At 71.8% G+C, this 57,671-nt stretch carries 20 protein-coding genes and 6 pseudogenes (1 of these 26 only partly in view); 5 read left to right on the top strand and 21 right to left on the bottom strand.

All coding sequences use genetic code 11. The features are described 5' to 3' along the window. Nucleotides 1–60: 60 nt before the first annotated feature. The 8 genes from AC27LF_RS26320 to AC27LF_RS26285 form a co-directional block, all read right to left on the bottom strand. The gene (locus AC27LF_RS26320; protein WP_479658703.1) at nt 61–318 is read right to left on the bottom strand and encodes a hypothetical protein; all 258 of its coding nucleotides are present in this window, start codon (nt 316–318) and stop codon (nt 61–63) included. A 252-nt stretch (nt 319–570) separates the two neighbouring features. Continuing rightward, on the bottom strand, nt 571–816 hold the full coding sequence (locus AC27LF_RS26315) for a hypothetical protein (RefSeq protein WP_479658702.1): 246 nt from the start codon (nt 814–816) through the stop codon (nt 571–573). A 351-nt stretch (nt 817–1,167) separates the two neighbouring features. Next, nucleotides 1,168–2,004, bottom strand: a complete 837-nt coding sequence (locus AC27LF_RS26310) for an alpha/beta fold hydrolase (RefSeq protein WP_479658701.1) — start codon at nt 2,002–2,004, stop codon at nt 1,168–1,170. A gap of 66 nt (nt 2,005–2,070) precedes the next feature. After that, a complete protein-coding gene (gene mhpA, locus AC27LF_RS26305; protein ID WP_479658700.1) occupies nt 2,071–3,621 on the bottom strand; it encodes a bifunctional 3-(3-hydroxy-phenyl)propionate/3-hydroxycinnamic acid hydroxylase MhpA in 1,551 nt (516 codons plus the stop codon). 50 nt (nt 3,622–3,671) lie between these two features. Further along, nucleotides 3,672–4,604: an NADP-dependent oxidoreductase gene (locus tag AC27LF_RS26300; protein ID WP_479658752.1), complete on the bottom strand. Its 933-nt coding sequence runs from the start codon at nt 4,602–4,604 to the stop codon at nt 3,672–3,674. Between the two features lie 52 nt (nt 4,605–4,656). Continuing rightward, on the bottom strand, nt 4,657–5,739 hold the full coding sequence (locus AC27LF_RS26295) for an alpha/beta hydrolase (protein ID WP_479658699.1): 1,083 nt from the start codon (nt 5,737–5,739) through the stop codon (nt 4,657–4,659). Beyond that, nucleotides 5,739–6,716 (bottom strand): fumarylacetoacetate hydrolase family protein, encoded by a 978-nt coding sequence (locus tag AC27LF_RS26290; RefSeq protein WP_479658698.1) that lies wholly within the window; start codon nt 6,714–6,716, stop codon nt 5,739–5,741. Before AC27LF_RS26290 ends, AC27LF_RS26295 begins: the two co-directional genes overlap by 1 nt. Further along, nucleotides 6,713–7,291, bottom strand: coding sequence for a VOC family protein (locus tag AC27LF_RS26285; RefSeq protein WP_479658697.1), 579 nt, complete (start codon nt 7,289–7,291; stop codon nt 6,713–6,715). Before AC27LF_RS26285 ends, AC27LF_RS26290 begins: the two co-directional genes overlap by 4 nt. A gap of 387 nt (nt 7,292–7,678) precedes the next feature. Between AC27LF_RS26285 and AC27LF_RS26280 the strand changes: the two genes are divergently transcribed. Next, the gene (locus AC27LF_RS26280; protein WP_479658696.1) at nt 7,679–8,437 is read left to right on the top strand and encodes an IclR family transcriptional regulator; all 759 of its coding nucleotides are present in this window, start codon (nt 7,679–7,681) and stop codon (nt 8,435–8,437) included. Nucleotides 8,438–8,860: 423 nt separating this feature from the next. Here AC27LF_RS26280 and AC27LF_RS26275 read toward each other — a convergent pair whose 3' ends face one another. The 6 genes and pseudogenes from AC27LF_RS26275 to AC27LF_RS26250 all read right to left on the bottom strand — a co-directional run bounded on the left by AC27LF_RS26275 (nt 8,861) and on the right by AC27LF_RS26250 (nt 12,908). Further along, nucleotides 8,861–9,466 (bottom strand): hypothetical protein, encoded by a 606-nt coding sequence (locus tag AC27LF_RS26275; protein ID WP_479658695.1) that lies wholly within the window; start codon nt 9,464–9,466, stop codon nt 8,861–8,863. A 38-nt stretch (nt 9,467–9,504) separates the two neighbouring features. Continuing rightward, nucleotides 9,505–10,722, bottom strand: coding sequence for a DUF7224 domain-containing protein (locus AC27LF_RS26270; RefSeq protein ID WP_479658694.1), 1,218 nt, complete (start codon nt 10,720–10,722; stop codon nt 9,505–9,507). Between the two features lie 2 nt (nt 10,723–10,724). Then, nucleotides 10,725–11,468: an ATP-binding cassette domain-containing protein gene (locus tag AC27LF_RS26265; RefSeq protein WP_479658693.1), complete on the bottom strand. Its 744-nt coding sequence runs from the start codon at nt 11,466–11,468 to the stop codon at nt 10,725–10,727. Between the two features lie 76 nt (nt 11,469–11,544). Beyond that, entirely contained in the window at nt 11,545–11,676 is a 132-nt protein-coding gene (locus AC27LF_RS26260; protein ID WP_487231276.1) for a hypothetical protein, read from the bottom strand. Between the two features lie 59 nt (nt 11,677–11,735). Further along, nucleotides 11,736–12,289 (bottom strand): annotated as a pseudogene (locus AC27LF_RS26255) (ISKra4 family transposase); the annotation flags it as partial. Between the two features lie 64 nt (nt 12,290–12,353). Next, complete coding sequence (locus AC27LF_RS26250; protein ID WP_479658691.1) at nt 12,354–12,908, bottom strand: hypothetical protein; 555 nt, start codon at nt 12,906–12,908, stop codon at nt 12,354–12,356. Between the two features lie 420 nt (nt 12,909–13,328). On the opposite strand from AC27LF_RS26250, the gene AC27LF_RS26245 reads away from it, so the two are divergent. The 4 genes and pseudogenes from AC27LF_RS26245 to AC27LF_RS26230 all read left to right on the top strand — a co-directional run bounded on the left by AC27LF_RS26245 (nt 13,329) and on the right by AC27LF_RS26230 (nt 16,953). Continuing rightward, nucleotides 13,329–14,231 (top strand): NADP-dependent oxidoreductase, encoded by a 903-nt coding sequence (locus AC27LF_RS26245; protein ID WP_479658690.1) that lies wholly within the window; start codon nt 13,329–13,331, stop codon nt 14,229–14,231. Between the two features lie 194 nt (nt 14,232–14,425). Further along, nucleotides 14,426–14,632 (top strand): annotated as a pseudogene (locus AC27LF_RS26240) (PQQ-dependent sugar dehydrogenase); the annotation flags it as partial. Nucleotides 14,633–14,635: 3 nt separating this feature from the next. Further along, the gene (locus AC27LF_RS26235) at nt 14,636–15,055 is read left to right on the top strand and encodes an IS3 family transposase (RefSeq protein ID WP_479658751.1); all 420 of its coding nucleotides are present in this window, start codon (nt 14,636–14,638) and stop codon (nt 15,053–15,055) included. Nucleotides 15,056–15,657: 602 nt separating this feature from the next. Next, nucleotides 15,658–16,953, top strand: a complete 1,296-nt coding sequence (locus tag AC27LF_RS26230; RefSeq protein WP_479658689.1) for a LuxR C-terminal-related transcriptional regulator — start codon at nt 15,658–15,660, stop codon at nt 16,951–16,953. 65 nt (nt 16,954–17,018) lie between these two features. Here the strand turns inward: AC27LF_RS26230 and AC27LF_RS26225 are convergent, their stop codons facing one another. The 7 genes and pseudogenes from AC27LF_RS26225 to AC27LF_RS26195 all read right to left on the bottom strand — a co-directional run. After that, nucleotides 17,019–17,672 (bottom strand): carboxymuconolactone decarboxylase family protein, encoded by a 654-nt coding sequence (locus AC27LF_RS26225; protein ID WP_479664448.1) that lies wholly within the window; start codon nt 17,670–17,672, stop codon nt 17,019–17,021. A gap of 40 nt (nt 17,673–17,712) precedes the next feature. Beyond that, a pseudogene (locus tag AC27LF_RS26220) lies at nt 17,713–19,941 on the bottom strand (type I polyketide synthase); the annotation flags it as partial. A 183-nt stretch (nt 19,942–20,124) separates the two neighbouring features. Further along, a pseudogene (locus tag AC27LF_RS26215) lies at nt 20,125–24,651 on the bottom strand (type I polyketide synthase); the annotation flags it as partial. A 147-nt stretch (nt 24,652–24,798) separates the two neighbouring features. Further along, nucleotides 24,799–31,371, bottom strand: a pseudogene (locus AC27LF_RS26210) (SDR family NAD(P)-dependent oxidoreductase); the annotation flags it as partial. Between the two features lie 111 nt (nt 31,372–31,482). Further along, a pseudogene (locus tag AC27LF_RS26205) lies at nt 31,483–35,043 on the bottom strand (type I polyketide synthase); the annotation flags it as partial. A gap of 24 nt (nt 35,044–35,067) precedes the next feature. Next, nucleotides 35,068–52,203 carry a type I polyketide synthase gene (locus tag AC27LF_RS26200; protein ID WP_479658687.1) on the bottom strand — a complete coding sequence of 5,712 codons (17,136 nt, stop codon included), beginning with the start codon at nt 52,201–52,203 and terminating at the stop codon, nt 35,068–35,070. Between the two features lie 19 nt (nt 52,204–52,222). Then, on the bottom strand, nt 52,223–57,671 hold the final stretch of the coding sequence (locus AC27LF_RS26195) for a type I polyketide synthase (protein ID WP_487231275.1). It continues 27,065 nt past the right edge of the window; the window shows 5,449 of its 32,514 coding nt (coding positions 27,066–32,514); its start codon lies beyond the right edge, outside the window; its stop codon occupies nt 52,223–52,225.

The raw sequence follows: 57,671 nt of genomic DNA, 5'->3' as shown, positions 1-57,671 counted from the left end.
GGCCGTGACCAGTGCCAGACGGCCGCTCGACGGCGGCCCGCTCATGACGTTGCAGGCAGTTCAGCGCGGCGGCCCTGGTCGCCGGTGCCGTCCTTCGGGCGGGGGCACCCGGAACATCGCCCGCCGCAGCCGGCCAGGCAGAAGGGCCCGCCCGGCCATGACCAGTGAGACGCCCAGCATGGCGCCTCCGACGGCGACACAGCCGGAAGACAGCCAGCCGACCTTGTGCTCATCGGCCCAGGCCCCCAAGGTCGCGGCGACGAGGAAGCCCAGCAGGCACGCGGCGCTGATCAGGGCATACCACCAACGAGAGAGCACGAGATCACCCCTGCACGTGCCTGGAACGGGATCGTTGAGCGGCGGTCCCTGACGGTCCACGGTGAGCTGCCCGGCGTCGACGCAGCCAGTCACCGGTCTCCCCCACGCCCACCAGGAACGCTGAGGAGGCGCCGCATGCCATGAGGGAAGCGGCCTGGCCGACAGCATGGCCAAGGAGCCACAGAGCCAGGGCCAGCAGCAGCCACCAGGCTGTGAGGGACCAGGCGTGCCGCAACCAGCGTGTACGGCCGGTCATCGGGTGGCCCTGGTCCGCTGGGTGGCGACGATCACCACGATGCATCCCGCGAGTGTCGCCACCATCGCCAGGCCCGTGGCGGCCAGGGTGATCAAGGGCGGGGCGTCGGCCAGGCGGGGAACGGCGTTGAGCGGCGCAGCGGCGTAGAAGGCGAGAAGCGCAAGGCCACGCGGGCGCATCGGGCCCAGGACGGGGAAGCCAGGACCGGGCATCACGTAGAGCGCGACTCCGGCAAGGCACATCAGTGCTCCTACGCATACCAAGGTGATGCCAGCATGCGGTTTGGCGGAAAGAGTCACGACGGCGAAATCCTCCGGGCAACATCGGCGAACGGGCACACAGCTCCTGAAAACGCCGACCAGACTTCCCGGCACACCCACGCCCGACTTGACGCGTTCCCCGCAGACTAGCTGCCGCAGCCAACTCTGCCCAGCCCCAGTTGCGGTCCGCCCAGCCTGCGCCCGGCTGGGCTGCTGCTCGCCAACGAGGTTCGTTCGACCGCCTCCTGATGTCTTGACGGGACATTGAGGGGCGGTGCCTGGTCGCAGCACTGGCCGACCGCGTTCGCGGCGGAGACGACTGCGGCCGAACAGTCACCGTGATCTGCTCGGCCGTGCGCTGGGCGTGGATCCGGGCGCGGAACCCGCGCCCGGCGACGGCGTGTTCGCGTAGCGGCTGACGAACTCGTGGATCTCCCGGGCGACGAGTTCGGGAGACTCGTACGGGGCGAGATGTCCCGCGTCCGCCAGGAAGACCAGCCGGCCTCCCGGCATCGCACGGACGTCGGCGATCAGCTTGTCCTGCGGAGCGATGGTGTCTCTGCCGCCGATGACGTAGCACGCCGGCACGGCGATCCCGGACAGTTCCTCGAACATGCTCGTGTAAGCACCGCCCCCGGTTCCCAGCCAGCTGCGCCAGAACTGCTCGGTGACAGCACTCGTCATCGTGTGCACGACATCGGTCGTCCTGCTCGGCTCCAGCGAGATGGCCCGAACGGCCTGCGTTATGGCCTCGACGTCACGGAAGGACTTGTGGAACCCTTCGATGACCGGATCGCCCGCCTCGGTACCGCCCGCGTTCCACGGCATGAGCGCCATGACCGCGGACACCTGGCCGGGCCGGTCCAGAGCGATCCGCACACTGAGCGCGCCACCGAAGGAGAGACCGACGAGGGCGAAGCGTTCGAGGCCGAGCTGATCACAAGCATCGATCACGGTTTCGGCGATCCGGGTAAGGCTCGATCCGTCAGCGGGCGCATGGATGGAGCCCGCGTGGCCCGGCAGGTCCATGAGAACGAGGCGATAGCCGCCGAGCAGGGGTGCCACCTCGGACCAGCACTTGAGTGAGCACCCGAGTCCGGGCAGCAGAACGATCGCGTCCGGCCCGTTTCCCCGCTCCTCGTAGTGGATACCGTTGTTCGTCCTCGGCATGGGATTCCTCCGTGTGTCACGTGATCCAGGTTGTCGTCGGTCGCCGTGCGAGCGGGTGTCACGCCGCTACACCAGCGACAGGCTCGCGCGAAGTGAGGCGAGCAGATCCACCACCTCGGAGAGCCCGGTAGCAGTGCCGAAGACGTAGAAATCCGGGCGGACCAGCACGGCCACGACACCGGACTCCCTGAGCCAGTCACTCAGCGCCTCGCCCTCTTCCTGGACCCCCTCGGCGCCGACCACCAGGGATCGCAGCCCGATCACGCGCTCAAGTTCCGAGACGGCCGCGGTCGTCGCCGCGTCCGGTTCGACCAGGCTGAACAGGGTGAACCCGCGGCCGAGCACGTCGTCGGACCGCTCGGTCTTCCCGCCGCCCGTACGCAGAAAGGGCTGTACAGCCAAGTGGCCGGCCAGCGGTTGTCCGTCTCGGAAGCCCGCGCCGACAGGCGGCTCGAACGGCGGCGGAAGCTCGGTCGCCGACCGCATCGCCTCACGACGTCGCGCCGCACGATCGGGGTCGGTCTCGCAGACGACGGTCCCGACCCGCACCGACTCTTCGATGTAGTCGATGACCTGTGGCCTTCTCGACAGCGTGTACAGGTCCAGCAGCTTCGGGTCCGCGACGCCGGTCAGCACGAGGTCGAGCATCCAGCCGAGGGTTGCGGCGTCTCGGATACCAGAGCTCATGCCCTGTCCGAGGAATGGCGGCATGACGTGAGCAGCGTCACCGGCAAGCAGAACCGACCGGCGGCGGAACGTATCGGCCAGGATGGATCGGAACTGGTAGACGGTCTGCCGGATCACCTCCCCCTCCTGTGGGCCGATCCAGGGGCTGAGCAACTCCCAGACGCGTTCCGGCTTCACCATCTCGGTGGGATCGTCGCCCTCGACGAGCATGAACTCCCACCGGAAGTACCGCTGAGCCACCCGGCCCATGTGGTTCGGCCTCGCGGGGTCGAGTACCTGGCCGGTGTCCGGGATGTTCAGGGTCGGGGCGCCGGGCCGAGGCCGGACGTCAACGACCAGCCAGTCGCCCCGGAAACCGAGATCTTTCGTCGGAATGCCGCAGAGCGTGCGTACCGCGCTGTTGGCGCCGTCTGCCCCGACCGCATAGCGAGCGGTGACGACGCCGCCGTCCGCCAGCGTCGCCACCACGTGGTCGGCCCCCTGGCGCAGGTCGACCAGTTCCGCACCGAAACGCACGTCCACAGTGGATGCTCCGCGGACTGCCGCGTCCAGGGCGTCTTCGAGTTCCGGCTGGTAGAAGTGGTACGACGCATCCCAGCCGGAGGGAGCGCTCCATTGCCTCGGCAGCCGAGAGATCACGCCTCCGTCGGGATCGAGGAATTCATACGCACGAGCTGGTTCGGCAATGCGCCTTACATCGTCGGCAATGCCCAGAGACTGGAAGACGCGCATGATTTCGTGATCGAAGTGTCCGGCTCGTGGCGTCTCGTAGCGCCCGACCCGCCGTTCGCACACCAGCACGCGATGCCCCGGCGCCCCCAGGAGAGCAGCCAGGGTCTGACCGACCGGGCCGTACCCGATGATGAGGACATCCGCATCCCCCGCATCCGGCGTGAGTGTGGATGTGCCGCGTTCATCGGCGAGCTTCATGTGTCCCAACCCTTCCCTTGCACCGGAGCCTGTACGTGCCGGAAGACCCCTCAGCCGGCGTCGATGTCCAGCACGATCCGGCCGCGGGCGCGGCCGTCCGCGTGGAGCAACCGCCAGGCGTCGGCGGCCTGCTCCAGCGGGAAGGAGCGATGCACGGGGACGGACAGCTTCCCTGACTCGGCGAGCGCAGCCACCTCAGTCAGCTCTTCGGCATTCGGGCGTGCCCACACCAATTGGCCACCCTGTTCGGGAGCGGAGATGTCGGCCACGGAGGCGACCCGCGCGGGATCCTTCAAGACCTTCTGCGAGACGGCCACCGCGTCCCCGCCGTAGAAGTCGAGCGCCGCGTCGACGCCCTCTGGCGCGAGCTCGCGCACCCGCTCGGCCAGTCCTTCTCCGTAGGTGATCGGTGTGGCGCCGAGTTCACGCAGGTGGTCGTGGTTGCGCTCGCTGGCGGTGCCGATGACGTGTGCGCCCCGGACGGCGGCGATCTGCACGGCGAGCGTACCGACCCCACCGGCCGCCGCGTGGATCAGAACGGTGTCGCCCTCGCCGATGTTGATGCGTTTGATGGCCTGGTAGGCCGTCAGCCCGTTCAGCGGCAGACAGGCCGCATGCAGCCAGTCCCAGGACGCCGGCTTGCGTGCCAGAGTGCGGGCCGGGGCTGAGACCAGTTCGGCGTAGGTACCGTTCTGCGCCCAGTCCTTGACGACGAAGCCGATCACCTCGTCGCCGATCTCGAACTCGGTGGCGCCGAAACCGCGAGCCTCGACGACGCCGGACATCTCGAAGCCCGGGATGAGGGGGAAGTGGGTCACCATGATGCCGTCGAGAGTGCCGACGGCGATCTTTTCGTCGGCCGGGTTCACTCCGGCCGCCTTGACCCGGACGAGGAACTCCCCGGGCGCGACCGCCGGTGTCGGCTGGTCCGTCAGCTCCAGGTCGTCCGCGCCGCCGTAACGCGGGAGTGCGATTGCTTTCACGGTCACCTCGATGTTCTCGTCAGCTGTGCGAGTCGGATGTGTGGTCTGTGGGTCACGCGCGGCCGAGCTGGGCACGGAACCAGTCACAGACGAACTCCGTGCGCTCGGCCGAGTGGTTGTACAGGGTGTGGTCGCCGTCTTCCCAGACCCGCAGGGTGGGACGCGCCGACAGGTCGAGGAACGCCTTCTGCTGGTCGAGGCTGACCAGCGGGTCGTTGCCGCCGTGCAGCACGAGCATCGCGGCGCTCGTGCGCTCGACCGCCGGGTCGAGCCACAGGGTGCGGAGGACTGCCGCGGCTTCGTCGTCGGTGTCGACGCCCAGGAGCGCCCGAGACTGTTCGCGTGAGGTCCGGAACGGCAGTGGCTCCGGCTTCGCGCCGGCCCCGTTGACGCAGCACGCGCCGAAACGGCTGTCGTGGACCGCGGCACGGGCGGCGAGCAGTCCACCGAAGCTGTTTCCCCACACCCCGTACGGGCCGTGACAGCCGGTACGGGCACGCACGGCGTCGAGGGCGGCGCTGAAGGCTCGGTCGACGTTCCTGTCGAGGTGGAGTCCGCCGGTCATGCGCGTCTCGCCCTGGCCCGGTGCCTCGAACAGGACAGCGGACAGTCCCCGCCGGGCCAGGGCTTCGGCCTGCTGATGAAAGGCCGGGCCCCAACCGCTCTGTCCGCCGACAATGACCACCGTGGGGCCGGGGCGATCGCCGGAGCGACTGACGAGCCAGGCGGTGCAGTGGCTCTGCCGGAACGGGATCGACAGCCGTTCCACGCGCAACTCGGTATCGAGTTCGGCCGCGGCCTGGTAGGCCCGGGTGAGCCGGTCGTAGAGCGCGCGTTTGGCCGGGTGGTCGGTGTTGAAGGCCATCTGCGCGAAGATCAGGGAGGCCGTTGCCCGGCGATAGCACGCGACCGCGGTCTCGGCATCGCCTCGGTCGGCGGCCGTCTCCGCGCGGGTCAACTGCGCCTCGGCCAGGCGAGTCGCGACTTCGTGCCACGGTTCCGAGGCGCACGCATCGGCCAGGTGGACCGCGTCTCCGTGATCCATGCCGTAATCGAGCATCCGGGACATCGGCATGGCACGCAGCAACGCGGCCCGCAGCTTGGCCGGGTCCTCCGCCGATACGGGAGCGTCCATCAGCGCGCTCCGTCGGTGAAGCCCGGTCGTGTTCCGTCCTCCTGCCCTGCCGCGCGGGGCCGCAACGGAATGACCGGCGCCGCCTCGGTGACGGTATTACGCAACTCGCCGAGACCTTCGATCGCCGCGACGACCTCGTCGCCCGGCTGCAACCAGGGGTAGGCCGCCGAGTCGTGAGTGCGGGACAGCTCCAGGATGCAGCCGGTGCCGCAGGTGCCGGAGCCGATCACATCGCCCGGCCTCACTTCGGCGCCGCGGGAGGCGTAGGCGATCATCTCGCCGAACGACCAGTGGACGTCCGACCACACGGCGCGGGAGTAGGAGGCACCGTTGACCGTGCAGGTCATGTCGAGGCGGTATCCGTTGCCCTCGCGGAAGTCGGCGATCTCGTCCGGGGTCACGAAGTACGGGCCGAGGCTCGTCGCGGTGTCCTTGCCCTTCACCGGTCCCATCGACAGCTTCATCTCGCGCTGCTGCACGTCCCGGCCGCTCCAGTCGTTGAGCACACAGTAACCGGCGATGGCGTGTTCGGCGTCCTTGGCGGTCAGGTCGCGACCGCCGCGCCCCACCACCGCGGCGACCTCCAGCTCGAAGTCGAAACGCTCCGCACCCGGCGTCATCGGCACCGGCCCGCAGCCCATCACGGCGTAGGGGCTGGAGAAGTAGAAGACGGGCAGCTCGTACCAGTCCGGTTCCATCTCAAGGCCCCGCCAGGCGCGCCCTGCCCGGACATGCTGTTCGAAGGCGTAGAAGTCGCGGACGGTCGGAGGCGTCGCGATCGGCGACAGGGGAACGATGTCCGGCAGCGGCACGGTCGCGCCGCGCCGCAGCGCGGTCCGTCCAGCCGCGAGCAGCTCGGCCTCGCCGGCCTCGATGAGAGGCAGCAGGTCTGCCAGACCGTCAATGATCCGGACCAGGTCGCCGTTCACCACGCCGACGCGTGAGGACGGCCCGTCCGCGTAGCGAACGAACTTCACTGCCTTGCCTCCCTGGCTGCGGCGCCGTCGGCCAGCATCGCTTGCTCGCGCGTCCAGGCGCGGTAAGTCTCCTCGGTGAAACCTGTCGCGCCGTGGCGCTCGACCGAAGCCCGGATGGCGTCCAGAAGCTCCTCGGGGTCGGTCTCGATGTCGATGTGCTCGACGAAGGGCTGCCGTGCCACGAACCCGGTCTGCCAGTAGACCTCACACCGGTTGCCCTCCGGGTCGTAGAAGTAGACGCCGACGGCATTGCCGTGCGAGACGATCATGTCGAGCCGGACGTCGTGCTCCCGGAAACGCCGATGGAAGCCGAGGACGTCCTCGAAGCGCGCGCACCGGAACGACACCTGCTGGATGAGTTTGGTGCCGACCGGCGCGTCCCGTCCCTCGGCCAGGAGCAGCTCGTGATGCTCGGTGTCCGGCCGGGCGGACAGGAACCAGATGCCCAGCCGCTCGTCGTGGTCGGTGACCGTCAGTCCGAGGACTTCGGTGTAGAACGCGAGTTGCCTGCTCACGTCGTGACAGCGCAGGCCGACATGGCCGAGTTCCGCGACGGACGGTGTCGGAGTCGTCACGGCGCTCCTCCGAGGTAGCGTTCTGCAAGACAGATCATGTTCTGCACAGTAACTCGACCCTCTGAATGTGGTCAACGGTGTTGTTCTTCTGAACGGCAGGTGATCTGCCCAGCAGAACAAGATGAGGCGGTACATCGGCGGGATGGCGGCCACGGCGGTGATGCCCGACCGGCGGAAAGAACCTGCCGCAACCCGTTCGCGGAAGTTGCTCGAAGGCGGCTCCGGCGCCTGAGGCGGCGCCGTGACACACCACCAACACGGCTGCGGGCTGATTCGCGAGATCCGCCGCGACGTCGAGAGGGGACTGCGGTTATTCTGGCAGGCGAAATCGACATTCTGATCACCAGAACAGCCGCGCCGAAGTGACGACGGCGGGATGGAGGGGTTGTGGCAGTGCCGGCCGCTTACCCGGTGGAATCGATCGACAACGCCGCGCGGATCCTGCTGATGCTGGTGGACAACCCGTCGTTGCGCGTTACCGACGTGTCCGCCGAACTCGGAGTGGCCAGGTCGACCGCTCATCGGATGCTGACCACCCTGCAGGCCCGCGACTTGCTCCGCCAGGACCCCCAGACCAAGGGCTACGGAGCCGGGCCCGCCCTGGTCAGGCTCGGCATCGCCGTGATGGGGGCGGTCGCCCTCCGCGACGAAGCGCGTCCCCTGCTGGAAAAGCTCGTCGAGGACACCTCCGAGACCGCGCATCTGCTCGTGCTGGAAGGCACAGAGACCGTCTTCGTCGAAGGTGTGGAGAGCCAGCAGGTGATCCGTGCCGGGGTGCGTACCGGGCAGCGAGGCCCGGCGCACGCGTCTGCCGCAGGGAAGGTACTGCTCGCCGAGCTTCCCCGCGAAGAGCTGCGGCGCCGCTATCCGGGCGCGCGGCTGCGAGGCGGAACCGAGCGCGCGGTGAGCACCCGCCGGGCGCTTGAGGCCGAGCTCCAGAAGGTAAGGGAGACCGGCTACGCCACCAACATGGAGGAAAGCGAGTGGGACCTCTGCGCGGTGGCCGCCCCGGTACGGAACCGGCAGGGCGTGGCCTGCGGTGCGCTGTCTGTATCCGGCCCGGCGAGGCGGGCCGGCGCGGAACTCGCCCTCCTCAGCGGCGCTGTCGTCGCCGCCGCCACCGAACTCGGCGCGCGGCTCGGTTAGGGAGCGACTGAGCCCTCCGTCCCGGCGGTGGGTGAGGCTTGAGGGCTGGCTGCTGGACGAGGCGAAGCTGCTGGTGGACGGGTGTCGGCCAAGAGCGACCACAACGCCAGGAGCCTCGGTGCTGGTGTACCCGTCAGCGATCGACCTGTCCGGCTCGGCCTGACTCTTCCTCGCCCGCCGACCGCCCACCGGCAGCGGACCGCCAGCCGCCGACGGCGCCTGACACCGGGACGGCAGACCCTCCTTGCGAGACCGAGCAGGAACTGCAGTACACACACAGGGGTCAGTTGGGCCGGCGAGATGCCAGGGCGTCCGTCGCGCGGGTACCGGCCAGCGAAATCCCTGGCGCACTACAGCCCGTCGCTCGCTGATCATGCTGGCGCACCGGGAAATTCCAAGATCCCCGACAGAGTCAAGCTGAGGTCATTGCTCCGATGGTTGAGCCTGGCGGGCGGGGAAGAAAGGGAGAACGGCAGCGGCCAGTCCGGCGGTCCCCAAGACGACAGCCACGATGAATGCCGGTAGGTAGGTGGGCTCGTGGAGTGGCCATGCCCAGCTTGCAGGGGTCCCGTGGTGAACGCCGAAGGCTGCGCAGGCGATCGGGAAGAGCGTGACGCTCGTGGCCGCGATCCGAAGGCTGGTGAGGGTGCGCAGCAGGAGGGCGAGTCCGAGGTAGCCCAGGAAGTTGCGGGCCATGCCCGCGGCGAGGATATGGCCGGTCATGGACGACACGAGCCAGCCTCCGGCCAGCATCAGTACGGTGCAGGCCGTCATGAACCCGGTGTCCCACAGCCGTGCAGGTCGCACGGCGGTCACTTCGATGGCGCTGCCACCGCGGGACTGCCCGTACAGGATGAGGCACACCGGTGCGAGCGGCAGCAGGAACGGCAGAGGGAACGCGAAGGAGAGTCCGCCGACTACGACCGGCACGGGTACCTGGATGGAATCGGCGACGGCGCCGAGGACCAGGCAGGCGGCGAGGGCGGCGCAGACCGCGGGTACTCGGCGCACGTGAAGCCACCAGTCCATGATTGTTTCCCTCTGTCGGTTGGCTCTTGGTGGCGGGCTCAGAAGCGGGCTGGGTCGAGTACAGGCTGCTTGTCGCACCGAGAGAGCGTCGTCACATTCCGCTGGAACCAGGCCAGTTGGGCCTGCCGGGGACGTGCGAGAACGCGGGTGGCGACCTCGACTTCCTCTGGTCCGTAACGGGACGCGACGACCTCTGAGTCCGCTCCTGCGGTCAGGCTGAGCCAGACACGGAGCGGCCCGACAGCCTCGTTTCCCGGCCATTCACCGGACGTGGCGCATGCCGGAATGTCTTGGGGCACAGCGCTCAGTGCGACGAGTGAGCGAATGTCATGGGAAGTCGGCATGGTCGACCATGGCGACAGCTCGGGAGCGGTGGGGACACCGAGGGCGGCCAGCCGGGTGTGTGCGTCCGTCGCCCATGCGATGATGTCCGCGGCGACATGCTCCTGTTCGGGCCAGAGGCAGACTCGTGGCTGCGTGTGCGAGCAGGTACGCGAGGCGGTGGGACGGGATTCGGCCGCGCTGTACCCGAGGGGATGGACGATCCATGCCGAGACGGTCACCACAACGGCCAGCACGACCGGGGCCAGGGCCCGCATCCCCCACTGCCGTACCGTCACCAGCCGGGCGGCCAGCAGCAGCCCGATCGAAACCAGCGCGGGGGCCAGAATGCTGCGGGGTGCCGCTACTTGGTCGAGCGCGCAGCACTCGGCGAGGTTCGTGCCGTTCAACTGCCGGACCCAGAAGACGTTCATCGCCGCCGGGTAGGCCATCCACACGAAGCTGCCCACCAGCGCCACGGGAACGGCCAGCAGCCGGGGCAGGTGGAGCCCGATGACATAGCCGACGGCGGTGTGCGCCGCGACGACCAGCAATTCCAGACCGAGTACGGCCACAACGCCGCGGCCGGGAGCGCCTGCGGCCTGCGGCAGCAGCAGGCCGAGGGCCAGTACCACCGCAAGGGCTCCCAGGACGAGTGTGGGTGTCAGGGCGGCGAGTGACACGCTGCTGAAGGTCCGCGCCGGTGCCGCTTGCAGGGCCCGGGACTGCCGGACCCGCAGCCCTTCCCAAGCGCCGCAGGCGGCCACGGCCGGTGCCGTCCAGACCAGCAGAGAAGCGCTTTGCGCGGCAACCGACTCCCAGTACCCGTCGGTGACCAGTTCGGTGACATTGCCGCTGTAGGCGAGCAGCCACAGGATCAGCAGAACGCCGATGCGGGGGGCGACGGACACCCGCAGCACGATGCGCCACGGCATGCTCACACCTCTTCCTCGACCAGGCCGGCGTAGGCGGCCTCGGCCCGGCGCGCCTGCGCGACCTGACCGGGCGCGAGGTCCAGAAAAGAAGCGGTGGATCCCTGAAAGAGAATGTGTCCCTGGTCGAGGAGGACGACCGAGTCGTAGCTGTCCGCCAGGTCCTCCGTCTGATGGGTGGAGACCACGAAGCTCGCCCGGTCCTTGAGGTCGTCCAAGAGGGCGCGGAACACCTTCCGTTGTGTCGGGTCGAGGCCGGCGGTGGGTTCGTCCATGAGCACCACCCGCGCCGAGTGCACCAGCGTCTGGGCGATACCGAGGCGCCGTAACTGGCCTCCCGAGAGCTGGGCGGCGGAGCGTTCGGCCAACTCGCCCAGTCCGACCCGCTCGATCGCCTCCAGAGAACTGTCCCATGCGTCCCGCCGCGACAGGCCCTTCAGCCAGCCGGCGTACGCCGCCTGCTCCCTGACCCGCAGCCCCGGGACGGGAGTCACCTGCTGCGGCAGCCAGCCGACCTGCCGTCGATACCGCTTCAGATCGCCCCGCCTTCGGGTGTCGAGGTCGCCGAGCGTCACACTGCCCGCGCGGGGCCTGAGCGCGGAGGCGAGGATCGACAGCAACGTCGACTTCCCGGCGCCATTCGGCCCCAGGAGTACGACGCATCCTGGCGGCAGGTCGAGCGTCAGGTCTTCGAGGACGAGATCCCGGCGCCGGTATCCGAAGGAACAGCGCGAGACGTGGATGGTCATTCTGGCCTGCTGTCGACTTCCCGTGAGAGGCGCGGCCCCCGGAAGAACCGGGGGCCGCCGACGGTCCGATGGCTTGTCAGTAGTTGGTGACAACCCTGTTGACGTTGAGCCTAGTCGAGCCGATGCAGATGGAGGAGAACTGTCCGCTCGTCTTGATCTCGCCCCAGTTCGACGTGTTGCAGGTGTTGCTCCGCGTGCCGTGGCTCACGTCCGGGAGGAGGTCTCTGACCCGATCGAGTTCAAGGGTCACGCTGGAGGGTCCCCCGAAGTCACAGCCCGAGAACCGGTTGGATTTCTCGCCCGGGCCAGGTGTCCGCGGCGTCCGGCCGCCGCGCTCTTGGCCGCGGCCCGGCGGGTGGCCTCGCGCAGGGCCGCGGGGGCGCATCACCACCCCCTTGCCGTCGATCTGGACGACCAGGGGCATCTCGCGGGTGCACCGGGTGGGGATCTTCCCTGCATAGTGGGCGGCGATATCGATGGCGGAGGCGACCACGAGTTCTGTGAGGCGGCGCTTGCCCAGCACTTTCCGCATCGTCGCTCGATCGCGGCGGCGGCCTGGTCGAACGAGCCTCGCACCGCTTCCAGGGCCGCGAGCCGGGCGAGTCCGCGGGAGTGCCGGCCGGCGGGCAGCGACAACGCTTCGTCCGCCGGGTGTACGTTGGCGACGCCCCGGCCGCGGTAGGCGATCCGGCTCCCGCTCACCGGCCCGAACGCACAGGTCAGCAGGCGACGATGGCCCTTCTCCCGCCAGGGCTTGGTCCGCCCTCCGGACCGGTGATCACCGGCTGGCCCGCGTTCGCCCGCACCGCGTCCTCGAAGCGATGGAAATCCACGGCCTCGACCGGCGCCGCAGCAGGACCGCGTCCTCGGCAACCTCGGCGAGTCCTACGGGGTGCGGCGGCGGTGAAGCCGCTCGCGTGCGCGCCGGCGGACTTCGTCTCCGGCGTCGTCTCCAGGCGGCGCGGGCGCCGGCATGCTGGGCTGGGCTCGGAGCTCAGCGCCGTAGCTGTCTGTTTGTTTGTGGATCGCGTCCGGCTGCGGATCGGCCGGCCAGATGATGAGCAGGTAGTCCTCTACGGGTTCGTCGGCGACACCGTCGGGGGCGATGTCCCGGCCCCGCGCATGCACCCGGAGACGATAGGTTCCAGGCCCCTGGGGTGTGAGTTGAGGCAGGTCCGGGGCGTCGGCCATGACGCTCGTGACGCGGAGGGCACCCGTGGCAGTTTCGATGCTGTGATCGATGATGTCGTCCCATGCGTCGGCATCCACCTGGGCGGGCGGATGCCGACGCACCTGGACGGCCACATTGACCCAGCCCGAGCTGGTGCCGGTGCAGATCACGGCCTGACCGGGCAGGGAGAAGACCAGTCCGTTCGACGTGTCGAACCCCGTTGGTGCCCGTTTGCCGGAGTCGGTCAGTTCGAACGTGTGGTAGTCCACGCGGACCGGGCTGGAGACCGTGGTGGGAACTGGGTCCGTCATGCGGTCATGCTAGGGCGTGCTTCAGAAGTGGATCTTGATGTGACGAATGCACAGTGGGCGAAGCTGGAGCCCCTGCTCCCCGCTGGGAAGAAGTCCGGACGACCGCCGTGTGGAGTCGGGGTCTGAAGCCGGGGCGAGAGCAGGGATCTCGTGGGTTCTCCACAGCCGTACCTGCTCCTGTCCGCAGGCATGGGAGCTGGCGGGGCTGTGTGGGTCGAGGTGGTCCCGGAGCCGGCTCGCCACGTGGGGGCGGTCATGACGTAGAGTTCATGTATCGGAGTAGAAACGTGCTCTGGGGCCGAGCAGAAGGCCGGACAGGGAGTACGCGCACACGCGGTATCGGACGATCCGCCACTTCTTCCGCGGAAGGAGTGCGTCATGAGGGCAGCACAGTTCAGCCGGTTCGGCGGCCCGGAGGTTCTTGAGATCGTCGACCTCCCCGATCCCCGTCCCGGTGCCGGAGAGATACGGATCAAGGTCCGTGCCGCGGGGATCAACGCCAGCGACTGGAAAAAGCGCCAGGGCCTGATGGACCAGGAACTGCCACAGACCCTGGGCTACGAGGCTGCGGGCATCGTTGACGAGATCGGCGACGACGTCTCGGGCGTCACGGTCGGCGACCGGGTCTTCGGAGCCTCACCCTACGGAGCCGCCCAAGCGGAGTTGGCCGTACTGTCCTATTGGGCCCCGATCCCGAACTCGCTCGACTATGCGAGGTCTGCAGCGATCCCCGCGGCGGCCGAGACCGCAGCGCGCTCGCTCGACCAGCTCGGCGTCACAGCGGGCAGCACCGTGCTCATCAACGGGGCATCCGGCAGCGTCGGGAGTGCCGCTGTCCAACTCGCCGTTGAGCGCGGCGCGCGCGTCATCGGCACGGGTAGTCCAGGCACGCACGATGCCCTGCGCTCGCTCGGGGCTGAGCCGGTGGCATACGGCGGCGGGATGCCAGAACGCGTCCGGACGAGCATGCCATCGGGTGTCGATTTCGCACTGGACGTCGCCGGCAGCGGCGTGCTTCCCGAACTCGTGGAGCTCGCGGGTGCGCCCGAGCGCGTGATCACGGTCGCCGACTTCCGCGGCGCGCAGCAGACGGGCGTCCGCTTCAGCCGCGGCGACACCGGCCGCGCGACCTACGCGCTGGCCCAGGTCGCTCAAATGGTTGAAATGGGACGATTCTTCATCCAGGTCGGCCGGACCTTCCCTTTGACCGAGGCGGCCCACGCCCACCGCGTTGGCGAAGCCGGGACCGTGCGCGGCAAACTCGTGCTACTCGTGGACTGACCGGTCTTCAAAGGGACTTGTCACGCTCCCTGCCGGAACCCGATACCGGGCCGAGTCATCGAGGCCAGTGGCATACCATCCCCCGCCCGGGTTGCGTGCCGCCACGGGCGATACCACCTGAACCTGGCCGAGCAGCCGGGTGGCCTCCCCCGTCCACGGCCACGGTGAAAGTTCGCACCCGAAGCGCAGCGGTCATCGGCGCCATCTGCCTCGTCACTTCCCTCGCTGTGACGACGGCGACGCCGCTCGGCAAGCTCCTGCGGATCGATCCGCGTGGCGGCAAGCCGTACGCGACCCCGCCGGACAACCCGTTCGTCGACGACGCGGACGCGAAGGGCGAGATCTGGGCGTACGGGCTGCGCAACCCGTGGCACGCCGCATTCGTCGAAGGACTCACCGACGGCCTGTGCGAGGGCGGGTACCGCCGGCGCCGCGCCGAGCGCGGGCCGGGCGGACGGCAGCGCCGCGATGTCGAGCCGACCGGGCGGATCAAGGAGATCCACGCGGAGTCCTGTGGCGTCTACGGCTCGCCGCGCGTGCACGCCGTCCTCAAACGCGAGGTCCATGTCGCCCGCAAACGGGGCGAACATCTGATGCGCGAGGCCGGCATCGCGGGCATCAGCCCACGCCGCAAGGGCTTCACGCGCCGCGCCCCCACGGCCACGCCCGCGCCGGGCCTGGACGAGCGCGGCTTCACCGCGAGCGCGCCGAACCGGCTGTGGGTCACCAACCTCACCATGATCTCCCAAACCGTGAGGGGAACATCGACGGCTTCTACAACAGCAGGCGTATCCAGAAACGGCTCGGCTGCCTCACCCCCGTGAGCCACCAGGCCGAGCAGCATCCGGAGGGCGTACGTGACCAGGTGCGGAGAACACGGGCCGGGCACGGCGCCGACCGCCTCCAGGAGCCAGGGGAGTTTCGCTGGCGTGTACAACTCCCGAACTCCAACACCGAGTTGACCGTGGAATCACATGGTCATGGCGGGCCGCACCCTTCGATGTCCCCCTGCCCTCGTCCAAGATCCGAGAAGGACCGAGGCCGACATCCATGCCTTTTCGTCCGTACCAAGCCTGGGACGTAATTGTATGCGCCAACAAGTAGGTAAGAAAGCGCCAGTAGTTCTCGAATTCGCCGTTGTTGATGACGGCGCACAGGGGGAGGATGGCCTCGGCGTCGTCCGTCCCCCGCCTCCCCTCTGTACTCAGACGGCGTCCGTCGTAGCCAGGCACCACGAACCGTGAGCGCAGACGCCGGCAGAACCACCCGCCGGACATCGCGGCCGGCTCAGTCCGACAATGGCGCCTGACGCGACGTAGCGAATTGCAGAGAACTGCGGATCGGAAATTTCAGGTGAGTAAAAAACGACCGCTCGAAGCACTCACGCGCACGGTACCCAAATTTCAGAGAAAGGTAGATGGGCGTCATGCGTTATAGCCGCTGCCAGCTGCACACCCAGCTACCCCAGACACCGCCTGAAGGTCTTGCCGCCACCGCGGCCGACGACCAGCGAGACGACCCGCTCGCACGCTCCTTGTCCGCCTGGCTCGCCGGGGAGGTCCGCCGGGCCATCGAGCTGGCCGCCACACCAGGAGACGACGAGAACGACCCGAGGCTCGCCAAGATCTGGCACGCCCGGCTCCTGACCCGGGTCCGCGAACTCCCGGAAGCCACGCGGGTTCTCGACGAGTTGACCACCTCGTACGACGTCACCGACGACGCGGATGTCTCCGCCGCGCTGACCACCTGCCGCGCCGAGTTCGCGCTCGCGTCGGGTGACGCCGGCAGCGCGTTCGCCGAGGCGAACGTCGGCCTCGGGCTGGTCGAAGGGGTCGGCGCCTACGCCTTGCTGCCGGACCTGCACGTCGTCCTGGCGCTGAGCGCCGTCCGGCAGTCCGCCACGTCGACCGGCCTGCGATTCGCGCGCAACCTGGGCGATGACGCTCTGCTCGGCCGCACCGCGCACATGCGCGGGCAGTGCGTGTGGGCCGCCGCCCAGGCGTTCGAGGCCGACGGTGGTCCGGCCTGCGTCCGCCACCTCGTCGAGCGCCTGATCTCCGACGACCAGCTGACACAGGAACTCCTCGCGTCCCAGCCCGCCGCCGCGGCGTGGCTCGTCCGCCTCGCGCGAAGCATCAGAGACGAGCGGCTCGCCTTCAAGTGTGTGATGCGAGCCGAATCACTCACCGTGAAGTCGTGGGGTTTTCGTTCGCCCCACGCGGCGGCACTGCACGCCAAGGGGCTGTTCGAAAGGAATCCCGACAGGCTGCGCGCCGCTTGCGAACTGTACTCGGACGGCTGGGCGTCGGCGTCGGCCGCCGAAGACCTGGCCCAGACGTGGGCCTCGCTGCACCTGGGCCAGGATCGCGCCGTCGAACAGTTCAAATGCGCAGCCGCCGGTTACAAGCGGGCCGGTGCGACCCGCGACCTCGCCCGGGTCGCGAGCAAGCTGCGGGAACTCGGTGTGCGGTCGGGCCGCGTACGGCGGCAGATGCGCCACGACGGACACCGCACCGGCTCCCTCACGGACACCGAGTTCGCGGTGGCCGACCTCGTGAGCCAGGGCCTGACGAACGTGCAGGTCGGCCGCCAGCTCTACATCTCCGAGCACACCGTGGCGTTCCATCTGAAGAAGATCTTCCGCAAGATGGAGGTCTCTTCGCGGGTGGAACTGGCCCGCACCTGGGTGAGTCTGACCTCGGATCAGCGAACCGCCGGCTGACGGCCGACCGCCAGAGCCCCGATCGCGGGTCCGGCGTCAGGCCGCGCCCGTGATCGAGGTCCGGGTCAGCCGAGCAGCAGCGCGTCCGCGCCGGCCGCCGGGTCGGGGTCGATGCGCAGGGTCGTCATCATCCGGGCCACCATCAGATAGTGGCCCGCGACGAGCGTGAGCTCCACGACTTCCCGGTCGTCCAGAAACGCGCTGACCGTCGCGTAGGTCGCGTCGTCGACCTCGTCGCGCACGACACCCGTCACGAAGTCGACCACGGCGCGCGGCAACGGCTCCAGCGCGTCGAGGTCACCCCGGTCCAGCGCGTCGATCTGCTGCTGGGTCGCGCCCACCGCCAGCGCGAGGGGCAGGTGCTGGTCCCACTCGTAGCGGGCGGTGAGCTGCCCGACCCGCAGAATCGCCAGCTCGCGCAGCACCGGGTCCAGGGCGAGGTGATTGAGCAGCGCTCCGCTGAAGCGCAGCCACGGCCGGAACGCGGTCTCGGCGTGGGCCATCAATCCGAAAACGTGGAGCGACGGCAGCTTCGACAGCGGTTCGGCAATGGTTTCGGAAGCGGTGGAGGAAGTGAGATAGGGAACACGGGCCATATCCAAAATGGTAAAGGAAACCCAGACACGGGTAAAGAGGAACTGGTTCCCCGATACTGCCCGGCCGCACTCGCCGGCCCCGAAAACGCCGTCCTTTTCTGCCGCCGGAAATGCGGCACCCACGGCACACCCCGGCCAGTGGATTCCCGCACCGCAGCCGCTTTCACCGCACATTGTCCAGCCATTCCCCGACGGCCCTGGCGGTCGAGCTCACCTGCTCGGCTTCCAGCATGGTGAAGTGGTCACCAGGCACTTCGACGACCGAGTCCGCCGCGGCGGCCACTTCATCACGCCACTCGTCCCCCGCCCCGTGCGCGAGGGCCTGCGTCGAACGGATGTACAGCGACGGCACCGACATCCCCTCGGGCCGCCAGCCCCTGAGCAGATCGAGGTTCCACAGCTGCGCGGTGATCCGTTCGGACAGCGTGTCGAAGCCCATCCGGCGCACGTACTCGACCAGCCTGGTGCGCAACGCGTGTTGCAGGTCCTCGTCGTCGAACACGCCCCGCTCGCCCTTGAGATTCAAGGTGTAGGTGTCGAGCAGCACGAGGCCGGCGGGAGCCCGGCCACGGGCGTGCAGCTCCTGGGCGAGCTCGTACGCCACCACCCCACCGGAGGAGTGCCCGGTCAGGGAGAACTCCGTCTCACCCACGAACTCCTCGACCGTGTCGGCCAAACCGGTCACCAACGCGGCCCGGGTCGCGGGCAGCGGCTCGCCGGCGGCGAACCCCGGAGGCACCAGGGCCGACACCTGGTTTCCCCGGGCCGTGAGCTCCGCGGCGAGCCGGAGGTAAACCTGTGGCCCGGTGGTCATGATGGTCGGGCACACGCAGATCACGTGCGGCCCGTCCCCCGCCGGGGACATGCGGACCACGGCCGGCTTCGCCTTCACCTGCGCCGGGTCGTCGAATTTCTCGCGCAACCGCGCGGCCTTGATCATGAGTTCGTCGCCGAGCTCCGGCCGGTCGTTCTCGATCGCTTCGAGGTAGAGCTCACCGAACAGGTCGTGGTGTTCCGGAAGCGGACCACCGCCGTCGCCGACCCGTGGCAGCTCGGACATCGCCGCGTTCAGCTCCGTGGCCAGGCTGCGCAGGTGCGGATGGTCGAACACCAGGGTCGCGGCCAGCGCCACGCCGGTTCTGGCATGCAGCGAGTTGCGCAGTTCGACCGCCGTCAACGAGTCGAAACCCAGTTCGCCGAGGGGCCGGTCCGGTTCGATCGACACATCCGAGGTGTGGCCCAGCACCGCCGCCACCGCTTCGCGGACCACGTCGATCAGCACCTCCTCACGGTCCGCTTCGGACAGCCCGGCGAGCCGCTTCCTCAGCCCCTCGCGATCGGGTCGGCTGTTGTCGGCCGCCCGCCGGCCCGGACCACCGGCCAGAGACCGCCACAGCACCGGGATCTCCGGCCGGGCCCGCATCGCCCGCACATCCAGCCGGGTCGCTGCCACCACCGCGTCACCGGTGCCCAGCGCCCGGTCGAAGAGCGCCATCTCCCGCGCCGCGGACAACTCCGGCTCGCCCGCCCGGTCGTCCCAGGCGATCGACAGGCCCGGCAAGCCCTGACCACGGCGGTGCCACGCCAGCGCGGCCACAAACGCGGCGTCGCCGCCCTGCCCGCCGCTGCCCTCAAGGCCGGCGAACGACGAGAACATCACGAACAGTGCCAGATTCCGATCCTTGGTCAGTTCGTGCAGATGCCAAGCCGCGTCGGCCGTCGGCCCCGGCACCGGGTCCGAGCCCTCCTCGGGCAGCGAGCGGGCCTCGGCGGTGTGCACGACGCCGATGAGCGGCTGATCCGCGGGACCCGAGGCCAGCACCTCGGCCAAGGCCCGCCGATCGGTCACGTCGCACGCGGTGACCGTTGCTTCGGCGCCCCGCTGAGCCAATTCCGCCACCAGCTCGGCCGTTTCCGGCTCGTCCGTACCGCGTCGACCGAGCAGCAGCAGACGCCGGACACCGTGCTCGGCGACCAGATGCCGGGCGACCACACGGGCACGCTCACCGCCGGTGATCACGACCGCGCCCGACGCCAGTGACGTGACCGGTTGGTCGGTGTCGCCGGTCCGGGTGAGCCGGGCGGCGTGGAGCCGGCCCCGGCGCAGGGCCAGCTGCGGCTCGTCGGCGGCCACGACTCGCCCCAGCGCGTCGGCGTCGAGGTCGGCATCCGTGTCGAGCAGGATGAGCCGGCCCGGCCTCTCGGCCTGCATCGAACGCGCCAGACCCCACACGGCGGCAGCGGCCACGTCGCTCACCGGCTCACAGGGCTCGACCGCGACAGCACCCCGCGTGACCACGACCAGCGGGACGGCGGCGAACCGGTCCTCGTCCAGCCAGTGCCGCAGCCGATCCCTGACCCGGCCGGTCATCTCGTGGGTGGACGCCACGACGGCGTCCGGGTCACCGGACACGTTGAGCACGACAGCCTGCGGTGCCGTCTCCCGCTCGACAGCGGCTTCGATGGTCAGCCACTCGCTCACCGGAGCCGCGGTGCCGGTGGTCTCAAGCCACTCCAGCCGCAGCAGCGCCTCGTCGCCGGCGGTGCGGCTGCCTGCCACCGGGGCCCGCACGGCCAGCGAACCGATCGACAGCACCGGCATGCCGGTGCTGTCCGCTGCGGCCATCGCCACCTCGTCCGGCCCGAGACGCCTCAGCGCCACCCGAAGCCGGGCCGCACCCGAGGCTCGCAACACCATGTCGGCGAACCGGAACGGCAACCGGCCGGAACCGTCCGGGTCCGCGCCCGCGCCCGCGACGGCGACCGGATGTGAAGCGGCGTCCAGCAGCGCCGGATGGATCCCGAACGAACCCGCCATCGCGCGGGCGGGCTCGGGCAGATCCACCTCGGCGAAGGTCAGGTCCCCGCTCTCCCAGGCTTCGGTCATGCCCCGGAACGCCGGCCCGTAGTCGAGTCCGAGGTCGGCGAGCCGGTCGTAGACCCGCTCGACATCCACCGGCGTCGCACCGGGCACCGGCCAGGTCCCGCCGACGGCCTGGAACAGCCCGTCCGCCCGAGTCGGCGGCGAAGCCACGCTCACCACACCGGTGGCGTGCCGGGTCCAGGTCTCTACGCCGTCCGGGCGGGCGTGGATCGTGACGCTCCGCCGCCCTTCGGGTCCGGGGGCGTCGGCACCACCGACCACGACCTGAAGTTCCATGCCGCCTCGACCGGGCAGCACCAGCGGCGCTTCCAGCACCAGCTCGTCCAGCCGACCGCAGCCCACGCTGTCGCCGGCGCGGATCGCCAGCTCGACGTACGCCGCACCGGGCAGCACCACCTCGTCGAGCACCACGTGGTCGGCGAGCCACGGGTGGGTCCGCAGGGACAGGCGGCTGGTGAAGACCACACCGTCGAACTGCGGCAGCGACAGCACCGCCCCGAGCAACGGGTGGTCAGCGGACCGCAATCCGGCGGATGCCTCGGTCCGGCCGACGGCCGCGTCGGGCCAGAAGCGCTGCCGTTGGAAGGCGTAGGTCGGCAGGCTGATCCGGGTGCCTCCTCGACCGGCGAACGCCGTGGCCCAGTCCACGGCCACGCCTCGCGTGTACAGCTGCCCGAGCGCCGCCAACAGCGTCGACGTGTCGTCGTGCTCGCGCCGCAGGACCGGCGTCACCACCGTCCCTGGAGCACAGCTGCCCTGCGCCAGCGCGGACAGCACGCCGTCCGGACCCAGCTCGACCATCGCCGTCACACCCTGCTCGGCCAGCCACCGCACACCGTCGGCGAACCGCACCGGCACTCGGACCTGACGGGCCCAGTACTGCGGTGAGCACAACTGCTCGGCCGTCGCCACCCGACCGGTCACATCGGACACCACGGGAATCCGCGGCTTTGCGAACCGCACCGACTCCAACACCCGCGTGAACTCGCCCAGCATGGGGTCCAGCAACGCCGAATGGAACGCGTGCGACACCCGCAGACGCGACACCCGGCGGCCACGCTCGCCCACGGCCGCCACCACCCGGTCCACCGCGGCCGAAGGACCCGAGACCACCACCGAATCGTCGGTGTTCACCGCCGCCAGCGACACGCCGTCCGGCAACAGGTCCGCGATCTCGGCCTCGGAAATCTCCAGTTGGGCCATCACGCCGCCGGATGGCAACGCCTGCATCAACCGCGCCCGCGCGGCCACCACCCGGCACGCGTCGGCCAGCGACCACACACCTGACACATACGCCGCGGTCAGCTCGCCGATCGAATGCCCCAGCAGGTAGTCGGGGGTCACGCCGAAGGCGCGCAGCACCTCGAACAATGCGGCTTCCACCGCGAACAGCGCCGGCTGCGCCCACCCCGTCTCATGGATCAGCTCCGCGTCCTCGCCCCACATCACCTCACGCAACGGCCGGTCCAGCAACGGATCCAGCTTGGCGAGGATCTCCTCCAGCGCGGCGGCGAACACCGGGGACTGGTCGAACAAGTCCCGAGCCATGCCCACCCGCTGAGCACCCTGGCCCGTGAACAGCACACCCAGCCGAGTGCCCGGCCGAACCGTACCGGGCTCCGATTGACCGGCCGCGACCGCACGCAGGCCCGCCAGCAGTTCGGCCCGCTCGCCGCCCACGACCACGGCGCGGTGGTCGAACACCGCCCGCGAACCGACCAGCGACCAGCCCACATCCACCGGACGCAGGGCCGGGTCCGCCGCCACGAACCCCAGCAGCCTGGACGCCTGGGCCCGGACCGCCTCAGCCGACTTGCCGGACAGCACCCATGGCACCACGGCGCCGGTGTCGGCGGCCGGGACGACGTCGGTGCGGGCGGGAGCCTCAAGGATCACGTGCGCGTTGGTGCCACTGATCCCGAACGAGGACACGCCGGCCCGCCGCGGCCGGCCGGTTTCGGGCCACGGCACCGCTTCGGTCAGCAGCCGCACATCACCCTGGGTCCAGTCGACCTGGGTGGAGGGCCGGTTGACGTGCAACGTCCTGGGCAGCACTCCGTGGCGCAGCGCCATCACCATCTTGATCACGCCGCCGACGCCCGCGGCCGCCTGCGCGTGGCCGATGTTCGACTTCAACGACCCGAGCCACAGCGGCCAGCCCTCGGGCCGGTCCTGACCGTACGTGGCCAGCAGCGCCTGCGCCTCGATCGGGTCGCCGAGCCGGGTGCCCGTGCCGTGGGCTTCCACGGTGTCGACGTCCGCGGTGGACAGTCCGGCCGCCGCGAGCGCCTGGCGGATCACCCGCTGCTGCGAGGGACCGTTCGGCGCCGTCAACCCGTTCGACGCACCGTCCTGGTTCACGGCGCTCGACCGGAAGACAGCCAGGACCTCGTGCCCGTTTCGGCGGGCCTCGGACAGCCGTTCCATCACGACGACACCGACGCCCTCGGCCCAGCCGGCGCCGTCGGCGGCGTCGGAGAAGGACTTGCAGCGCCCGTCCGCGGCCATTCCGCCCTGCACGGTGAAGCCGACGAACGTGTCCGGTGAGGCCATCACGGTCACCCCGCCGGCCAGCGCCAGCGTGCACTCGCCCGCCCGCAACGCCTGCGCGGCCAGGTGCATCGCCACCAACGACGACGAACACGCCGTGTCCACGCTCACCGCAGGGCCCTCCAGACCGAGCGTGTAGGACACCCGACCGGAGATCACACTGGTCGCGCCACCCGTCATCTGGTGGCCAAGGAGCCGGTCGCCGCCGCGGGCGACCATGTCGCCGTATCCGGACTGGTACGCGCCGGCGAACACGCCGGTCGGGCTGCCCGCCAGCGAGGTCGGATCGATTCCCGCCTGTTCCAGGGCTTCCCACGACACCTCCAGCAGCAACCGCTGCTGCGGATCCGTGGCAAGCGCCTCACGCGGCGAGATCCGGAAGAACGCCGCGTCGAACTCGTCGACACCGGCGAGGAATCCGCCCTCACCCGTGGCCGAGGTTCCGGATCCGGGTCCCTCACGCCCGATCAGGGTGTCCAGGTTCCAGCCGCGATCGGCCGGGAACGGGGTGACGCCGTCGACGCCATCGGCGACCAGCCGCCACAGGTCGTCCGGACCCGCGACACCACCCGGGAACCGGCAGGCCATCCCGATCAGCACGATCGGATCGTCGGAAACCGACACCGGCGCCGGCACCGCGGTCGGCTCCGCCGGCTGCCCGGCACCGAACCCGGCAGCCAGGTGCCGCGCCAGCCGCGTGACCGTCGGATAGTCGAACACCACGCTCGCCGCCAGCACCGCACCCGTCTTGGCCCGCAGCAGATTCCGCAACTCCACCGACGTCAGCGAGTCGAAGCCCAGCTCCCGCAACGGACGGTCCGGGTCGATCTGTGCCCCCGAGCCGTGGCCCAGCACCGCCGCGACGGACTCCCGGACCAGCTCCGCCAGTGTCTGCTCACGCTCCCGCACGGACAGTTCCGCCAACCGCTTGCCCAGCCCGCCCCGACCGTCGCGGGTGTTGTCGGCAGTGCGGCGCGGCACGGCGCCGGTGAGCGACCGCCACAGGGCCGGCACGTCCTGCTGAGCCCGCAACGCCCGTGCGTTCAGCCGGGCCAGTCCGAGCACCGGCCGGCTACAGCGCAGCGCCCGGTCGAACAGGTCCATGCCCTGCGCCACCGAGAACGGCGGCAGGGCCGACCGTTCGATGCGGCGAAGGTCCGCCGAGGACAAGGTGCCCACCAGCCCGACCTCGGTCGTCCAGGCGCCCCAGGCCATCGACGAGCCCGGCAGCCCCCGCTCACGACGGTGCTGCACCAAACCGTCGAGGAACACGTTGCCCGCGGCGTAGTTGGCCTGGCCGCCGCTGCCCAAAAGCCCGGCGAGAGAGGAGAACACCACGAAGAACGACAGGTCCAGATGGCTCGTCAGCTCGTGGAGGTGCCACGCCGCGTCGACCTTCGGCGCCAGCACGCGATCGAGCTGATCCGGCGAGAGCGAGCCGAGTACGCCGTCCTCAAGGATCCCGGCGGTGTGCACCACCCCGGTCACCGGTCGCCTGGCCGGAACCCCGGCCAGCACCGCGGCCAGGGCCTCCCGATCCGTCAGGTCGCACGCCGCGAACGTCACCGTCACGCCCTGCGCGGCCAACTCGGTGACCAGCGCTGAGGCACCCGGAGCGGCCGGGCCGCGCCGACTGACGAGCAGCAGGTGCCGGACACCGTGCGCGCCGGCCAGGTGGCGGGCCAGGGCACCGCCCAGGCCGCCGGCGCCGGTGATCACGACCGTGCCCGAGGAGTCCGGTGCCCGTGGGACGGTGAGCACCAGCTTGCCGACGTGCTTGGCCTGGCTCATGAACCGGAAGGCGTCCTGGGCCTGGCGCACGTCCCAGCTGCGCACCGGCAACGGCCGCAGCGCCCCGGCCTCGAACAGGCTCACCAGTTCCCGCAGCATCTGCTGGATGCGTTCGAACCCGGCGTCGGTCAGTTCGAACGCCTGGTAGTTCACGTCGGCGCAACGGTCCCGCAGGTCCTCGGCCGACCGGATGTCGGACTTTCCCATCTCGACGAAGCGGCCGGAGGGCGCGAGCAGGTCCAGCGAGGCGTCCACGAACTCGCCGGCCAGCGAGTTGAGCACCACGTCGACACCGCGCCCGTCCGTGGCAGCGCGGAAGCGCTCCCGGAAGTCCAGGGTTCGCGACGAAGCCACCCGGCTCTCGTCGACACCCCACTCGCGCAGGACACCCCATTTGCCTTCGCCCGCGGTCGCGTAGATCTCCGCGCCGAGGTGCCGGCCGAGCTGAATGGCCGCCAGGCCCACACCACCGGCACCAGCGTGCACGAGCAGCGACTCACCCGCCCGCAGACCCGCGAGGTCCACCAAGCCGTAGTACGCCGTCAAAAACACGATCGGAACCGACGCGGCGACGGCGAACGACCAGCCGGCCGGGATCACCGTCAGCAACCGCCGGTCGGTCACGGCCACCGGGCCGAAGCCGCCGAAGGCCAGGCCCATCACCCGGTCGCCGATCGTCAGCCCGGTCACCTCCGGGCCGACCTCGGTGACCACCCCGGCGACCTCACTGCCCAGGGGGCCGGCCTGACCGCGGTACATGCCGAGGGCGTTGAGCACGTCGCGGAAGTTCAGGCCGGCCACGCGCACCTCGATCCGGACCTGCCCGGGCCGCAGGGGATCCGTCACCTCGGGACACGGCACCAACGCGAGATTCTCCAGCGTGCCCCTCTCCACGGACTCCAGCCGCCAGGCTTCCGTCTCCGGTGCGACCAGGTCGTCCGCCGGCCGGACCCTCGTCAGACGGGCAGCGTGCAGGTGCGTGCCGCGCAACGCGAGCTGCGGCTCGTCGGTGCCCAGAACCCGGCCCAGGACGTCGTGGTCCAGCGCGGTGTCGGTGTCGGTGTCGGTGTCGAGCAGGACGATCCGGCCGGGGTTCTCGGTCTGCGCCGAGCGCACCAGCCCCCACACCGCCGCCGCGGCCAGGTCCCGCAACGGCTCGCCGGCCTCGACCGTGACCGCGCCCCGAGTCGCCACCACCAGCGGGATCGAGGCGAAGCGGTCCTCGGCCAGCCAGTGCTGCAGTTGCCCCAGTACCCAGGCCGTCAGTTCGTGAACGGAGTCCACCACCGCGTCCCGGTCGCCGGCCACGGCCAGCACCACCGCCTGCGGACGAACACCGTCCGCCGCCGCGGCACCGACCTCGGCGAGGTCGGCGTACCCGGTGCCGGCCGAACGCGCGCGATCGACCAGGAGCCAGTCCGCCACCGGCACCACCGGACCCTCGGCGGCGATCCAGCCGGCCTTCAGCAGAGCACCGTCACCCGGGACGGATCGGAGGCCGCCGGCCGACATGGGCCGCACGGCCAGCGAGCCGATCGACAACACCGGTGAGCCGCTGCTGTCGGCCGCCACGACGCCGACCTCGTCGGGTCCGGTCCGGGTCAACGCCACCCGGAGCCGGGACGCACCCGAGGCGCGCAACACCACGCCGGTGAAGCTGAACGGCAACGCCGCGCGCGCTTCCAGCCCCGCGAAGACCGAGGCGTGCAACGCCGCGTCCAGCAGCGCCGGATGGATCCCGAACGACTCGGCCGGGCCACGCCCGGACTCCGGCAGCTCGACCTCGGCCAGAACCCGGTCCCCGCACCTCCAGGCCCGGGTCAGCCCCCGGAACACCGGGCCGTACCGGAGGAAACCCTCCTCGGCGAGCCTGTCGTAGAAGTGGTCGGTGTCGAGTGCCTTCGCGCCCGGCCCGGGCCAGTCGCCGCTCACCGGGCCGAACAGCTCGGTGCCGCCCGCCTCACCCGGGCCCGCGCTCACCACGCCCGTGGCATGACGGGTCCAGGACTCCTCGCCGTCCGCTCGCGCGTACACCGCGACACCGCGCGCTCCGGCCGCGGCAGGAGCATCGAGGTCCCCCACCACCACCTGCAGCTGAACCCCGGTGTGCGCGGGCATCACGAGCGGTGCCTCAAGGACGAGCTCGTCGAGGCGGTCGCACCCGACGCTGTCGCCTGCCCGGATCGCCAGCTCCACGTACCCGGTGCCGGGGAAGACCACCGCGTCCCGCACCGCGTGATCCGCCAGCCACGGATGCGTACGCAGCGAAAGCCGGCTGGTGAACACCACCCCGTCGGTCTGCGGCAGCGGCAGCGTCGCCCCCAGCAGCGGGTGGTCCGCAGGCGCCAGCCCGGCCGCGGACACATCGGCCCTGCCGCCGGTCGTGTCCGGCCAGAAAACCCGGTGCTGGAAGGCGTACGTCGGCAACGGGACCCGCCGCGCACCGCGGTCGGCGAACACCCGGGCCCAGTCCACCTCGACGCCCAGAGCACACGCGTGAGCCACCGACAGGACCACTCGCCGCAGGGTTCCTTCGTCGCGGCGGAGTGTCCCCACCGCGGCCGCGGGCTTCTCTCGCCGCTGCGCGATGTCCTGCACCGCCGGGACCAGCACCGGATGCGGACCGACCTCGATCACCAGGTCGGGACCGGCGTCGAGAGCGGCCGCGAGCGCCGTTTCGAACAGCACCGGGTTGCGCAGGTTGTCGTACCAGTACCGGGCGTCCCACGACGCGGTGTCCGCGAGCTGCCCGGTCACCGACGAGTAGACCGGGACCGTCGACGAGCGGGGACTGACCGGGGCCAGGTCCGCCAGCAGCCGCTCCTCGATCCGCTCCACCGACGGCGAGTGCGAGGCGTAGTCCACCGCGATCCGGCGCGCCCGGATCCCGTCGCTTGCGCAGTCGGCCAGCAACCGGTCGAGGGCGTCCGGCTCCCCGGCGACCACCACGGATGCCGGGCCGTTGATCGCGGCCACCGAAACCGCCGGCCGCCGCGAGATCAGTTCCCCGACCTCGGTGACCGCCATCGGCAAGGCCACCATGCCCCCACCACCGGCCAGCGTGTCGGCGATCGCGCGGCTGCGGAGGACCACAACACGAGCACCGTCCGACAAGGACAGGGCACCGGCCACACACGCGGCCGCGATCTCACCCTGCGAGTGCCCCACCACCGCGGCCGGCTCGACCCCGAACGACCGCCACTCCGCCGCCAACGACACCATCACCGCCCACGACACCGGCTGTACGACGTCGGCTCGCGCCAACGCGGCCTCGTCACCGAGCACCTGCTCCAGGGACCAGTCGACGAACGGCGCCAGCGCCGCCGCACACTGGCGCATCGACGCGGCGAACACCGGCGACTCGGCCAGCAGGTCCTGGGCCATCCCCACCCATTGGGCACCCTGGCCCGGGAACACGAACACCACTGCGTCACCGGCCCGGGCGACGCCTTCGGTAAGGCCCGCGGCGGGTTCGCCGGCGGCGGCAGCGCGCACTGCGGTCAGCAACTCGTCCCGATCGGTGCCCACGACGACAGCGCGGTGCTCGAACACCGTCCGCGAGTGGATCAGCGACCAGCCCACATCCACGGGGCGCCACGACGCGTCGGATTCGAGGTGCGCCAGCAAGCGCGCTGCCTGCGCCCGCAGCGCCTCTTCCGTCTTGCCGGACAGCACCCACGGCACGACACCGCCGGGGTCGCCGCCGGGGCCGCCGCCGGGTGAGGCCGTGGCGGTGGCGGCCGCTTCGAGGATGACGTGCGCGTTGGTGCCGCTGACGCCGAACGAGGACACCCCGGCCCGCCGAGGGCGGTCTGTTTCCGGCCACGGCACCGACTCCGTCAGCAGCCGGACGTCGCCTTGCGCCCAGTCCACCTGCGTCGACGGCGCGTCCACGTGCAGCGTTTTCGGCAACACGCCGTGCCGCAACGCCATGACCGTCTTGATCACACCACCGACGCCGGCGGCCGCTTGCGTGTGGCCGATGTTCGACTTCAACGAGCCCAGCCACAGCGGCCGTTCCGCGGGCCGATCCTGGCCGTAGGTCGCCAGCAACGCCTGCGCCTCGATCGGATCACCGAGCTTCGTACCCGTACCGTGGGATTCCACGGCATCGATGTCCGAAGCGGTCAGTCCCGCCGCGGCCAGTGCCCGCCGGATCACCCGTTGCTGCGAGGGGCCGTTCGGCGCCGTCAACCCGTTCGACGCACCGTCCTGGTTCACCGCGCTCGAACGCAGCACAGCCAGGACTTCGTGATCGTTGCGCCGAGCATCGGAGAGCCGTTCCAGCACCACCACGCCGACGCCCTCGGCCCAGCCGGTGCCGTCGGCCGCATCCGCGAACGACTTGCACCGCCCGTCGGCGGCCAAGCCACCCTGCACGCTGAAGCCGACGAACGTGTCCGGTGAAGCCATGATCGTGACACCACCGGCCAGCGCGAGCGAGCACTCCCCCGCCCGCAGTGCCTGAGCCGCCAGGTGCATGGCCACCAATGACGACGAACAGGCCGTGTCCACGCTCACCGCAGGGCCTTCCAAGCCCAGTGTGTAGGCGATCCGGCCGGATATCACACTGCCTGCGCCGCCGGTGAGGGCGTGGCCCAGCAGCTGTCCGTCGGAGCGGGAGACCAGCTCGGCGTACCCGGACTGGTACGCGCCTACGTACACGCCGGTCGAGCTGCCGGCCAGGGACGCGGGCTTGATCCCGGCCTGTTCCAGGGCTTCCCACGACACCTCCAGCAGCAACCGCTGCTGCGGGTCGGTGGCCAGCGCCTCACGCGGCGAGATCCGGAAGAACGCCGCGTCGAAGTCGCCTGCGCCGTCGATGAACCCGCCTTCCCCGGTCGCGGACGATCCGGAGCCGTCGGGTCCCAGCAACGCGTCCAGGTTCCAGCCGCGATCGGCCGGGAACGGCGTGATTCCGTCGGTGCCGTCGGCCACCAGGCGCCACAGATCCTCCGGCCCGCGCACCCCGCCCGGGAACCGGCACGCCATCCCCACCAGCACCACCGGATCGTCGGCGACCGGAGCCGGCGCCGGCTCCGGTACGGCGGACGGCACCTCCGGGCCCACGTCGCCGAACTCGGCGGCCAGGTGACGCGCGACGTGGCCGACGGTCGGGTAGTCGAACACCAGGCTCGCGGGCATCGCGAGACCGGTTCTGGCCTGCACCAGGTTCCGCAGCTCGACCGCGGTCAGCGAGTCGAAGCCCAGCTCGCTGAACGGCTGGTCCGCCTCGATCCGCGTCTGTGGCGCGTGACCGAGCACGGCTGCGGCGCTGTCCCGGACGAGACCGGTCAGCAGCCGCAGTCCGTCCGCTTCGGACAGTCCGGCGAGCCGCTGTCGCAGGCCGTCCTGGCCGCCGGTCGCGTCGTCGGCCCGCCGGCGGCGCACGCCGCCGGCGAGCGTGCGCCACAGGGGCGGGACCTCCGTCTGAGCGCGTAACGCGGCCAGGTTCAACCGGGTCAGCACCAGCACGGGCCGATCGGTGACCAGGGCGCGCTCGAACAGCTCCATGCCCTGCGCGGGCGTCAGCGGCGGGACCGCGGAGCGGGCGATGCGCCGGCGGTCCCCGTCGGACAGCGTGCCGGTCATGCCGATCTCCGTGGTCCACGGACCCCACGCCATCGACAGCCCCGGCAGCCCGGCGTGCCGGCGCTGCTGCATCAACGCGTCGAGGAACACGTTGCCCGCCGCGTAGTTCGCCTGCCCGCCGCTGCCGAGCGAGCCGCCGATGGAGGAGAACACCGCGAACAGCGAGAGATCGAGTTCCCGGGTCAGTTCGTGCAGGTGCCACGCCGCGTCCACCTTCGGCGCCAGCACCCGGTCGACCTGCTCCTGTGACAGGGAACCGAGCACGCCGTCGTCGACCACACCGGCCGTGTGGACGACCCCGGTCACCGGCCTCTGCGGCGGAACCGCCGCCAGCACCTCCGCCAGGGCCTGCCGGTCCGTCACGTCGCACGCCGCGACGGTCACCTCCGCCCCCTGTGCCGCCAACTCCCCGACCAGGTCCGCGGCCTGCGGGGCGGCCATTCCCCGACGACTGAGCAGCAACAGGTGCCGGACCCCGCGCGCGGCGACGAGGTGCCGGGCCACGACACCGCCCAGAGCGCCGGTCCCACCGGTGATCACCACGGTGCCCGGCCCGACCGGCGTGAAGGCGTGTCCGCCGGGCTCGGTGCGGACGAGCCGGGCCGCGTGCATCCGGCCTTCGCGGATCACCATCTGCGGTTCGCCCGAGGCCAGGACCCGGCTCACGGTCGCGCCGTCCGGTTCGGTGTCCGAGTCGAGCAGCACGAACCGGCCGGGATTCTCCGTCTGGGCCGACCTCACCAGGCCCCACACCGCGGCCGCGGGCAGGTCCCGCACCCCTTCGTCCGGCCCGGCGGCGACGGCTCCCGACGTCAGGACCACCAGCGGGACAGCCGAGAACCGGCCGTCGGCCAACCAGTGCTGCAGCAGCCGCAGGACGCGTCCGGTCAGCTCGTGCGCCGACTCCACGACCGCGTCCGCGGCACCGGACACGGCCAGCACCACCGCCTGCGGCACCGGCCTCTCCTCACCGGGCGCGGTCAGGTCGGCGAAGCGGGCGTCGTCCGGGCCGGCCAGCAGCCAGTCACGCAGGTCCGCGCCGGCCGCCGGGGTGATCCCGACCCACTCCACGGCGAGGACGGACCGGTCGCCGGTCCTGGGGGGCGCGCCGTCCGTCCGCCGCGCGATCACCGATCCGATCGACAAGACCGGCAGTCCCGCGCCGTCCGCCGCGGCGACCGAGATCTCGTCCGGGCCGGTCCGTATCGAGGCCACGCGGAGCCGCGCCGCGCCAGACGCGCGCAACACCACGTCGCCGAAGGCGGCCGGGACCGCCGTGCTCTCGCCCGGCTGCGCGAAGGCCGCCGCCCGCAGAGCCGCGTCCAGCAGCGCCGGGTGGATGCCGAAGGACGCTGCCGGAGCGTGCTCGGAATCCGGCAGCTCGACTTCGGCGAACACCTGGTCGCCGCGGGCCCAGACCTCGGTCACGGCGGGGCCGAGCGGGCCGCTCCCGGAGGTGTCGCCGAGGTCCACGGCCGTCGCACCGGGCACCGGCCATTCCCGGCCCAACGCGGTAAGCAGTTCGTCACCGTCGCCATCGGATGATCCGGTGCTCAGCGTCCCCGTGGCATGCCGTATCCAGGTCTCCTCACCGTCCGGCCGGGCGTACACCGCCACCTCGCGGCGCCCGTCCACGCGGTCGCCGACCACGACCTGAAGCTGGACACCGCCGCGAGCGGGCAGCGCAAGCGCGGTCTCCACCACCAGCTCGTCCAGCCGGTCGCACCCGGCGCTGTCACCGGCGCGCACGGCCAGCTCGACGTAGGCGGTGGCGGGCAGTACCGCCGAGCCTCCCACCGGGTGCCCGGCCAGCCAGGGATGCGTGCGCTGGGACAGACGGCTGGTGAACACGAACCCGTCGGTCTGCGGAAGCGACAGCATCGCACCCAGCAACGGGTGCTCCGCGGCGGTCAGCCCGGCCGAGGACACGTCGACCGCCCGGTTCGAGCCGTCGAGCCAGTAGCGCTCATGCCGGAACGCGTACGTCGGCAACGCGATCCGCGTGGCGGCCTGCCCGGCGAAGAGAGTGCTCCAGTCCACCGCCACGCCCTGCGTGTGCAGCTGCGCGAGGGCCGCCACCACCGTCGCGGCCTCGCCGCGTTCGGAGGTTTTCCGCCGGCGCAGCATCGGCACCGCGACCGAGGTGCAGCTCTGCCGCGCCAGGCCCGACAGGACCCCGTCCGGACCCAGCTCGACCATCGCCGCGACGCCGTGGCCGGCCAGCCACCGCACACCGTCGGCGAACCGCACCGCCGACCGCGCCTGCCGCACCCAGTACTCCGGCGAACACAACTCCTCGTCGGGCGCCCGCTTTCCGGTCAGATTGGACACCACGGGAATCCGTGGCGGCGCACACCGCACCGATTGCAGAACCTGCCGGAAGTCCTTGAGCATCGGGTCCATCAACGCCGAGTGGAACGCGTGCGACACTCGCAGCCGCGACACCTTGGCACCACGAGCGGACACGACCGCGACGACCGAGTCCACGGCTTCCCGCGGCCCCGAGACCACCACCGAATCCGCTGTGTTGACCGCGGCGATCGACACGGTTTCGGGCAGCAACCCGGCGATCTCCGCCTCGGGCAGCCCGACGGCGGCCATCGCCCCGCCGGACGGCAGCGCCTGCATCAACCGCGCCCGAGCCGCCACCACCCGGCACGCGTCGCCGAGCGACCACACCCCGGCCACGTAAGCGGCCGTGACCTCACCGATCGAATGTCCCAGGAGATGGGCCGGGGTCACGCCGAACGCGCGCAGCACCTCGAACAAGGCCGCCTCGACGGCGAACAACGCGGGCTGCGCCCAGCCCGTCTCGTCGATCAGCTCCGTGTCCTCGCCCCACATCACCTCGCGCAACGGCCGGTCCAACAACGGATCCAGCTCGGCGAGGATCTCGTCCAACGCTCGCGCGAACACCGGCGAACGGTCGTACAAGTCGCGGGCCATCCCCACCCGTTGCGCCCCCTGGCCCGTGAACAGGACAGCGAGTTTGGCCCAGTTCCGGGCAGTGCCCAGGACCACGTTCGCGGTGGGCTCGCCGTCCGCCGCGGCGCGCAGGGCCGCCAGCAGCTCGGTCCGGTCGCCGCCCACCAGCACGGCGCGGTGGTCGAAAGCCGCACGCGAGGTGAGCAACGACCAGCCCACGTCGGCCGGGCTCAGCGCCGGGTCCGCCTTGAGCCGTTCGAGCAATCGGGCCGCCTGGGCCCGCACGGCGTCGGCCGACTTGCCCGACACCACCCACGGCAGGACGCCCTCGACGGCAGGCGGCCCGGAGGGCGGTCCGGCGGGACCGGCAGCGGCTTCGCCCGGGGCTTCGAGGATCACGTGGGCATTCGTGCCGCTGACGCCGAACGACGACACCCCGGCCCGGCGGGGGCGGCCGGTCTCCGGCCACGGCATCGCCTCCGTGAGCAGCCGCACATCGCCCTGCGACCAGTCCACCTGCCTCGACGGCTCGTCCACGTGCAGCGTCTTCGGCAGTATCCCGTGCCGCAGCGCCAGCACCGTCTTGATCACGCCACCGATGCCGGCGGCCGCCTGGGCGTGTCCGATGTTCGACTTCAACGAGCCAAGCCATAACGGCCGGTCCTCGGGCCGGTCCTGACCATAGGTCGCCAGCACCGCCTGCGCCTCGATCGGATCACCGAGCTTCGTCCCGGTGCCGTGCGCCTCGACCGCATCGACGTCCGCGGCGCACAGACCAGCCGCGGCGAGCGCCTGCCGGATCACGCGTTGCTGCGACGGACCGTTCGGCGCCGTCAGACCGTTGGAAGCGCCGTCCTGGTTCACCGCGCTGGACCGCACCAGGGCCAGCACCTCATGGCCGTGCCGACGAGCGTCCGACAACCGCTCCAGCACCACCACACCGACGCCTTCGGCCCAGCCGGTGCCGTCGGCCGCGTCGGCGAAGGACTTGCACCGGCCGTCCGCGGCGAGCCCGCCCTGTGCGGTGAAACCCAGGAACATGCCGGGTGAGGCCATCACCGTGACCCCACCGGCGAGAGCCAGCGTGCATTCCCCGGCCCGCAGCGCCTGCGCGGCCAGGTGCATCGCCACCAGCGACGAGGAACACGCCGTGTCCACACTCACCGCCGGGCCCTCAAGCCCGAGCGTGTAGGCGACCCGGCCCGAGATCACGCTGCCCGCGCCGCCGGTGATCTGGTGGGCCCGCACCTGCTCGCCGCCCCGGGCGACCAGCTCGGCGTAGCCGGACTGGTAGGCGCCGGTGAACACGCCGGTCCGGCTTCCGGCCAGCGAACTCGGGTCGATGCCCGCGTGTTCGAGGGCTTCCCACGACACCTCAAGCAGCAACCGCTGCTGCGGGTCGGTGGCCACCGCCTCTCTCGGCGAGATCCGGAAGAACGCAGCGTCGAACTCGCCCGGCTCGTCCAGGAACCCGCCCTCGCCGGTCGCCGAGGTCCCGGAGCCGGGGCCGTCCGGGCCCAGCAGAGCGTCCAGGTCCCAGCCGCGGTCCGCGGGGAACGGGCCGACGCCGTCCACGCCGTCCGCGACCAGCCGCCACAGATCCTCCGGGCCGCGCACCCCGCCGGGAAACCGGCACGCCATTCCCACCAGCGCGATCGGCTCGTGCGCGGCGTCGACCAGTGCCCGGTTCTCTTCGCGCAGCCGGCTGTTGGCCAGCAGCGAAGCACGGAGCGCCTCCGTCAGCTTGTCCACGGGCACCGTCATCGTGACCTCCGGTCATTCGGCCCGCAACGCGATGTCGACGAGTTCGCCGACATCCGCCGCGAGCAGGAGTTCTTCCTCTTCTCGCCGGTCGACCGCGGGTTCGTCGCCGTCGCGGGCCAGTTCGAGCAGCGCGTCCAGCAGCCGGGCCTTGCGCAGCTTCGCCAGCGGGATCGAGCCGAGCGCCGCGCGCACCGCCGCCTCCGACACCTCGGCCGGTTCGGGAACCTCGGCCTGACCGAAGAACGTGCCCACGTGGCGGGCGAGCCGCGCGACGGTCGGATGGTCGAAAACGACGCTGGTGGCCAGCACGGCGCCGGTCCTGGCCTTCAGCAGGTTGCGTAGTTCGACGGCCGTCAGCGAGTCGAAACCCAGCTCGTTGAAGGGCTGGTCCACATCGATCCGCACACCGGAGCCGTGGCCCAGCACGGCCGCGGCGGTTTCGCCGACCAGCTCGGTCAGCAACTCCGCACGGTCCGCACCGGACAGTGCCGCCAGCCGCCGGCGCAGTTCGTCCCGGCCGTGGCGCGTGTTGTCGGCGGCTCGCCGCGGCGCTCCGCCCGCCAGCGACCGCCACAGGGGCGCGAGGTCGTGCTGGGCGCGCAGAGCGCGCGTGTCCAGCCGGGTCAGCACCAGCAGAGGGAAACCGGTGGCGACGGCCCGGTCGAACAGGTCCATGCCCTGCTGAGCGGACAACGGCGGCATCGGCGACCGCGCGATGCGGCGCAGGTCGGTCCCTGACAGCGAACCGACCATGCCGATCTCGGTGGTCCACGCGCCCCAGGCCATCGAGAGCCCGGGCAGGCCCTCGCGGTGGCGGCGCTGCATCAGGGCGTCCAGGAACACGTTGGCGGCGACGTAGTTGGCCTGTCCCGGGTTGCCCAGCTGCCCGGCGACGGAGGAGAACACCGTGAACAGCGAGAGATCCAGGTCCCGGGTCAGCTCGTGCAGGTGCCAGGCCGCGTCCACCTTCGGTGCCAGTACCCGGTCCAGCCGGTCCTGTGACTGCGTCCCGAGCACCCCGTCGTCGAGGACGCCGGCGGTGTGCACCACACCGGTGAGCGGATGCTCCGGCGGCACCGCGGCGAGCACCCCGGCCAGTGCCTGCCGATCGGTCACGTCACACGCCGCGACGGTCACCTCCGCGCCCCGCGCCGTCAACTCCTCGACGAGGTCCGCGGCCCCAGGGGCGTCCGCGCCGCGTCGGCTGACCAGCAGCAGGTGCCGCACGCCGCGCTCGGCGACGAGGTGGCGGGCGAGCACACCGCCCAGGCCACCGGTCCCGCCGGTCAGCAGGACGGTGCCCGCGGCGTCGAGGTCCTGCGGGACGGTCACCACGAGCTTGCCGACGTGCTTGGCCTGGCTCATGAACCGGAACGCGTCCGGTGCCCTGCGCACATCCCAGCCCGTGACCGGCAGCGGCCGCAACGCGCCGGCCTCGAACAGCGTCACCAGCTCCCGCAGCATCTCCTGGATCCGGTCGGCGCCCGCGTCCATCAGGTCGAAGGCGTGGTAACTCAGCGGCCGGTCGTGGAAGTCCTCCGGTGATCGGATGTCGGTCTTGCCCATCTCCAGGAACCGCCCGCCCGGGGCCAGAAGGTCGAGCGACGCGTCCACGAACTGACCGGCGAGCGAGTTCAGGACGACGTTCACACCCGCGTCCCGGAAGGTCTCGTGGAAGCCGAGATCACGCGAAGAGGCCAGCCGTTCGGCCGGGACTCCCCACTCCCGCAGGACAGCCCACTTGCCCTCGCTCGCCGTGGCGTAGACCTCCGCACCCCGGTGCCGTGCGAGCTGGATCGCCGCCAGGCCGACACCGCCGGCGCCGGCGTGCACCAGGACCGACTCACCGGGGCGCAGCCCGGCAAGGTCCACCAGGCCGTAGAAGGCGGTCAGGAACACGATCGGCACCGACGCCGCGGTCGCGAGCGACCAGCCTGTCGGCACCTCGGTCAGGAACCGCCGGTCCGTGACGGCCAGCGGGCCGAACGCCCCCGAGACGAGGCCCATGACCCGGTCGCCGGGCCGCAGATCGGACACGCCGGGGCCGACCTCGGTGACCACACCCGCGACCTCGCCGCCCAGCGGGCCCTGCGCACGCGCGTCGTGCACCATGTCCAGCGCGTTGAGCACGTCCCGGAAGTTCAGGCCGGCGGCGTGCACCCGGATGCGTACCTGCCCGCGGGCCAAGGGCTCCTCGGTGTCGGGGCACGGCAGCAGGGCCAGGTTCTCCAGCGCGCCTTTGCCCGTCGAGTCGAGCCGCCACGGGGTGTCCGGCGGCATCGCGAGCTCGTCGGCCGGGCCGACCCTGGTGAGCCGGGCCGCGAGGAGCTGTCCGTCACGCAGCGCCAGTTGCGGCTCGTCCGCCGCGAGGACCCGGCCCAGCACCCCGGCGTCGAGCGTGCTGCCCGAGCCGGTGTCGAGCAGCACGATCCGGCCGGGGTTCTCGGTCTGCGCCGAGCGCACCAGCCCCCACGCCGCGGCGGCGGCCAGGTCCGTCACCGTTTCGCCGGGCCGCGCGGCGATCGCGCCCTGGGTCGTCACCACCAGCGGGATCGACTCGAAGCGGTCCTGGCTCAGCCAGTACTGCAGTTGGCGCAGCACCCAGCCGGTCAGCTCGTGCGTGGACTCGACCACCTGGTCCGCGTCCCCGGAGACGGCCAGCAGGACCGCGTCCGGCGCCGGCAGGCCGTCGTCGAGGGCCGCGGCGACCGCTTCCGTTCCGGTGTGGTCCTCGCCGGCCCGACCGACGGTCAGCCATCGCGCCGGCGAAGCCCCGGCCGAGGGGGTGGTGTCGACCCACTGTGTCCTCAGCAGTGTCCGGTCGCCGGTGCCGGCGCCGAGCTCGCCGGCCGGCACCGGCCGCACCGCCATCGAGCCGACCGTGAGCACCGGCCCCCCGGTGCTGTCGGCGGCCGCGATCGTGACCTCGTCCGGACCCGTCCGCGTCAGCGCCACCCGCAGCCGTGCCGCACCCGAGGCGCGGAGCACGACGCCGCCGAAGCTGAAGGGCAGCCCGCCGGTCCCGGCGGAGCCGAGCTCCGCGAAGGCCGTCGCGTGCTGCGCGGCGTCGAGCAGCGCCGGATGGATCCCGAACGACTCGGCCGCATCGCGTGCGGACTCGGGCAGCTCGACCTCGGCGAAGATCTGGTCATCGCGCCGCCAGACCCTGCGCAGCCCCTGGAAAACGGGGCCGTACCGGAGGAAACCGCCTTCGCGCAGCTGCTCGTAGAACCCCTCGGTGTCCACGTGCGTCGCCCCGGCCGGGGGCCAGGCCCGCTCAAGGACGCCGAACAGGTCGTGTCCACCGCCTCCCGGCGGTACGGCGCCCACGAACCCGGTGGCGTGGCGGGTCCAGGTGTCTTCTCCGTCGGGGCGCGCGTAGACGGCCACACTGCGCTGCTGCGCCTCGTCCTCGCTGTCGCCGACCACCACCTGCATCTGCACTCCGCCGTGAGCGGGCAGCACCAGCGGCGCCTCAAGGACCAGCTCGTCGAGGCGGTCGCAGCCGACGCTGTCGCCGGCCCGGATGGCAAGCTCCACAAAACCGGTTCCCGGGAACACCACCGACTCCCGCACCGCATGATCGGCCAGCCACGGATGTGTCCGCACCGACAGGCGGCTGGTGAACACCACCGCGTCCGAGTCGGGCGAAGGCACCATCGCGCCCAGCAGCGGATGCTCCGCGTCGGTCAGCCCGGCCGCCGACACGTCGGCCGGGCCACTCGCGAGCTCGGGCCAGTACCGCTGATGCTGGAACGCGTACGTCGGCAACGCGACCCGCACCGCGCCCCGGCCGGCGAACGCCGGGGTCCAGTCCACTGCCACACCGTGCGCGTACGCCTGGGCCACCGAGAGCACCATCCGCTGCACAGTCCCCTCGTCGCGGCGCAACGTGCCCACCACAGCCACCGCGGCCCCGCGCTCGTCGACGAGGTCCTGCACCGCGGGCACCAGCACCGGATGCGGACTCACCTCGACCACCGTGCCGTGCCCGGCCGTAAGCGCCGCCACGAGCGCTTCCTCGAACCGCACGGTGTTGCGCAGGTTCCGGTACCAGTACCCGGCGTCCCAGCCGGCCGTGTCCGCCACCTCCCCGGTCACCGAGGAGTAGACGGGGATCGCGGAAGGCTGAGGCGTGATCGGCGCGAGATCGGTCAGCAACCGCTGCTCGATCCGCTCCACCGACGGCGAGTGCGAGGCGTAGTCGACGGCGATCCTGCGCGCCTGGATCTCCTCGTCCCGGCAGTCGGCCAACAGCCGGTCCACGGCCTCCGCGCCTCCGGCGACGACCACCGACGCGGGCCCGTTGACCGCCGCCACGGAGAGTCCCGGCCGCTGCCCGAGCAGTTCCTCGGCACGGGCGGCGGACAGCGGCAGGGCCACCATCCCGCCGTCCCCGGCGAGGGTGTCCGCGATCGCCCGGCTGCGCAACGCCACCACCCGCGCCCCGTCAGCCAACGACAGACCACCGGCCACACACGCGGCGGCGATCTCGCCCTGCGAATGCCCCACCACGGCCGCGGGCTCGACGCCGAACGACCGCCACACCGCGGCCAGCGACACCATCACCGCCCACAGCACCGGCTGCACCACATCCACGCGCCCCAACGCCGCCTCGTCACCGAGCGCCTGCTCAAGCGACCAGTCCACGAACGGGTCCAAGGCCCTCGCGCACTGCCACATCGACTCGGCGAACACCGGGGAGTGCGTGTACAGGTCCTGCGCCATGCCGAGCCACTGCGCGCCTTGGCCGGGGAACACGAACACGGCCTGGTTCCCGGTCCGCGCGGTCCCCCGCACCACGGCCGGCGCTGGCTCACCGGCGGCGGCGGCGCGCAGCCCGGCGACGAGTTCGTCCCGATCACCGCCCACGACGACGGCCCGGTGGTCGAACGCGGCCCGCGAGCCGACGAGCGAGTGCCCGACGTCCAGCGGACGCGGTGCGGGATCCGCCTCGACGAACTCCAGCAGTCGCGCCGCCTGCGCCCGCACCGCTTCCTCACTCCTGCCGGAGAGCACCCACGGCACCACCCCGTCGGCGCCGGCGGCGGCCGGGTGCGCAGGCGAGTCGGCGGGGGCTTCGAGGATCAGGTGCGCGTTGGTCCCGCTCACGCCGAACGAGGACACCCCGGCCCGGCGCGGGCGACCGGTCTCCGGCCACGGCGTCGCCTCGGCGAGCAGCCGCACGTTGCCCTCGGACCAGTCCACCTGGCTGGTCGGCTCCGCCAGGTGGAGTGTCTTCGGCAACACGCCGTGCCGCAGCGCCAGCACCATCTTGATCACACCACCGACACCCGCGGCGGCCTGCATGTGCCCGAGGTTCGACTTCAACGACCCCAGCCACAGCGGCCGGTCCGCGGGCCGGTCCTGACCGTAGGTCGCCAGCAGCGCCTGCGCCTCGATCGGATCACCCAGCCGCGTACCGGTGCCGTGCGCCTCCACCACGTCCACGTCCGCGGTGGACAGACCGGCCGCGGCGAGCGCCTGCCGGATCACCCGCTGCTGGGACGGGCCGTTCGGCGCCGTCAGACCGTTCGACGCACCGTCCTGGTTCACCGCGCTCGACCGCAGCACCGCCAACACCTCATGACCGTTGCGGCGCGCGTCCGACATCCGCTCCAGCACCACCACACCGACACCCTCGGACCACCCGGTGCCGTCCGCGTCGTCCGAGAACGACTTGCACCTGCCGTCCACGGCCAGGCCGCCCTGGATGCTGAACCCGACGAAGGTGTCCGCCGCCGCCATGACCGTCACCCCGCCGGCCAACGCCAGTGAGCACTCGCCGGCGCGCAGTGCCTGCGCTGCCAGGTGCATCGCCACCAGCGACGAGGAACACGCCGTGTCCACACTCACCGCGGGACCTTCCAAGCCCAGTGTGTAGGCGATCCGCCCGGAGATCACACTGCCGGCACCACCGGTGAGCGCATGGCCCCGCAACTGGTCGTCGGCCCGGGAGACCAGTTCGAGGTACCCGGACTGGTAGGCGCCGGCGAACACGCCGGTCGGGCTGCCCGCCAGCGAGGTCGGATCGATTCCCGCCTGCTCCAGCGCCTCCCAGGACACTTCGAGCAGCAACCGCTGCTGCGGATCCGTGGCCAGCGCCTCCCGCGGCGAGATCCGGAAGAACGCCGCGTCGAAGTCGGCGACCTCGTCGAGGAACCCGCCCTCACCCGTCGCCGACGTCCCGGAACCGGGACCGTCCGTGCCCACCAGCGTGTCCAGGTCCCAGCCGCGGTCGATCGGGAACGGCGTGATGCCGTCCGCCCCCTCGGCCACCAGCCGCCAGAGCGCGTCCGGGCTCGACGCCCCGCCCGGGAACCGGCAGGCCATGCCCACCAGCACGATCGGATCGTCGGCGACCGGCACCACCGCCGGCCCGACCGGCGGTTCGGCCGATTCCGTCACGCCGAACCGGCCGGCGAGGTGGTCCACGAGGCGATTCGCCGTGGGGTAGTCGAACACCAGGCTCGCGGGCAGCGCGACCCCGGTCGCCGCCTGCAACCGGTTGCGCAACTCCACCGCCGTCAGCGAGTCGAAGCCCAGCTCGCTGAACGGCTGGTCGCTCTCGATCTCCGCGCCCGACCCGTGGCCCAGCACGGCCGCCGACGCGTCACGGACGAGGCCGAGCAGTATCTGCCGGCGGTCCGCCTCGGACAGTACGGCGAGCCGGTCCCGCAGTTCTCCGGAGAGCGCGGTGTCCTCCCGCGGTGCGGTCAGTGCCGCTTCGGCCTCCGGGAGCCCGGACAGCAAGGCGCTCGGCCGCGCCGCGGTGAACACGGGCGCGAACCGCGCCCAGTCCAGGTCCGCGACGACGATCGCGGTCTCGTCGTCGTGCACCGCACGCTGCAACGCGGCGAGGGCCGGCTCGGGCCGCATCGGCACGACCCCGAGCAGGCGCAGCTGCTCGCGTTGCGCCGCGCCCGGATCGCTCAGCGCCCCGACCCGGTCCCACGAACCCCACGCGATCGCGGTCGCGGTGCGTCCCGCCGCCCTGCGGTGGCGGGCCAGCGAGTCCAGGTACGCGTCGGCCGCCGCCAATCCGGCCTGCCCGCCGCTGCCCCAGACGCCCGCACCGGAGCCGAACAGCACGAACGCGTCGAGCTCCAGCTCGCGGGTCAACTCGTCCAAGTGGTGCGCGCCGTGGACCTTGGCCCGTACCTGCTGGTCGAGGTCGTCGGCGGTCGCCGAGGTGAGCGCTCGGTCCTCGCTCATGACACCGGCCGCGTGCACGACGGTCCGCAGTGGCCACTCCTCCGGGATGCCCGCCACCACCTCGGCCAGCGCCTGCCGGTCCGTCACGTCGGAAGCGGCGACGGTGACCCGGGCGCCGGCGACCTCCAGCTCCAGCCGCAGCGCGTCCGCGCCCTCGGCGTCGAGACCACGGCGGCTCACGAGCACCACGTGCTCCGCTCCGCGTTCGACCAGCCAGCGCGCCGCGTACCCGCCCAGCTCACCGGTGCCCCCGGTGACCAGCGCCGTCCCGGACGTCGTCCACGACGGCGCGTCCGATCCGGTCGCCGGCGCGTGAACGAGCCGGCGACCGAACACGCCTGCCGGGCGCACCGCGATCTGGTCCTCGCCGGTCGTCCCCGGCAGCGCGGCGGCCAGCCAGCGCGCGCTGCGCGGATCGAGCACCATGGGCAGATCGGCCAGCCCGCCCCACAGCGCGGGCAGTTCAAGTGCGGCGACCCGGCCCAGGCCCCACACCCCGCCCAGTGCCGGGGAGATCACCGGGTCGTGGGGCCCGACGGACATCGCGCCGCGCGTCACCACCCAGATCCGGGCGGCGAGGCCGCTGTCCAGCACGGCGCGCAGCAACGATGTCGTCGCCGCCAGTCCGGCAACGACGTCCGGCTCCAGGGCGGCGGCCAGCGACACCACACCGGTCACTCCGGCGGCGCGGTCACCGGCTTCCCGCAGCCGCTCGGTCAGCTCGGCCCCGCTGTGGTCGAGCACGAGTGTGCTCGCGCCGAGTGCGTTGGCCACCTCGGCCGCCCAGGCGTCGTCGCGCGCGCCTTCCGGGACCACGACCAACCACTCTCCGGTCGTCGGCGCTCCCGCGACGGCCAGCCGTTTCCACACCTCTCGGTAGCGCCAGCCGTTCACAAGGGCCTGTTCGTGCCGGCGGGCCCGCCACGAAGCCAGCGCGGGCACGACCGGCGCCACGACACCGTCGTCGAGTCCCAGCGTCGTGGCCAGGCCCTGCACGTCCTGGTGTTCGACCGACGCCCAGAACCGCCGGTCCGCCTGGTCCTCGGACGGTTCCGGGGCGGCCCGCACCGTGTCGGGCCAGTACCGCTGGTGCTGAAAGGCGTACGTCGGCAGCGGAACCCTGACAGCGCCACGACCGGCGAACGCCGCGGTCCAGTCCACTGCCACACCGTGGGCGGACAACTGCCCGATCGCCGACAGCACCAGGCCCGACTCGCACTGCCCGCCGGGCTTGTGCCGGCGCAGCATCGGCACGGCGGCCACGGCCGAACGGTCCTGCGCAAACCCGCAGAGCGCGCCGTCCGGGCCCAACTCGACCATCGTGGTGACACCCTGCTCGCCCAGCCACCGCACACCGTCGGCGAAGCGCACCGCCGACCGCACCTGCCGCACCCAGTACTGCGGCGAACACAGCTCTTCGTCCGACGCCCGCACCCCGGTCACGTTCGACACCACCGGAATCCGCGGTGACGCGAAGCGCACCGACTCCAAAGCCCGCTGGAACTCGTCCAGCATCGGGTCCATCAACGACGAGTGGAACGCGTGCGACACCCGCAGCCGCGACACCCGGGCAGCGCGCTGCGAGGCCAGGCTCAGCACCTGGTCGACATCGGCCCGCGGCCCCGACACCACGACCGAGTCCGCGGTGTTGACCACCGCCACCGACACGGTCTTCGGCAGCAGTCCGGCGATCTCCGCCTCGGACATCCCTACGGCGGCCATCGCCCCGCCGGACGGCAACGCCTGCATCAGCCGGGCCCGCGCCGCCACCACCCGACAGGCATCGGCCAACGACCACACCCCGGCGACGTAGGCCGCCGTGACCTCACCGATCGAATGTCCCAGCAGATAGTCCGGGGTCACGCCGAACGCCCGCAGCACCTCGAACAAGGCCGCCTCGACGGCGAACAACGCGGGCTGCGCCCAGCCCGTCTCGTCGATCAGCTCCGCGTCCTCGCCCCACATCACCTCACGCAACGGCCGGTCCAGCAACGGATCCAGCTCCGCACAGACCTCGTCCAGCGCCGCCGCGAACACCGGCGACTCCTCGTAGAGCCCACGCGCCATGCCGGCCCGCTGCGCACCCTGCCCCGTGAACAGCGCACCCAGCCGGTGCCCGCCGCGAGCCGTGCCCCGCACGACACCGGGGGCACCGCCGGCGACCGCACGCACTGCGCTGATCAGCTCCTCCCGGTCGCCGCCGACCACCACGGCCCGGTGGTCGAACGCGGTACGCGAGGTGACCAGCGACCAGCCCACGTCGACGGGCCGCGCCGAGGGCGCGCCCTCCACGTACTCCAGCAGCCGGGCGGCCTGCGCCCGCACCGCCTCGTCCGACCGGCCCGACAGCACCCACGGCACCACACCGTCGGCACCGACCACACCGGTGACCGGCGCGGGCTCGTGCGGCGCGCCGGTTTCGGCCGGGGCCTCAAGGATGACGTGGGCGTTGGTGCCGCTGACGCCGAACGACGACACCCCGGCCCGGCGCGGACGACCGGTCCGCGGCCACGGCACCGCCTCGGTCAGCAGCCGCACCTCGCCCCGCGCCCAGTCCACCCGCGTGGTCGGCCGCTCGGCGTGCAAGGTCTTCGGCAGCACTCCATGGCGCAGCGCCAAGACCATCTTGATGACACCCGCGACGCCCGCGGCCGCCTGCGCGTGCCCGATGTTCGACTTCAACGAGCCCAGCCACAACGGGCGGTCCTCCGGCCGGTCCTGACCGTACGTCGCCAGCAGCGCGTCGGCCTCGATCGGATCACCCAGCCGCGTCCCGGTGCCGTGCGCCTCGACCACGTCCACGTCCGAAGCGGACAGACCGGCCGCGGCGAGCGCCTGCCGGATCACCCGCTGCTGGGCCGGGCCGTTCGGCGCCGTCAGACCGTTCGAGGCACCGTCCTGATTCACCGCGCTCGAACGGAAAACCGCGAGCACCTCATGACCGTTGCGGCGGGCGTCCGACAGCCGCTCCAGCACCACCACGCCCACGCCTTCGGACCAGCCGGTCCCGTTCGCGGTCTCGGCGAAGGACCTGCACCGGCCGTCCGGGGACAGCCCGCCCTGCATCGTGAACCCGACGAACGCCTCCGGCGTGGCCATCACCGTGACACCACCGGCGAGCGCGAGCGAGCACTCACCGGCGCGCAGAGCCTGCGCCGCCAGATGCATGGCGACCAGCGACGAGGAGCACGCCGTGTCCACGCTCACCGCCGGCCCCTCAAGACCGAGCGTGTAGGCGACCCGGCCCGAGATCACGCTGGTCGCGCCGCCGGTGATCTGGTGTCCACGCAATTGGTCGTCGGACCGGGCGACCAGTTCGCCGTAGCCCATCTGGTAGGCGCCGGTGAACACCCCCGTCCGGCTGCCCGCCAGCGTCTGGGGGACGATGCCCGCCTGCTCAAGCGCCTCCCACGACACCTCAAGGAGCAACCGCTGCTGCGGGTCCGTCGCCACCGCCTCACGTGGCGAGATCCGGAAGAACGGCGCGTCGAACGCGTCGGCGCCCGTGAGGAAGCCGCCCTCGCCGGTGGCCGACATGCCGGTCCCGTCCGGGCCCACCAGCTCGTCCAGGTCCCAGCCGCGATCGACCGGGAACGGGCCGATCCCGTCCCCCGCCTCGCTGACGAGCCGCCAGAGGTCGTCCGGGCCCGTGACCCCGCCCGGGAGCCGGCACGCCATCCCGACCAGCACGATCGGGTCGGCGGCCACGGACACCGGCTCCGGCACGGCGGTCGGCCCCGTCGTGCGCGAGTCGCCGAACCGGTCCGCCAGGTGCCCGGCGAGCCGGGTGACGGTCGGGTGGTCGAACACCACGCCGGCCGTCAGGGCGATCCCGGTCCTGGCCTGGATCAGGTTCCGCAGCTCGACGGCGGTCAGCGAGTCGAACCCCAGGTCGCTGAAGAGCCGGGCCGGATCGATCCCGGCACCCGAGGCGTGTCCCAGCACCGTGGCGGCGGATTCGCGGACCAGCTCGGCCAGCGCCCGCTCACGGTCAGCCGCGGACATCGACGCGAACTGCCCGCCCAGTCCTCCCCCGCCGGCGGAGCGGCGGCCGGCGGAGCGCCTGCGCCCGCCCGCCAGTGTGCGCCACACGGGCTGGTCCTGCTGCTTGCGCAGGGCCGGCAGATGCAGACGGGCGAGGCCCAGTACCGGCTGCGCGGAACGCGCCGCCCGGTCGAACAGGTCCATGCCCTGCTCCGTGGTCAGCGGTGGCATCGCCGAACGCGCGAGCCGCTGGAGGCCGGTTTGCGACAGGGCGCCGGCCATGCCGGTCTCGGTGGTCCACGGCCCCCACGCCATCGACTGTCCGGGCAGCCCGAGGTCCCGCCGCCGCCGCATCAGCGCGTCCAGGAACGAGTTGCCCGCCGCGTAGTTCGCCTGGCCGCCGCTGCCGAGCACCCCGCTGAGCGACGAGAACACCGCGAACAGCGAGAGATCCAGGTCCCGGGTCAGCTCGTGCAGGTGCCAGGCCGCGTCCACCTTCGGCGACAGGACCCGGTCCACCTGGTCCTGTGACAGGGAGCCGAGCACCCCGTCGTCGACCACCCCCGCCGTGTGCACCACCCCGGTCAGCGGATGCTCCGGGGCAACGGACGCGAGCGCGTCCGCCAACGCCCGCCGATCCGTCACGTCACACGCGGCCACCGTGACCTCGGCGCCGTGGCGGGCCAGCTCGGCGACCAGCTCCGCTGCTCCCGGGGCATCCGGGCCGCGGCGGCTCAGCAGCATCAGGTGCCGGACACCGTGCTCGCCGACCAGATGCCGCGCCACGACAGCGCCCAGAGCGCCGGTGCCACCGGTGATCACCACGGTGCCCGTGACGTCCGGCTCGTGCGGCACGGTCAGTACCACCTTGCCGATGTGCCTGGCCTGGCTCATGAACCGGAACGCCTCCGGCGACTGCCGCACGTCCCACGTGGTCACCGGCAGCGGCCGCAGGACGCCGGCTTCGAACAGGTCGACGAGTTCGCGCAGCATGCGCTGGACGCGCTCGGCGCCGGCGTCGGTCAGGTCGAAGGCGTGGTAGCTCAGGCCGGGGTACCGGTCCGCAAGGGCCTCGGCCGAGCGGACGTCGGTCTTGCCCATCTCCACGAACCGGCCGCCGGACGCGAGCACGTCCAGCGAGGCGTCCACGAACTCCCCCGCCAGGGAGTTGAGCACGACGTCGACGCCCCGTCCGGCGGTGGCGGTGCGGAAAGCCTTGCGAAAGCCCGGATTCCGCGAGGACGCGAGGCGGTCCGGCCGAACACCCCACTCACGCAGGACGTCCCACTTACCCTCGCTCGCAGTGGTATAGACCTCTGCTCCGAGGTGCCGCGCGACCTGGATCGCCGCCAGACCCACACCACCGGCACCCGCGTGCACCAGGACCGACTCCCCGGTGCGAAGACCCGCGAGATCGACCAGGCCGTAGTAGGCCGTGAGGAACACGATCGGCACGGAGGCGGCCGTGGTGAACGACCATCCGTCCGGCACCACCGTCAGGAGCCGGTGATCGGTCACCGCGACGCGCCCGAACCCGCCGGGGACCAGGCCCATCACGCGGTCGCCCACGCGCAGGCCGGTCACACCGGGGCCGGTCTCGGTGACCACGCCCGCCGCCTCGCCGCCCAGCGGTCCCGCCTTGCCGGGGTACATCCCCAGCGCGTTGAGCACATCGCGAAAGTTCAGGCCGGCCGCGTGCACCCGGAGCCGGACCTGCCCGCTCTCCAGCGGCTCGGCCGCTTCGGGGCACGGCAGCAACGCCAGGTTCTCCAGCACGCCCTTCTCGGTGGACTCAAGCCGCCACGGCGTGTCCCGCGGTACGGCCAGCTCGTCGGCCGGTCCGGTTCTCGTCAGCCGGGCCGCGAGGAGCTGCCCTTTGCGCACAGCCAGTTGCGGCTCGTCGGCGGCCAGGACCTGACCCAGCATGTCGGCGTCCACGGCGGAGTCGGCGTCGAGCAGGACGAAGCGGCCGGGGTGCTCGGTCTGCGCCGACCGCACCAGGCCCCACACCGCCGCGGCGGCCAGATCGCGCACCGGCTCCCGCTCCGCGGCGATCGCACCCGATGTCGCGACCACCAGCGGGATCGCGGCGAACCGGTCGTCCGACAGCCACCGCTGCAGTTGCCGCAGCACATGGCCCGTCAGCTGGTGTGTGGAAGCGACCACTGCCTCCGGGTCACCGGAAACCGCCAGCACCACCGCCTGGGGCTCGGCGTCGGCCGCCACGGCGGTCACGTCGGCGGGATCCGCGACCAGCCACTCGTCGACCGCGGCGGCGGTGCCGGTGATCGCGGTCCACTCCGGCCTCAGCAGGGTGCCGGCGTCACCGGCGGTGAGGCTGCCGGCGGCCGGCGGCCGTACGGTGACCGAGCCGATGGACAGCACGGGCGCCCCGCTGCCGTCGGCGACCGCGAGGGTGACCTCGTCCGGACCCGTCCGGGTCAGCGCCACCCGCAACCGCGAGGCGCCCGAGGCCCGCAGCACGACGTCGGCGAAGCTGAACGGCAGCCAGCCGACCCCGGCCGACTCCAGGTCCGCGAAGACCATCGCGTGCAATGCCGCGTCCAGCAGAGCGGGGTGGATTCCGAACGACTGTGCCGAACCGCGGCCGGGCTCGGGCAGCTCGACCTCGGCGAGGATCCGGTCGCCGTCCCGCCATGCCTCGCGCAGCCCCCGGAACGCCGGTCCGTAGACGAACTCACCGCCGCCGATGCGCTCATAGAACCGCTCGGTGTCCAGTGGCGCCGCGCCCGCCGGGGGCCACTGCCGACCGAGCACGTCGAACAGAGCGTCGTCCGCGGGCCCGGCCGCGGCCGGGCTCACGGTGCCTGTGGCGTGCCGGGTCCAGCTCTCTTCGCCGTCCGGCCGGGCGTACACCGCGACAGTGCGCCGGTGCGCATCGTCCTTCCCGACGACGACCTGAAGCTGAACTCCGCCTTGCGCGGGCAGGACGAGCGGAGTCTCCAGCACCAGTTCGTCGAGCCGGTCACAGCCGGCGCTGTCACCGGCTCGGATCACCAGCTCCACGAGGCCGGCGCCGGGGAAGATCACGGCACCACGCACCATGTGATCCCCGAGCCAGGGGTGGCTGCGCACCGAGAGCCGGGTGGTGAACACGAGCCCGTCCGTCTGCGGCAACGGCAGCATCGCCCCCAGCAGCGGATGCTCCGCTGCCGTCAAGCCGGCCGCCGACACGTCGGCGGAACCGCTGGAGGTGTGCCAGTACCTCTGGTGCTGGAAGGCGTAGGTCGGCAGCGGCACCCGCGTGGCGTCACGGCCTGCGAACAGGGTGGTCCAGTCCACCTCGACGCCCTGCGCGCACAGGTGGGCCAACGCCGACAGCAGGGTCGGCACGTCGCCCCGATCGCGGCGCAGCAACGGCACGACCACCGTCTTCGGCGGGCAGCTCTGCCGCGCCAGGCCCGACAGCACACCGTCCGGCCCGAGTTCGACCAGCGCCGTCACACCCTGTTCGCCCAACCAGCGCACGCCATCGGCGAACCGCACCGCCGACCGCACCTGCCGGGTCCAGTACTCCGGCGAACACAGCTCTTCGTCCGTCGCCCGTACCCCTGTCAGGTTCGACACCACCGCAATCCGCGGCGGCGCGAAGTTCACCGACTCCAGAACCCGCTGGAAATCCGCCAGCATCGGCTCCATCAACGACGAATGGAACGCGTGCGACAGCCGCAGGCGCGACACCCGATGTCCCTGCCCGGACACGGCCTCGACGACACCGTCCACGGCCTGGCGCGGCCCGGAGATCACCACCGAATCCGCGGTGTTGACCGCGGCGACCGACACGCTCTTCGGCAGCAACTCGACGGCTTCGGCCTCCGGCAACGAAATCGCTGCCATCGCCCCACCCGCAGGCAGCGCCTGCATCAACCGCGCCCGCGCCGCGACCACCCGGCACGCGTCACCGAGCGACCACACGCCCGCGATGTAGGCCGCCGTCACCTCACCGATCGAATGCCCCAGCAGAAAATCCGGCGTCACGCCGAACGCGCGCACCACCTCGAACAACGCCGCCTCGACCGCGAACAGGGCCGGCTGAGCCCAACCGGTCTCGTTGATCAGCTCCGCGTCCTCACCCCACATCACCTCACGCAACGGCCGATCCAGCAGCGGATCCAACTCCGCGAGAACCCCGTCCAGCGCTGCCGCGAACACGGGCGACTCCCCGTAGAGCCCGCGCGCCATCCCGACCCGCTGCGCGCCCTGCCCCGTGAACAGCACGCCCAGTCGGCTGTCCTCGGCCGCTGTGCCCAGCGTCGTGCCCGGAGCGGACGCACCGGAGGCGACAGCCCTCAGCCCGGTCAGCAGTTCGTCGCGCTCGTCGCCCAGCAGCACGGCGCGGTGCTCGAACGTCGCCCGCGTGGTGATCAGCGACCACCCCACGTCGAGCGGACTCGGCGCCGGATCCGCTTCCAGATGTGCCAGCAGTTTCGCCGCCTGAGCGCGTACGGCGTCTTCGGTCTTCCCGGACAGGATCCAGGGCACCACGCCCGCGGCGCCGAGGACACCGGGGCCCGAGGGGGCCGCGGCGGGCGAGCCGGCGTCGGCGGGCGCTTCGAGGATCACATGCGCGTTCGTGCCGCTGACGCCGAACGACGACACCCCGACGCGCCGGGGGTGGCCGCTTTCGGGCCAGGGCCGGGGCTCGGTCAGCAGGCGCACGTCGCCCTGCGTCCAGTCGACCTGCGTGGTCGGCGCGTCCACGTGCAGCGTCTTCGGCAGCACTCCGTGCCGCAGCGCCATGACCATCTTGATCACGCCGGCGACACCGGCGGCCGCCTGGGTGTGGCCGATGTTGGACTTCAGCGAGCCGAGCCACAGCGGCCGTCCCACGGGTCGGTCCTGACCATAGGTCGCCAGCAGCGCCTGCGCCTCGATCGGGTCACCCAGCCTCGTCCCCGTGCCATGGGCTTCCACCGCGTCGATGTCCGAAGCGGACAGTCCTGCGGCGGTCAGCGCCTGCCGGATCACGCGTTGCTGCGACGGCCCGTTGGGCGCGGTCAGGCCGTTGGAGGCACCGTCCTGGTTGATCGCGCTCGAACGGAACACCGCCAGCACCTCATGGCCGTGGCGGCGGGCGGCGGACAGCCGCTCCATCACCACGATCCCGACACCCTCCGACCATCCCGTGCCGTCGGCGGCGTCGGCGAAGGACTTGCACCGGCCGTCGGCGGCGAGGCCGCCCTGCGCCGTGAACCCGACGAACGCGTCGGACGCGGCCATCACCGCGACCCCGCCGGCCAGCGCCAGCGTGCACTCCCCCGCCCTCAGCGCCTGGGCGGCCAGGTGCATCGAGACCAGGGACGAGGAGCAGCCGGTGTCCACGCTCACCGCGGGGCCCTCAAGGCCGAGGGTGTAGGAGACCCGGCCGGAGATCACGCTCGGCGCGCCACCGGTGATCTGGTGACCGCGCAACTGCTCGTCGGCACGCGAGAGAAGTTCGTTGTAACCGGACTGGTAGACGCCGGCGAACACCCCGGTCCGGCTCCCGGCCAGCGACGTGGGATCGATCCCGGCGCGTTCCAGCGCCTCCCACGAGACCTCAAGCAGCAGCCGCTGCTGTGGATCAGTCGCCAGCGCTTCCCGCGGCGACATCCGGAAGAACGCCGCGTCGAAGTCACCCGGCCCCTCAAGGAACCCGCCCTCGCCCGTCGCCGAGATCCCGGAACCGGGGCCGTCGGTGCCCAGTAGGGCGTCGAGGTCCCAGCCTCGGTCCAGGGGGAACGGGCCGATGCCCTCGGCCCCGTTCGCGACCAGCCGCCACAGGTCCTCCGGCCCCCGCACTCCGCCCGGGTACCGGCACGCCATCCCGACGAGGACGACCGGGTCGTCGGCCGCCTCGGTCAGGGCTTTGTTCTCCTGCTTCAGCCTTTTGTTGGCCAGCAGTGAAGCGCGCAGGGCCTCCGTCAGCTTGTCCACAGACGCAGTCATCGTGAGCTCCCGGTTCCGGTCAGTCTTCGCGCAGCGCGAGGTCGATGAGGTCGTCCGCGTCCGCGGCGAGCAGGGCCGTCTCCTCCTCGTCCGGCAGTGCCGGCGGCGCCGTGACGACTTCGCCTTCCACGGCCGCATCCGGCTCCAGGACGCCGCTGAGGTACTGGGCCAGCCGGGCCGCGGTCGGATAGTCGAAGGCCACGCTGGCGGGCAGCGCGGCGCCCGATTCCGCTTGCAGCCGATTGCGCAGCTCGACCGCGGTCAGCGAGTCGAAGCCCAGCTCGCTGAAGGGTTTCTCCCGCGGAATCTGCGTGCCTGAGCTGTGTCCGAGTACGACCGCGGCGGAACCGCGGACCAGTTCCAGCAGCGCCCGCTCACGGTCCGCCGCGGACAGACCGGTCAGCCGGCCTCGCAAGCCGCCGGGTGCTTCGCCGTCCTGCCCGCCACCGTTCAATGCCGCCCGGACCTCGGGCAGGTCCGACAGGAGGGCGCTCGGTCGCATCGCGGTGAACACCGGCGCGAATCGCGCCCAGTCCATGTCGGTGACCACGAGCGAGGTCTCGCCCTCCCGCACGGCGTGCTCCAACTGGGCGATCGCCTGTTCGGGCCGCATCGGCACCACGCCCAGTGCGGTCAGCTGGTCCCGTTGTGCCACGCCCGAACCGCTCAGCATGCCGGCCTGGTCCCATGCCCCCCAGGCGACCGACGTCGCGGTCCGGCCCTGCGCACGGCGGTGCAGCGCCAGCGCGTCGAGGAAGGCGTTGCCCGCGGCGTAACCCGCCTGCCCGCCGCTGCCCCACGCCGCCGCGCCGGAGGAGAACAGCACGAACGCGTCGAGGTCCAGGTCCCCGGTCAGCTCGTCCAGATGGCGTGCGCCGTCCACCTTGACCCGCAGGGCCCATTCGAGCTGGTCCCGGGTCATCGACGGCAGTGGTGCCGTTTCGCCCACGACCCCCGCGGCGTGCACGACTGTCCGCAGTGGGCGGTCTTCGGGAAGGGCGGCGAGCACGTCGGCCAGCGCCGCCCGGTCGGTCACGTCGCACGCCGCCACCGTCACGTCGGCGCCGGCGGCCTCCAGTTGCAGCCGCAGCTGTTCCACGCCCTCGGCGTCGGGGCCGCGCCGGCTCACCAGCACGACGTGGTCACTGCCCCGCTCCACCAGCCACCGGGCCACGTACCCGCCAAGCCCGCCGGTGCCGCCGGTGACCAGAGCCGTTCCCGAGGTCGTCCACGCCCCGGCGCGGGACCGGGGTGCCGGCGCGTGGACGAGTCGCCGGCCGAACAGCCCCGACGGGCGCACGGCCACCTGGTCCTCGCCCGAGGTGCCCGACAGCACCGCGGTGACCAGGCGCCCGCTGCGCGTGTCCAGGGTGTCGGGCAGGTCGATCAGGCCGCCCCACAGGCCGGGCTGGTCCAGCGCGGCGACGCGGCCCAGGCCCCATGCGGCGCCTTGCCCCGGAGCCGTCACCGGATCCTGGCCGCCGACCGACACCGCGCCGCGAGTCGCCACCCACAGCGGCGGAGCACCGGTGTCGCCCAGTGCGCGCAGGAGGGCGATGGTGCTTGCGAGCGCGGTGGTCGTGTCGGGTTCCAGCGCTGCGGTGAGGGACAGCACGGCGGTCACCGGGACGTCGGCGTCGAGCGCGGCCCGCAGCCTGCCGCTCGACCCCGCGTCGTCGCCGTGCTCCAGCACGAGCGTGTCCGCGCCGAGTACGGCAACCACGTCGCTCACCCAGGCGTCGTCGCTCTTCCCGGCCGGGACCACGACGAGCCGGCGCCCGGAGGTCACCTGGAAGTGGCTGCCACCGAGTGGTTTCCACGTCTCCCGGTAGCGCCAGCCGTCGGCCGCGTTCTCGTCGCGGCGGCGGGCGCGCCACGACGCCAGCGCCGGCACCATGGCCTCGACCACGCCGCTGTCCAGCCCGAGCGTCTCGGCCACCGACCGCACGTCCTGCTGTTCCACCGCGGCCCAGAACCGCTCGTCGGCCGGATCCACCGCGACCCGCTCGGCGGGCGGTTCGGGATCGGGCCAGTAGCGCTCGTGCTGGAACGCGTACGTGGGCAGTGGCACCCGCACGGCGTCCCGGCCCGCGAACATTGTGGTCCAGTCCACCGCGAGGCCGTAGGTGGCGGCCTGGGCGACCGCCAGCACCATGCGGTGCAGGGACCCTTCGCCACGGCGGAGCGTGCCCGCGACGGGCACCACGCCCTCACGGGAGTCGACGATGTCCTGCACCGCGGGCACCAGCACCGGATGCGGACTCACCTCCAACACCACCCGGTCACCGGCATCCAACGCCGCCGTGACCGCCTCCTCGAACCGCACCGTGCTCCGCAGATTCCGATACCAATACCCCGCGCCCCACTCCGCGGTGTCCGCCTGCTCCCCCGACACGGACGAAAACACCGGGATCGCCGCGGGCCGCGGCACGATCGGCGCCAGGTCGGTCAGCAGCCGCTCCTCGATACGCTCCACCAGCCGCGAGTGCGACGCGTAGTCCACCGCGACCCGCCGCGCCCGCACACCCCGCCCCTCGCAGTCGGCCAGCAGCCGCTCCAGAGCACCGCTCTCGCCCGCGACGACGGTCGACGTCGGTCCGTTGACCGCGGCCATCGACACGTCCGGGTGCTCCGCGAGCAGCTCACGCACCTGACCGGCAGGCAACGGCAAGGCCACCATCCCACCGCCACCGGCAACCTCTTCCGCGATCGCCCGGCTCCGCAACGCCACCACCCGCGCCCCATCAGCCAACGACAGACCACCCGCCACACACGCCGCCGCGATCTCACCCTGCGAATGCCCCACCACCGCAGCCGGCTCCACACCGAACGACCGCCACACCGCGGCCAACGACACCATCACCGCCCACAACACCGGCTGCACCACATCCACCCGCCCCAACGCCGCCTCGTCACCGAGCGCCTGCTCAAGCGACCAGTCCACGAACGGCTCCAACGCCTCACCACAAGCACGCATCGACCGCGCGAACACCGGCGACCCGGCCAGCAACTCCCGCCCCATCCCCACCCACTGCGCACCCTGACCCGGAAACACGAACACCGCCCTGCTCCCCACCCGCGCCACACCCCCCACCACACCCCGAGCCGCCTCACCCGCAGCCGCCGCACGCAAACCGGCCAGCAACTCCCCCCGACCAGCACCCACCACCACCAACCGATGACCGAACACCGCCCGCGAACTCACCAACGACCACCCCACATCCACCCCACCCACCGACGGACACCGCTCCCAGTACTCCAGCAACCGGGCCGCCTGAGCCCGCACCGCCCCACCCGACTTGCCCGAGAGCACCAACGGCACCACGGCGTCCACGGCGAAGTCGCCGACACCGGAGGGCTCCGCGGGCGGGGCGCCCTGTCCGGACCCGGCGTCGGCGGGCGCTTCGAGGATGATGTGCGCGTTGGTGCCGCTGACACCGAACGCGGACACCCCGGCCCGGCGCGGGTGATCGGTGTCCGGCCACGGGACGGACTCGGTCAGCAGCCGCACGTTGCCCTGGGACCAGTCGACCTGCCTGGTCGGCTCCGCCACGTGCAGCGTCTTCGGCAGCACCCCGTGCCGCAACGCCATCACCGTCTTGATCACGCTCGCCACGCCGGCCGCCGCCTGCGCGTGTCCGATGTTCGACTTCAACGACCCCAGCCAGAGCGGCCGGTCCTCGGGCCGGTCCTGACCGTAGGTCGCCAGCACCGCCTGCGCCTCGATCGGATCACCCAGCTTCGTCCCGGTGCCGTGCGCCTCCACCACATCCACATCGGCGGCGGACAGCCCCGCCGCGGCCAACGCCTGCCGGATCACCCGCTGTTGGGACGGGCCGTTCGGTGCCGTCAGACCGTTGGAAGCGCCGTCCTGATTCACCGCGCTCGACCGCAGCACCGCCAGCACCTCATGACCGTTGCGACGGGCATCGGACATCCGCTCCAGCACGACCACGCCGACGCCCTCGGCCCAGCCGGTCCCTTCGGCATCGTCCGAGAACGACCGGCACCGGCCGTCCGCCGCCAGACCACCCTGCAGCGTGAACAAGGCGAACGCGTCGGGCGACGCCATCACGGACACGCCGCCGGCGAGAGCGAGCGAGCACTCGCCCGACCGCAGCGCCTGCGCCGCCAGGTGCATCGACACCAACGACGACGAACACGCCGTGTCCACACTCACCGCGGGACCTTCCAGCCCGAGCGTGTACGCCACACGCCCCGAGATGACGCTGGTCGCGGCACCGGTGATCTGGTGGCCCTGCAGCTGTTCACCGCCGCGGGCGACCAGCTCGCTGTACCCCATGTGATACGCGCCGGTGAACACCCCGGTCTGGCTGCCCGCCAGCGAGGTCGGGTCGATTCCCGCGCGTTCCAGTGCCTCCCACGACACCTCAAGCAGCAGCCGCTGCTGCGGGTCGGTGGCCAGCGCCTCACGCGGGGAGATCCGGAAGAACGCAGCGTCGAACTCGCCGACGCCGGACAGGAAGCCGCCCTCGCCCGTCGCCGAGGCGCCGAGCGCCGCGTCGAGGTCCCAGCCTCGGTCGGCGGGGAACGGCGTGATGCCCTCGGCTCCGTCGGCGACCAGCTGCCAGAGATCGTCCGGATCCGCCACCCCGCCGGGGAAGCGGCACGCCATCCCTACGAAGACGATCGGGTCGTCGGTGACGGAGACCGGTGACGGCAGCGGAGCCGTGCCCGCCGGACCGGTGTCGTCGAACGCGCCCGCCAGATGCCTCGCGACGTGAGTGACGGTCGGGTGGTCGAACACCAGGCTCGCGGGCAGGACCGCTCCGGTCCTGGCCTGTAGCAGATTGCGCAGCTCGACCGCGGTCAGCGAGTCGAAGCCCAGCTCGGTGAACGGCTGCGCGGTGTCGATCTGCGCGCTCGACGCGTGGCCGAGCACCGCTGCCGCGGCCTCGCGGACCAGCTCGACGAGGATCGCCAGCCCGTCCGCGGTGGACATCCCGGTGAGCTGCCGCGCCAGGCCGTCGCGACCGCCCTGCGTGTTGTCGGCGGAGCGCCGCGCCGGGTTGCCGGTCAGCGATCGCCACAGCGGTGCGACATCCCGCTGTGCGCGCAGCGCTCGGACGTCGAGCCGGGCCAGCCCCAGCACCGCGGCGCCCGAGTCCCACGCCCGATCGAACAGGTGCATGCCCTGCTCCACACCCAGCGGCGGCATCGCCGACCTGGCGATGCGGCGCAGATCCGTGTCGGACAGGGCCCCGACCAGGCCGACGTCGGTCGTCCAGGCGCCCCAGGCCATCGACTGCCCGGGCAGCCCCTCGGCACGGCGACGCGCCATCAGGCTGTCGAGGAACACATTGGCCGCCGCGTAGTTGCCCTGGCCGCTGTTCCCCACCTGTCCGGCCAGCGACGAGAACACCACGAACCGGGACAGGTCGTACTCGCGGGTCAGCTCGTGCAGGTTCCAGACCGCGTCGACCTTCGGCGCCAGCACCCGGTCCAGC

It is taken from the genome of Streptomyces diversicolor (assembly GCF_057537855.1).
The sequence above is the reverse complement of the archived record's forward strand: the minus strand, read 5'-3'. Positions and strand labels throughout refer to the sequence as shown.

Excerpts from the sequence above, each read along its gene's own strand:
- AC27LF_RS26315 (WP_479658702.1), bottom strand. The coding sequence starts at position 816 with ATGTGCCTTGCCGGAGTCGCGCTCTACGTGATGCCCGGTCCTGGCTTC.
- AC27LF_RS26310 (WP_479658701.1), bottom strand. The coding sequence starts at position 2,004 with ATGCCGAGGACGAACAACGGTATCCACTACGAGGAGCGGGGAAACGGG.
- mhpA (WP_479658700.1), bottom strand. The coding sequence starts at position 3,621 with ATGAAGCTCGCCGATGAACGCGGCACATCCACACTCACGCCGGATGCG.
- AC27LF_RS26295 (WP_479658699.1), bottom strand. The coding sequence starts at position 5,739 with ATGGACGCTCCCGTATCGGCGGAGGACCCGGCCAAGCTGCGGGCCGCG.
- AC27LF_RS26275 (WP_479658695.1), bottom strand. The coding sequence starts at position 9,466 with ATGGACTGGTGGCTTCACGTGCGCCGAGTACCCGCGGTCTGCGCCGCC.
- AC27LF_RS26270 (WP_479658694.1), bottom strand. The coding sequence starts at position 10,722 with ATGCCGTGGCGCATCGTGCTGCGGGTGTCCGTCGCCCCCCGCATCGGC.
- AC27LF_RS26265 (WP_479658693.1), bottom strand. The coding sequence starts at position 11,468 with ATGACCATCCACGTCTCGCGCTGTTCCTTCGGATACCGGCGCCGGGAT.
- AC27LF_RS26245 (WP_479658690.1), top strand. The coding sequence starts at position 13,329 with ATGAGGGCAGCACAGTTCAGCCGGTTCGGCGGCCCGGAGGTTCTTGAG.
- AC27LF_RS26230 (WP_479658689.1), top strand. The coding sequence starts at position 15,658 with ATGCGTTATAGCCGCTGCCAGCTGCACACCCAGCTACCCCAGACACCG.
- AC27LF_RS26200 (WP_479658687.1), bottom strand. The coding sequence starts at position 52,203 with ATGACTGCGTCTGTGGACAAGCTGACGGAGGCCCTGCGCGCTTCACTG.